This is a genomic window from Neobacillus jeddahensis, from assembly GCF_000612625.1.
GTDB lineage: Bacteria > Bacillota > Bacilli > Bacillales > Cytobacillaceae > Neobacillus > Neobacillus jeddahensis.
Window position 1 is genome coordinate 1 of record NZ_CCAS010000025.1, and the last position, 57,671, is coordinate 57,671.

At 42.7% G+C, this 57,671-nt stretch carries 54 protein-coding genes (1 of these 54 running past the window's edge); 21 read left to right on the forward strand and 33 right to left on the reverse strand.

The genetic code is table 11. From position 1 onward, the window contains the following. The 8 genes from TY15_RS12400 to TY15_RS12435 all read right to left on the reverse strand — a co-directional run. The coding region (locus TY15_RS12400) for an MFS transporter (protein WP_042374528.1) at nucleotides 1–525 on the reverse strand (525 nt) is incomplete at its 3' end. A gap of 202 nt (nucleotides 526–727) precedes the next feature. Next, nucleotides 728–1,348: a TetR/AcrR family transcriptional regulator gene (locus tag TY15_RS12405; protein WP_040207507.1), complete on the reverse strand. Its 621-nt coding sequence runs from the start codon at nucleotides 1,346–1,348 to the stop codon at nucleotides 728–730. Between the two features lie 157 nt (nucleotides 1,349–1,505). Then, nucleotides 1,506–1,763, reverse strand: coding sequence for a helix-turn-helix domain-containing protein (locus TY15_RS12410; RefSeq protein WP_040207506.1), 258 nt, complete (start codon nucleotides 1,761–1,763; stop codon nucleotides 1,506–1,508). A 14-nt stretch (nucleotides 1,764–1,777) separates the two neighbouring features. Then, nucleotides 1,778–2,776: a hypothetical protein gene (locus tag TY15_RS12415; protein WP_040207505.1), complete on the reverse strand. Its 999-nt coding sequence runs from the start codon at nucleotides 2,774–2,776 to the stop codon at nucleotides 1,778–1,780. Nucleotides 2,777–3,137: 361 nt separating this feature from the next. Beyond that, entirely contained in the window at nucleotides 3,138–4,544 is a 1,407-nt protein-coding gene (locus TY15_RS12420; protein ID WP_042374529.1) for a sensor histidine kinase, read from the reverse strand. Next, nucleotides 4,534–5,208, reverse strand: coding sequence for a response regulator transcription factor (locus TY15_RS12425; RefSeq protein ID WP_040207504.1), 675 nt, complete (start codon nucleotides 5,206–5,208; stop codon nucleotides 4,534–4,536). The genes TY15_RS12420 and TY15_RS12425 overlap by 11 nt, the downstream gene beginning before the upstream one ends. A 252-nt stretch (nucleotides 5,209–5,460) precedes the next feature. Next, a complete protein-coding gene (locus tag TY15_RS12430) occupies nucleotides 5,461–6,132 on the reverse strand; it encodes a PspA/IM30 family protein (RefSeq protein WP_040207503.1) in 672 nt (223 codons plus the stop codon). Nucleotide 6,133: 1 nt separating this feature from the next. After that, nucleotides 6,134–6,538 (reverse strand): hypothetical protein, encoded by a 405-nt coding sequence (locus TY15_RS12435; RefSeq protein WP_040207502.1) that lies wholly within the window; start codon nucleotides 6,536–6,538, stop codon nucleotides 6,134–6,136. 317 nt (nucleotides 6,539–6,855) lie between these two features. On the opposite strand from TY15_RS12435, the gene TY15_RS12440 reads away from it, so the two are divergent. The 3 genes from TY15_RS12440 (at nucleotide 6,856) to TY15_RS23190 (ending at nucleotide 10,582) form a co-directional block, all read left to right on the forward strand. Next, complete coding sequence (locus TY15_RS12440; RefSeq protein WP_040207501.1) at nucleotides 6,856–7,809, forward strand: L-lactate dehydrogenase; 954 nt, start codon at nucleotides 6,856–6,858, stop codon at nucleotides 7,807–7,809. 46 nt (nucleotides 7,810–7,855) lie between these two features. After that, on the forward strand, nucleotides 7,856–9,079 hold the full coding sequence (locus TY15_RS12445) for an MFS transporter (protein ID WP_040207500.1): 1,224 nt from the start codon (nucleotides 7,856–7,858) through the stop codon (nucleotides 9,077–9,079). Nucleotides 9,080–9,337: 258 nt separating this feature from the next. Next, nucleotides 9,338–10,582, forward strand: coding sequence for a GGDEF domain-containing protein (locus tag TY15_RS23190; RefSeq protein ID WP_052353769.1), 1,245 nt, complete (start codon nucleotides 9,338–9,340; stop codon nucleotides 10,580–10,582). A gap of 308 nt (nucleotides 10,583–10,890) precedes the next feature. Here the strand turns inward: TY15_RS23190 and TY15_RS12455 are convergent, their stop codons facing one another. Then, nucleotides 10,891–11,499 (reverse strand): TetR/AcrR family transcriptional regulator, encoded by a 609-nt coding sequence (locus TY15_RS12455; RefSeq protein WP_040207499.1) that lies wholly within the window; start codon nucleotides 11,497–11,499, stop codon nucleotides 10,891–10,893. 122 nt (nucleotides 11,500–11,621) lie between these two features. Here TY15_RS12455 and TY15_RS12460 point away from each other — a divergent pair, with 122 nt between their 5' ends. After that, a complete protein-coding gene (locus tag TY15_RS12460; protein WP_040207498.1) occupies nucleotides 11,622–12,191 on the forward strand; it encodes a cysteine hydrolase family protein in 570 nt (189 codons plus the stop codon). A 128-nt stretch (nucleotides 12,192–12,319) separates the two neighbouring features. Beyond that, nucleotides 12,320–13,522, forward strand: coding sequence for a multidrug efflux MFS transporter (locus tag TY15_RS12465; protein WP_040207497.1), 1,203 nt, complete (start codon nucleotides 12,320–12,322; stop codon nucleotides 13,520–13,522). Between the two features lie 227 nt (nucleotides 13,523–13,749). On the opposite strand, the gene TY15_RS12470 is transcribed toward TY15_RS12465, so the two are convergent. From TY15_RS12470 to TY15_RS12480, 3 genes are all read right to left on the reverse strand, one after another. Continuing rightward, complete coding sequence (locus TY15_RS12470; protein WP_040207496.1) at nucleotides 13,750–14,397, reverse strand: M50 family metallopeptidase; 648 nt, start codon at nucleotides 14,395–14,397, stop codon at nucleotides 13,750–13,752. Between the two features lie 78 nt (nucleotides 14,398–14,475). Then, nucleotides 14,476–15,138 carry a PspA/IM30 family protein gene (locus tag TY15_RS12475; protein WP_040207495.1) on the reverse strand — a complete coding sequence of 221 codons (663 nt, stop codon included), beginning with the start codon at nucleotides 15,136–15,138 and terminating at the stop codon, nucleotides 14,476–14,478. 1 nt (nucleotide 15,139) lies between these two features. After that, nucleotides 15,140–15,559, reverse strand: coding sequence for a hypothetical protein (locus TY15_RS12480; RefSeq protein ID WP_040207494.1), 420 nt, complete (start codon nucleotides 15,557–15,559; stop codon nucleotides 15,140–15,142). A gap of 275 nt (nucleotides 15,560–15,834) precedes the next feature. Between TY15_RS12480 and TY15_RS12485 the strand changes: the two genes are divergently transcribed. Next, a complete protein-coding gene (locus TY15_RS12485; protein ID WP_040207521.1) occupies nucleotides 15,835–17,031 on the forward strand; it encodes a YhgE/Pip domain-containing protein in 1,197 nt (398 codons plus the stop codon). Between the two features lie 73 nt (nucleotides 17,032–17,104). On the opposite strand, the gene TY15_RS12490 is transcribed toward TY15_RS12485, so the two are convergent. The 6 genes from TY15_RS12490 to TY15_RS12515 form a co-directional block, all read right to left on the reverse strand. After that, nucleotides 17,105–17,929 carry an MBL fold metallo-hydrolase gene (locus TY15_RS12490; RefSeq protein ID WP_040207493.1) on the reverse strand — a complete coding sequence of 275 codons (825 nt, stop codon included), beginning with the start codon at nucleotides 17,927–17,929 and terminating at the stop codon, nucleotides 17,105–17,107. 184 nt (nucleotides 17,930–18,113) lie between these two features. After that, the gene (locus TY15_RS12495) at nucleotides 18,114–19,748 is read right to left on the reverse strand and encodes an ABC transporter substrate-binding protein (RefSeq protein ID WP_040207492.1); all 1,635 of its coding nucleotides are present in this window, start codon (nucleotides 19,746–19,748) and stop codon (nucleotides 18,114–18,116) included. A 57-nt stretch (nucleotides 19,749–19,805) separates the two neighbouring features. Continuing rightward, the gene (gene opp4C, locus TY15_RS12500) at nucleotides 19,806–20,720 is read right to left on the reverse strand and encodes an oligopeptide ABC transporter permease (protein ID WP_042374531.1); all 915 of its coding nucleotides are present in this window, start codon (nucleotides 20,718–20,720) and stop codon (nucleotides 19,806–19,808) included. Between the two features lie 18 nt (nucleotides 20,721–20,738). Then, on the reverse strand, nucleotides 20,739–21,689 hold the full coding sequence (locus TY15_RS12505; RefSeq protein ID WP_179301811.1) for an ABC transporter permease: 951 nt from the start codon (nucleotides 21,687–21,689) through the stop codon (nucleotides 20,739–20,741). A gap of 39 nt (nucleotides 21,690–21,728) precedes the next feature. Further along, nucleotides 21,729–22,721, reverse strand: coding sequence for an ABC transporter ATP-binding protein (locus TY15_RS12510; protein WP_040207491.1), 993 nt, complete (start codon nucleotides 22,719–22,721; stop codon nucleotides 21,729–21,731). Then, nucleotides 22,718–23,734, reverse strand: a complete 1,017-nt coding sequence (locus TY15_RS12515; RefSeq protein ID WP_040207490.1) for an ABC transporter ATP-binding protein — start codon at nucleotides 23,732–23,734, stop codon at nucleotides 22,718–22,720. Before TY15_RS12515 ends, TY15_RS12510 begins: the two co-directional genes overlap by 4 nt. Before the next feature lie 242 nt (nucleotides 23,735–23,976). Here TY15_RS12515 and TY15_RS12520 point away from each other — a divergent pair, with 242 nt between their 5' ends. Beyond that, nucleotides 23,977–24,720 (forward strand): response regulator transcription factor, encoded by a 744-nt coding sequence (locus TY15_RS12520; RefSeq protein WP_040207489.1) that lies wholly within the window; start codon nucleotides 23,977–23,979, stop codon nucleotides 24,718–24,720. 12 nt (nucleotides 24,721–24,732) lie between these two features. Then, complete coding sequence (locus TY15_RS12525; RefSeq protein WP_040207488.1) at nucleotides 24,733–26,502, forward strand: sensor histidine kinase; 1,770 nt, start codon at nucleotides 24,733–24,735, stop codon at nucleotides 26,500–26,502. 67 nt (nucleotides 26,503–26,569) lie between these two features. Here TY15_RS12525 and TY15_RS12530 read toward each other — a convergent pair whose 3' ends face one another. From TY15_RS12530 to TY15_RS12550, 5 genes are all read right to left on the reverse strand, one after another. Continuing rightward, the gene (locus tag TY15_RS12530; RefSeq protein WP_081799405.1) at nucleotides 26,570–27,772 is read right to left on the reverse strand and encodes a M20 metallopeptidase family protein; all 1,203 of its coding nucleotides are present in this window, start codon (nucleotides 27,770–27,772) and stop codon (nucleotides 26,570–26,572) included. Nucleotides 27,773–27,832: 60 nt separating this feature from the next. Beyond that, a complete protein-coding gene (locus tag TY15_RS12535; RefSeq protein ID WP_244440923.1) occupies nucleotides 27,833–29,020 on the reverse strand; it encodes an amidohydrolase in 1,188 nt (395 codons plus the stop codon). Nucleotides 29,021–29,235: 215 nt separating this feature from the next. Next, the gene (locus TY15_RS12540; protein WP_040207487.1) at nucleotides 29,236–30,735 is read right to left on the reverse strand and encodes a sodium:solute symporter family protein; all 1,500 of its coding nucleotides are present in this window, start codon (nucleotides 30,733–30,735) and stop codon (nucleotides 29,236–29,238) included. Then, a complete protein-coding gene (locus tag TY15_RS12545) occupies nucleotides 30,735–30,938 on the reverse strand; it encodes a DUF3311 domain-containing protein (RefSeq protein ID WP_040207486.1) in 204 nt (67 codons plus the stop codon). The genes TY15_RS12540 and TY15_RS12545 overlap by 1 nt, the downstream gene beginning before the upstream one ends. A gap of 154 nt (nucleotides 30,939–31,092) precedes the next feature. Next, nucleotides 31,093–32,157: an FUSC family protein gene (locus TY15_RS12550; RefSeq protein WP_040207485.1), complete on the reverse strand. Its 1,065-nt coding sequence runs from the start codon at nucleotides 32,155–32,157 to the stop codon at nucleotides 31,093–31,095. A 274-nt stretch (nucleotides 32,158–32,431) separates the two neighbouring features. Between TY15_RS12550 and TY15_RS24920 the strand changes: the two genes are divergently transcribed. Both TY15_RS24920 and TY15_RS12565 read left to right on the forward strand, forming a co-directional pair. Continuing rightward, nucleotides 32,432–37,396 (forward strand): LysM peptidoglycan-binding domain-containing protein, encoded by a 4,965-nt coding sequence (locus TY15_RS24920; RefSeq protein ID WP_081799406.1) that lies wholly within the window; start codon nucleotides 32,432–32,434, stop codon nucleotides 37,394–37,396. 152 nt (nucleotides 37,397–37,548) lie between these two features. Then, nucleotides 37,549–37,686, forward strand: coding sequence for a YvrJ family protein (locus TY15_RS12565; protein ID WP_040207484.1), 138 nt, complete (start codon nucleotides 37,549–37,551; stop codon nucleotides 37,684–37,686). Nucleotides 37,687–37,798: 112 nt separating this feature from the next. Here TY15_RS12565 and TY15_RS12570 read toward each other — a convergent pair whose 3' ends face one another. Next, entirely contained in the window at nucleotides 37,799–38,575 is a 777-nt protein-coding gene (locus TY15_RS12570; protein ID WP_040207483.1) for an REP-associated tyrosine transposase, read from the reverse strand. Between the two features lie 547 nt (nucleotides 38,576–39,122). Between TY15_RS12570 and TY15_RS12575 the strand changes: the two genes are divergently transcribed. The 5 genes from TY15_RS12575 (at nucleotide 39,123) to TY15_RS12595 (ending at nucleotide 43,038) form a co-directional block, all read left to right on the forward strand. Continuing rightward, entirely contained in the window at nucleotides 39,123–39,851 is a 729-nt protein-coding gene (locus TY15_RS12575) for an amino acid ABC transporter ATP-binding protein (RefSeq protein ID WP_040207482.1), read from the forward strand. Between the two features lie 15 nt (nucleotides 39,852–39,866). Continuing rightward, nucleotides 39,867–40,673 carry a transporter substrate-binding domain-containing protein gene (locus TY15_RS12580; protein ID WP_040207481.1) on the forward strand — a complete coding sequence of 269 codons (807 nt, stop codon included), beginning with the start codon at nucleotides 39,867–39,869 and terminating at the stop codon, nucleotides 40,671–40,673. 75 nt (nucleotides 40,674–40,748) lie between these two features. Then, nucleotides 40,749–41,387 (forward strand): amino acid ABC transporter permease, encoded by a 639-nt coding sequence (locus TY15_RS12585; protein WP_040207480.1) that lies wholly within the window; start codon nucleotides 40,749–40,751, stop codon nucleotides 41,385–41,387. Between the two features lie 12 nt (nucleotides 41,388–41,399). Then, complete coding sequence (locus TY15_RS12590; protein ID WP_040207479.1) at nucleotides 41,400–42,056, forward strand: amino acid ABC transporter permease; 657 nt, start codon at nucleotides 41,400–41,402, stop codon at nucleotides 42,054–42,056. A gap of 142 nt (nucleotides 42,057–42,198) precedes the next feature. Then, complete coding sequence (locus TY15_RS12595; protein ID WP_040207478.1) at nucleotides 42,199–43,038, forward strand: SGNH/GDSL hydrolase family protein; 840 nt, start codon at nucleotides 42,199–42,201, stop codon at nucleotides 43,036–43,038. A gap of 148 nt (nucleotides 43,039–43,186) precedes the next feature. Here TY15_RS12595 and TY15_RS23665 read toward each other — a convergent pair whose 3' ends face one another. The 4 genes from TY15_RS23665 to TY15_RS12615 form a co-directional block, all read right to left on the reverse strand. After that, nucleotides 43,187–43,357, reverse strand: coding sequence for an SPW repeat protein (locus TY15_RS23665; RefSeq protein WP_040207477.1), 171 nt, complete (start codon nucleotides 43,355–43,357; stop codon nucleotides 43,187–43,189). A 224-nt stretch (nucleotides 43,358–43,581) separates the two neighbouring features. Continuing rightward, nucleotides 43,582–44,643 (reverse strand): PrsW family intramembrane metalloprotease, encoded by a 1,062-nt coding sequence (locus TY15_RS12605; RefSeq protein WP_040207476.1) that lies wholly within the window; start codon nucleotides 44,641–44,643, stop codon nucleotides 43,582–43,584. 348 nt (nucleotides 44,644–44,991) lie between these two features. Beyond that, nucleotides 44,992–45,645, reverse strand: a complete 654-nt coding sequence (locus TY15_RS12610) for a permease prefix domain 1-containing protein (RefSeq protein ID WP_040207475.1) — start codon at nucleotides 45,643–45,645, stop codon at nucleotides 44,992–44,994. Beyond that, a complete protein-coding gene (locus TY15_RS12615) occupies nucleotides 45,642–45,968 on the reverse strand; it encodes a PadR family transcriptional regulator (RefSeq protein WP_040207474.1) in 327 nt (108 codons plus the stop codon). Before TY15_RS12615 ends, TY15_RS12610 begins: the two co-directional genes overlap by 4 nt. A 98-nt stretch (nucleotides 45,969–46,066) precedes the next feature. Between TY15_RS12615 and TY15_RS12620 the strand changes: the two genes are divergently transcribed. After that, nucleotides 46,067–46,369, forward strand: a complete 303-nt coding sequence (locus TY15_RS12620) for an ABC transporter permease (protein ID WP_244440924.1) — start codon at nucleotides 46,067–46,069, stop codon at nucleotides 46,367–46,369. Nucleotides 46,370–46,504: 135 nt separating this feature from the next. Here the strand turns inward: TY15_RS12620 and TY15_RS12625 are convergent, their stop codons facing one another. From TY15_RS12625 to TY15_RS12635, 3 genes are all read right to left on the reverse strand, one after another. Then, nucleotides 46,505–47,014: a DoxX family protein gene (locus TY15_RS12625; protein WP_040207471.1), complete on the reverse strand. Its 510-nt coding sequence runs from the start codon at nucleotides 47,012–47,014 to the stop codon at nucleotides 46,505–46,507. Nucleotides 47,015–47,338: 324 nt separating this feature from the next. Continuing rightward, the gene (locus TY15_RS12630; protein ID WP_040207470.1) at nucleotides 47,339–50,629 is read right to left on the reverse strand and encodes a DEAD/DEAH box helicase; all 3,291 of its coding nucleotides are present in this window, start codon (nucleotides 50,627–50,629) and stop codon (nucleotides 47,339–47,341) included. A 187-nt stretch (nucleotides 50,630–50,816) separates the two neighbouring features. Next, entirely contained in the window at nucleotides 50,817–51,302 is a 486-nt protein-coding gene (locus TY15_RS12635) for a hypothetical protein (RefSeq protein WP_040207469.1), read from the reverse strand. Between the two features lie 304 nt (nucleotides 51,303–51,606). Here TY15_RS12635 and TY15_RS12645 point away from each other — a divergent pair, with 304 nt between their 5' ends. Both TY15_RS12645 and TY15_RS25335 read left to right on the forward strand, forming a co-directional pair. Further along, complete coding sequence (locus tag TY15_RS12645; protein ID WP_040207467.1) at nucleotides 51,607–52,098, forward strand: CBO0543 family protein; 492 nt, start codon at nucleotides 51,607–51,609, stop codon at nucleotides 52,096–52,098. Continuing rightward, nucleotides 52,091–52,561 (forward strand): CBO0543 family protein, encoded by a 471-nt coding sequence (locus TY15_RS25335; protein ID WP_040207466.1) that lies wholly within the window; start codon nucleotides 52,091–52,093, stop codon nucleotides 52,559–52,561. Before TY15_RS12645 ends, TY15_RS25335 begins: the two co-directional genes overlap by 8 nt. A 70-nt stretch (nucleotides 52,562–52,631) precedes the next feature. Here the strand turns inward: TY15_RS25335 and TY15_RS12655 are convergent, their stop codons facing one another. Continuing rightward, nucleotides 52,632–53,573, reverse strand: a complete 942-nt coding sequence (locus TY15_RS12655) for a VOC family protein (RefSeq protein WP_040207465.1) — start codon at nucleotides 53,571–53,573, stop codon at nucleotides 52,632–52,634. A gap of 146 nt (nucleotides 53,574–53,719) precedes the next feature. Here TY15_RS12655 and TY15_RS12660 point away from each other — a divergent pair, with 146 nt between their 5' ends. Further along, nucleotides 53,720–54,187, forward strand: coding sequence for a hypothetical protein (locus TY15_RS12660; RefSeq protein ID WP_040207464.1), 468 nt, complete (start codon nucleotides 53,720–53,722; stop codon nucleotides 54,185–54,187). A gap of 788 nt (nucleotides 54,188–54,975) precedes the next feature. Next, complete coding sequence (locus TY15_RS12670; RefSeq protein WP_040207462.1) at nucleotides 54,976–55,773, forward strand: Cof-type HAD-IIB family hydrolase; 798 nt, start codon at nucleotides 54,976–54,978, stop codon at nucleotides 55,771–55,773. A 212-nt stretch (nucleotides 55,774–55,985) separates the two neighbouring features. Here TY15_RS12670 and TY15_RS12675 read toward each other — a convergent pair whose 3' ends face one another. Further along, nucleotides 55,986–56,495, reverse strand: coding sequence for a DoxX family protein (locus TY15_RS12675; protein WP_042374534.1), 510 nt, complete (start codon nucleotides 56,493–56,495; stop codon nucleotides 55,986–55,988). Between the two features lie 545 nt (nucleotides 56,496–57,040). On the opposite strand from TY15_RS12675, the gene TY15_RS12680 reads away from it, so the two are divergent. Continuing rightward, a protein-coding gene (locus TY15_RS12680; RefSeq protein ID WP_040207448.1) for an N-acetyltransferase DgcN family protein crosses the window boundary here: on the forward strand, nucleotides 57,041–57,671 show its 5' portion. 467 nt of this gene lie beyond the right edge of the window; 631 of the gene's 1,098 nt are visible here — the first part of the coding sequence; it begins with the start codon at nucleotides 57,041–57,043; the stop codon falls past the right edge of the window.

The following is a 57,671-nucleotide window of genomic DNA, read 5'->3' on the forward strand; positions in this document are numbered from 1 at the left end:
TAAAATCATTTCAAACAGTAACCGCCAGTCATAGTACTCCACAATATAACCGGATAAAGTCGGTCCGATCGCTGGGGCCGTAATCATAACTAAGCCGAAAACTCCCATCGCGGCACCACGTTTTTCACGAGGAAAGCTGACCAACATAATATTCATTAACAAAGGTCCCATGACCGAAGATCCTGCTGCCTGCACCATACGTCCAGCAAGTAATACCCCAAAGTTTGGCGCAAACGCTGCTAAGGCAGTCCCGAGGGTGAAAATCACCAGCGATGTAATAAATAAACGCCGGTTCGAAAAACGTGTTAATAAAAAGGCTGATGCCGGAATTAGCACCCCGCTGACCAGCATGTAGCCTGTAGACAGCCACTGAACCGTCGAATAATCCTTAATTTCTAAATCCACCATGATCGAAGGCAGTGCCACGTTTAATAATGAGTTATTTAAAAACGAAACAAACGCACCAACAAACAAGATCGCAATCATTAAATATGGTGGTTTTTTTGGTTGTAATGCTGAATCCATATTTCCAATCCCCTTTTTTCATGTAAATTAATGTTTGTAAAATAACAGCCTTTCCGCTACGGAATGCGGCTGAACTCATTGAACTTTCTCTCTTTGCTGCAAGGCCGTTTACATAGCTGTGCATTGATACCCTGGCCTTGAAGTTTTTCCACTAACCTTTTCAAATTGACCGTCTCCCTTCTAGGTACCTCTGGCGAATCCATTACTGTTCTTCCTTCAGAAGCCCTCTTTTTAGCAGTTCAAGTTGAAGAATATACGTTTTTGTGGCCTCTTCATCCGTCAGTTCCTTTACAAACATTTGCACAAGGTTTTGAAAGGTGACAGCCATGATAATTTTAATCACCTGATGCAGCTCTTTTTCATCGTGAATGTTCAATTGCTCTTGGTTGATTGAGCTGATCATCTGCTGATACTGGTTTTTTTGATTTTCTTCGTACACATGATTGGCTAATGTATTTTCAAGCTTATAATTCATATTTAAAAAGGCATGCTTAAAAAAGTTTTGGTTTTCTTGACTCATTTGGTTCTTAGCCATATACCGGAATGATTCGATAAACGTATCAAATAAATTTCCTTCCCGCTCCTTCAGGATGGCCATAAATCGTTCATTATTCTTCTTAGAGAATTGATTTAACATGTAAAAGTATAAATCCTCTTTCCCCTCAAAGTATTGATAAAAACTGCCTCTAGGGATTCCTGCACACTTGATAATATTGGCGATCGACGCTTCATGTAACGGGACTCTAGAAAACTCCTTTTTGGCAGCTTGAAGTAATGTATCCTGTTTGTCTTTTGATAAGTGTAAGAATGTTGGTTTCGGCATCATAATTCCCCTATCTCAAAAAGTGACATCGTGTCATAACTGAATATAAAGTATTCTATATGACACCGTGTCATATGTCAACATAAAAAAATGACATCATGTCATAATATTTTTCCATCGAATTCCTTTAACGCGTTAAACTTTAGCTGAATGGGGGTCAGGCCCCCATTCGCGCTTTTATTTCAGGAATACTGAGTCCTTGCTGTTTTAGTTCTTTTATTTCGTTGAGTTTGGCAATGGCTTCTACTCGAGGGAAGCGGCGGGTCAGGTTTTCATGTTCCTGCACAAACGGAAGCATGCCTTCTTCTGTATAGAATTTCAGCGTGCTGTACCGGGATCCGGTTAAGCGGACTAGCTCCCCAATCGACACAAATTCCGATGCCAGTATTTTTTCCATTGATCGTTGTCGGGACATTTCCATTCCCCTTACTATAAAGATAGTGGATATTTTCGTAACCGAACACCATGTACCGCAACCTGATAATACGGCGTCGCAGATGGTACAGCTTCATATAAAACATTGTCAATCTTAACAAGTGGGACTTCACCCTCACGGATAACCGTAAAATCGTGACCCTTTTCTTCTATCCTCACTTTTAGATCACGCAACCGATCCTTTTTATTGGGAAAAATCTCTTCTGTCTCAATAAAAATCGACTGCGAGCGTTCCAGAACAGGGAAAATAAAATTGAGCCCTGAACCGGTGGGAGTAGACATAACATCCCTTTTTATCTTCAGAAAATTTTTATAGGCTGTTTCAATGAATTTGTGAATCGTGATCGGCAAAATCTGTTTGGCCAATGCGCTATCCTCCAGTAATTGTTGAATCTGTACTGCCACCCGTTTCAATTCCTCCCTCGAAAAAAGGTCATACAGACAGCTGCTTTCTCGCAGCAACCATAGCATGAGGATCGCTTCATCTGTCATGGTTCCCTCTTCTAAAATTTCCGCACGAAGGCTTTCGATCAATCTTGTATAGAGTTCTGGATGGCTGCGGTATTCCTTCATCGATATTCCAGCTGTGACAAATTCCAAATCACAGCCAAGCAGCGCGGGAATTTCTTCTATCGCTTGAGCTTCCTCTAAGGAAGCAGCGAAAGCTTGTTCCATCTCTTTTAAATGACCCTTGGATAGTCTGAGCACTTTTGTTAGATAGTGCGAAAGTGTACCACTAATCACCTCTTTTTTACCCAAAAGCGTCTTTAACACTTTTTCTTGATAGCTGGGCATCGAAGAATGTCCCAAATCCTGCTTGGTAAAAGAAAGGATTTCACCCGTCCTTGAAAAGCCATTGTCCAAATATATTTCTAAAATTGCTGCAGCAGCCATGCACCGCAATGATACCTTTTTTGTGGTTGTTAAATGAAGACTGTCCTGAGCATTGAGTGCGATCAAAGAAAAGTTTTGTGCAAAACGTAGTTCCTTCATACTGATACTCCCCTTCATTGAATAGTGAGAAACACTGATTAGTTACTACTTACTACTTACGATTTAAGAATATCAGAATGGAAAAATAATGTAAATGGGAGGTGAAAAGAAAAAGCGGGAAAATGGAACGGATTAATAAAGTGGAATAATAGAACTAGAGAAGGCGACTAATGCCCATGAAACATGGGGAAAATGAAAAACGGTAACTAGAGAAGACGACTTAGGCTAAGTTTAATAGACGAAACCCTTTCATTCATGAAACTCCCCCCCAAAACACCATGACAGCCGAAAAATGTGTGCTTACTAGCATTAGTCCCGCCGACTTTCGCCCACGCCAGTTGCAGGAACATCCCGTCTTCCCTTACAACCTCCCCCCGCCAAATGGAATCCTGACAATAAATGTACTCCCCTTCCCAACTTCACTTACCACCTTAATCGACCCCTTATGTGTTTCAACAATCCACTTGGCAATCGACAGTCCTAAACCGTGGCCGCCCATTTGCCGCGAACGAGACTTATTCGAGCGATAAAAACGTTCAAAAATTCGCTGCGAATCCTCCTTCTTAATGCCAATCCCCGTATCTTGGACCGCGATGCCGAGCTCGGTCCCATCTCCCGAAAGCTCCATCCTCACTTCCCCACCATCCGGCGTGTACTTAATGGCATTATCCAAGAGAATATACAATAACTGTGACAACCTCTCCGCATCGCCCACCGTCGGCAATTCAGTCGGAGCTTGCAAGCTTAACGAAATTTGCTTAGCAGCCGCCAGCGGATGGACCGATTCCACGGCCTTTTCCGCCAATGGAAGAAAATCAAAGCTAGTCGTTTTCAGCTCAATCGTATCCGAATCCGAACGAGCTAACGTTAACAAATCACTGACCAAATGAGTCATTCGCTTCACTTCCTCCCTCATATGAGACAAGAGCCTCCCGGTAAAATCCTCCTTCTGCGGCTCCAGCGTCATTTCCATTGCATCCACAGAAGACAGGAGCACACTTAAAGGCGTCCGCAGTTCATGGGAGGCGTCTGCGACAAATTCGCGTTGTCGTATAAACGCCTTGTGAATCGGCACCATCGCCCGCTTCGACATCGACACACTTATAAAGATCGCAATTCCGAAAAAAATGACCCCTAAGGCCGCCAGAATCACGAGCATCCAATGAAACAACTGATAGGCAAACGAAATATCCTTTCCAATATAAAGCTGGCCAATCAATTGCCCCTTCACATAAATCGGGTGACTGGCAATCATCAAATGGAGATCTTCCGCACCCTCGGCAGGATGAAATTCGCTCCTGGAACCTCTCGCCTTCGCATTTTCCACATGGAGTGTCTCTTTTCGCACGTCCCCATTTGGTGAAGTCCCTCCGTTCAGCAGCTGCAATATAGACGGCCGTAAGCGCTGATTGGCTTCATTTCCCATCAGGATTTCGCCTTTCGGATTGACAACATAATTGAAGAACTGATTCACCCCCGCAAATACTACCTCCTGATTTTCCGCACTATAGACGTCCCCTTGTTCGTTCTGCCCCATATACTCCTCTAAAAAGCTCGCTTCCTGATTGACTAAGGTTTGCAGCTCCTGCTCCTGATTCCTTAAGATCACCACATAAAGAACGGTATACACGATGACAATAAAGAGTATCAGAAAAAGAATTAACAGGCCGCTATAGATCCGCGTCAACCGGCTTTGCGTGCTTTTAAAAACATCCTTTTCACGAAAATGAGTAAACGCACGCAGGAACGAAAGAAGATTAGCACTCAAGTTTATACCCTACCCCTCTTATACTCTGAAGCAGATTTTTTTTCCCGAACGATTGTAATTTTTTGCGGATTAATTTTACCGTCGCATCAATTGTTTTCAACGCGACATCTGAATCCAATCCCCAAACCCGTTCGAGGATGACCTCACGTGGAAGGACTTGACCTTTATTTTGCACTAAAAAATCAAAAAGTTGAAATTCGCGGGGACTCAATTGAATGTGATCACTTCCCAACCGAACAGTAAAGCTTGTCCGATTTAACACCAAATCCGCCATCACGACTTCCTCTTCAAAAATCGGTGCATAGTTTCGGCGGGATAGGGCGCGAAGACGGGCCAGCAGCTCATCAATTTCGAACGGTTTAACTAGATAATCGTCGGCGCCCGCATCCAATCCCTCGATCCGATTTTCGACCGTATCCTTTGCCGTTAACATCAAAATGGCGCCCGAGTACCCTTCCTTCCGCAGCTTGCGGCACACCGCAACGCCCGTTTCATTCGGCATCATCCAGTCCATAATCACGACATCATAATGCGAGGAGGCCGCATAATAGTAGGCATCCTCCCCATCCTGGACCCACTCGACCTTGTAGCCGCCCTTTTTTTGTAGCATATATTCAATTAATTCACCCAGCCTGACATCATCTTCAGCTAATAGAATATTCATATCGAAAACTCCTTTTGAAAAGTTCTACTCCCTAAATCCTACCTGAGCAAGCTTAAGACCAGCTTAAAAAGTAGAGCCTTTTTCCCAGAAAAAGAAAACAGAGGCGTAGTTCGTCGAAATGCACAGCTTTTTGACTGTAATACTTTGGCTCCGAAGCTTTTCTTAGTGCACTCACGCATAACAGGAAATTTTTACCTATACAAAAAAAGAAGCACCACTCTTTTCTAGTGGTACTTCCATCCCTATTCATTCTTATAAGTCTGCCACTTTCTCGTTCTTCAGCTTTTCCAATTCCTGATTCAGCTCGTCCTCGTTCACATAACTGCTGTAGGCCGCATCGAACTGGGCCAACGGAGTCGAGAACTGATTACCGGCCTGTGCCTCTGCTTCCATGAACAGAATCCGTTCCTCGGCGCGGGCCACACCTCTCGCAATCGTATCAGTTTGGAAGGAAACCGTTGTGTTTTGAATTTGTTTCATCGACTGCGCCACATTTGCACGGGAGGCCAATAAGATTTTCTTATGTTGTAATAGGTTATACGTATCCTTAAGCTCGTCCAATTTTTCGATCAAGATTTGCGTTTGGCCCTGAATCGCTGCAAGCTGCTCCTGATAAAGCTCGAGCTGCTTTTCATGGGTCAGCTTTTCCTGCACGGCTAATCGTGCCATCGCATCTTCGCCTTGGTCGATCGCAAGCTTCGCCTGGCGCGTTCTCTTGTCCACCAATGCTTTCGTTTCTAAGATGAGTGCCGCTTGTTTTTTCTCTACAAAAATTTGTCGGGCCAACGCCTTCTGCCCTTTGACAATTTCTTGTTCCATTTCTCGAGAATACTCATTTAACATCGCAATGGGATCCTCAATCCCGTCTAGTAATCCATTGAGTTCTGCCTTCGTAATCGTCTTGATTCTTTTAAAAATACCCATGCTACTCATTCTCCTTTTTTGTTAGTAAATTTTTTTCCCACTGATCTAATAGACTTGCCTGTTGGTTGCTAACCGGTATATGTGAACCCACAAGAGAGGTGTCAATAAACTGTTTCATCGAAGTTGCCTTTGCTCTCTTTCTCATCCATCTGATTAGTAAAAAGAGGACAGCTAGTCCAATAAAGAGGAAAAGCCATGGGAATCCCCCATCATGCTGGGGACCGTTCATCATTTGGTGCGGGCCGAAGCCGCCACCTCTAGTCATCATTCCACCATGCCCATGTCCGTGTGGTCCTCTAGCATATCCACTATTTCCTGCAAACAGATGATGGAGTATGCTGATGCCAAATACAGTCACCGCAATCAGGACACCCCAGAAAATACCTTTCTTCTTTTTCGTATTCATCTCGTTTCCCTCCTTTCGCTACTTGATAATATGAATTCTAATAGACAATGGTGAAAACTTGGTGAAAAGGAAAACTAGCAAAAAAAATTGTGTGCATCACCGCACTAACGGGGTGGGGGTCAGGCCCCCACCCTAATGGCATCGCTTACTTGTAATCGCTCTATAAAGGTTCAATTTTATGTCACAAATATTGTGAAATTATTCACAAACTGGTGATATACTAACATCATCAAGTTGTTAATTAAGTAACTTCAGTACTCGAGTCTAGCATTTACTATTTTTCATTTACATTCCACCACATAAAGGAGATTACCATCATGGAAAACAGAAATAGAAAAGTAAATCGCGTTGTCTTAGTCGGAACAGGAGCAGTAGGCTGCAGCTATGCCTATTCAATGATCAATCAAGGAGTCGCTGAAGAACTCGTTCTTATCGATGTGAACGAGGCAAAAGCAGAAGGTGAAGCAATGGACTTGAACCACGGCATCCCATTTGCCCCATCGCCAATCAACGTCTGGAGCGGTTCATACCAAGATTGTGCAACAGCAGACCTCATCGTTATTACAGCGGGATTGGCGCAAAAGCCAGGCGAAACCCGCTTACAATTAGTAGAAAAGAACACAAAAATCTTTAAAGAAATTGTAAAAAACATTATGGCGAGTGGATTTGACGGTATCTTCTTAGTGGCCACCAACCCCGTCGACATCCTAACCTATGTGACTTGGAAAGAATCTGGCCTGCCAAAAGAACGTGTTATCGGATCCGGTACCGTATTAGATTCCGCCCGTCTTCGCTTTCAGCTTGGGAAACATTTCAACATGGATACAAGAAACGTGCATGCCTATATCATTGGCGAACACGGAGACACAGAACTACCAGTATGGAGCCGTGCTTCCGTCGGGGTTGAAAGATTGGAAGAACTTGCAGCAAGCAATGGTGAACTACACAAAGACAGTTTAGAACAAATCTTCGTGAACGTCCGTGACGCGGCCTACCATATCATTGACCGAAAAGGTGCCACCTTCTATGGAATCGGCATGTCTCTCGTTCGCATTACGAAAGCCATTTTAAATAATGAAAACTGCATTCTAACCGTTTCTTCTTATCTAGATGGACAATACGGACAACAAGATGTCTTTATCGGCGTTCCTGCCGTCATTAACCGCGGCGGAATCCGTGAAGTCCTTGAAATTCAGCTAAATGAAAAAGAAACAGAGCAATTTAACCACTCCGTTAAGGTATTGAAAGAAACAATGAAGCCTGTACTCTAGTCTAAAATTCGCTCCTTACTTGAAATCATGAAAGCAGATGATTAGGATGAAATCGATCAATCATACAAAAAAAGGATATTTTATGATGGCTGTGTTATGGCTGGCCTATGTAACCTTTGCCATGAACTGGGTCGCTGGCTCCTCCTTGACGCCACAAATCACTGAAACGTTTTTTGGCGGACCGGTTGATCCGATAATTTCTCAGCTCGTGAATTATTCAATTACGACAGCACGTGTTTTTGCCAACATCCTCGCCGCAATCGTGCTGATGAAATTAGGGCCGCGAAAAGCGGCCGGTACGGCAATTGGACTCCTGATGATGGGACTAGTCGCGATTTACTTGCCGAATTACTGGGCCTATACCGTCGCGCGGATGGTCATGGCCGTTGGGGGCTCGATGGTCATTGTCTATATGAACCCTGTCGTTGCCCACTATGTGAAAAATGCTCAGGTTAAGCTGCGCATTAATGCCGCCAATACTGTCGCTTATAATGCCGGAGCCTTTATTGTCGCTATTTTATTTACGGTTTTTGCCAAGCAAATGGTTAGTAACTGGCGCGTAACGTTAACGTTTTTTGCCTCATTAACCATCTTGTTTTTCATCGCCTGGTTGTGGAAGGCTGAGACTTTTGAAACGCAAGAAACGGGTGGTACTGTTGAAAAGTTTGGCTACAAAGATGCGCTCAAGGACGGGTTCCTGTGGCGCTATGGCCTAGCCTTTGCTTCCTTTTTAACCCTATATGTATTATCATTGGTCAGCTTTAAAGCAATTTTTGATCAATATACGTTGTTAAATGGTTCTGTGACGAACCTATTAATTTCGGGCTTTGGGATTCTCGGAACATTTGCTGGAATTCGAATTGGGAATAAAGGAGTTCCCCGTAAGCCAATCCTGTTGTTCTCAGGGATTGTCATGGTCGGAACGTTTGCCCTAGCGATCGTGTTCGCGAACAAAGTTCCACTTCTCTCTTACACGCTCATTGCAATTTCGGGGTTTGCGATGTATATTCAATACCCAATCTTTTTGAATCTTCCCCATGAATTAAAAGGGATGACGCCACAAAGATTGACGATTATGTTCGGCTTATTCTGGGCAATTGCCTATGCAGGTCAAACAATCGCGACGATTGCCTGGAGCTATATTTTAGGCCATTCTGGCTATACGCCAGCGATGATTTTCTTTATCGCCGCCTCCAGTTTGTATATCTTTCTGGTTGCAACGTTCCCAGAAACAAAGCTAAAGCAAGCAGCTATACGAAAAGCAGCATAAGTGGCGAAAAAACAGACTCTGGTCTGTTTTTTTTTTGAAAAAGAAAGATTCATACAAAAATAAAGAGGGATTCTACAAAATTCTAGGATTATTTTACAAAAATTTAAGTTATTCAACAAAAATAAGCAATAATCCTACAATTAATAGGTGGATTTACCAAGAGACAAACCTAACGCACTGGGGGACAGGTCCCCCTATGACTTATGTCCTGTTTTTTGTATAATAATAGGAAAAACTATCAATCTATGAGGCCTGAAAATGAAACCTAAATTTGCTTTTGTCTCTCCACCCGCTTCCGATGAACAAAAACAATTACTCGAAAAACACTTATTCACTGAAAACATCCAGCGTTGTAAGCTTTTTGCTAGGATCGTCATTCTTTTTGAAGCCATTCTGATCATCATGAATGTGTCATCCACCTTAACCAACCAAGGAACATTTGCCTTCAATACCTATTTCGTGCTCTATCTCTTGTTATTAGTTATGAGTACGTTCATGCTTGCTTACATCCGCAGGTTTGAAAAAAAGACCTCTTACACAGAACGACAATATCAACGATTCAAATTAGGGTTATTAAGTTTAGTGAATTTCTTCTTAGTATGGGGTGCCGTTGTGACACTAGTGGATCAAAAAGAATATGGACATGTCATGGCATTTGCGGTGAACTTCATGTGCGTATCAGTACTTTTTCACGCTTCCAATCGGACTATCCTGAAGCTATACATTCTGCCCCTTACCGTGTTACTGATTGGATTACCTTTTTTCCAACCATCCAATGCTATCTTAATGGGGCATTATATCAATCTTTCTGTTTTTCTATTTTTTTGTTGGCTGGCTTCAAGAATGTTATATAGAAGTGATGCGACTAATTTTTTCACTAAGCTACTCTTGACTGAAACCAATCAAAGTCTCGCATCGAAAATGGAGGAAAATAAAAAGATCAATCAGGAATTGGCAAAGGTAAATGAACAACTGAAGAAATTGACGATTATTGATGAGTTAACCACGATTCCGAACCGAAGAGGATTCCAACAGTATATTCGTGAAAGATTGAATCACACTACTGATAATCTAAAACTGACTTTGATGATGATTGATATCGATGCCTTTAAATTGTTCAATGATCATTATGGACATCTTGAAGGAGATCACGTGATCAAGTCGGTGGCCCAAAGCATCCAAAACTGCCTCCATTCCTCCTCAAGCATCACGGCTCGCTTCGGAGGGGAAGAATTTGTGATAGCTTTATTTGAGTGGAGGGATGAGGAAATAGACCAACTTGCGGAACACATCAGAGAGGCTGTCTTTGACATGAAGATTCGGCATGACTATTCCCCCGTGACGAATCATGTGACGATTAGCATTGGTCATGCCACGGGGTATGTGAACAATCAAATAGAAGTAAAATTGTTAATGGAGCAGGCCGATCAAGCCCTTTACCAGTCGAAAGCAAACGGGCGGAATCGTGTCGAGGGATTTGCTAGTCAGATCACTATGCGCTAGTTCGGAAAAAAACAGCTCCTTATTGGGAAATTGAAGTATCATAAAATGTATGTTATTTTATCCAATATTAACTATAATGATAGAAAAAAAGATAGGTATAATAGGGGGCGCAATAACGTGGGTTTATTTCAAGGTATAAGGAAGTTTGTAGGAAAAGTAGCAGGAGTAGTAATAACTAACGGAAAAATTAGAGGAATATCCACTAGAACACAGCAATTCTAAGGAACCATAAATAGATTCAACTACAACTGCAAATTGAAGTAAAGGTTCCCAAAATCATGGGAACCTTTTATGCGTTATGAATGGCTTCAATCACATGAAATAAATGTGGAATAGAGTTGTTCTAGAATCTCCTCAGGCGAATAACCACGGACATCCTTTTGGAAAAAATAAGCTTCACTGCTTAAAGCCATTAGCACCATATCAGCCTTAAAGACACTGTTTGGACGAGTCTGCTTATTTGCCGCCATCTCGTCAAATAACTCTACCATTAATTGATGCAATTCTACATATAGGGGGCTTTGCGTTCGAGACCAATGTGGTTTGGTTGACTTGGTTTCCTCAACACCTGTCAGCAATTGTGCTTTTCTTTCTCTGAACTGGATAAAAAAGCTAAGAATTCCTTTCAACCTTTGACTTGGTGGAGCTGTCTCGTTCTCCTTCAAGTACACTTCAATATCTTCGAAAAATAGATCTATGCTGTCTTTAATTAATTCTAGACATAATTCACCTTTATTCCGAAAACGGCGATAGAGCGTTCCCGGTCCAATCTGTGCTTCTATGGCAATTTGATTCATGCTTACCTGTTCAACACCATGTTGTTCAAATAGCCGATGAGCTGTATCCAATATGAACTGCCGATTCTTGGCCGCATCACGACGTTCCGTGCGAGGTTGGGATAGAAGATCTTCATTCATCCTATTGTCACTCCCTAAAATAGTATTTCACATCGCTTGACAAACGGAGAGTTCTCCATTTATTCTAAAAAAAGGAGAACTCTCCGTTTAATTTTAACCCAAAAGGGAGGCATTTTCAACGTATGCAAAATCAAGCGAATAAAACCGCGTTGTTAGTCATGGATCTACAAAATGGGATTGTTTCCCGTTACGGCGAAACGCCAGAGGTGCTTCAACCGTTCCAAAAAGCGATTGAAGCGGCTCGTCAAAACGAGATTCCCGTTATTTATGTCAGGGTCGGGTTTAGCGAGGGCTATCCCGAGGTCAGCCCACAAAATAAGATATTCTCAGCTATTTCTAAACATGGCGGAATGACTCTATCGGATGCTTCCACACAAATTCACGAAGCAGTTCAGCCCAACCCAAATGAACCAGTGGTGACGAAGTACCGCTTTAGCGCCTTCGCTGGAAGCACTCTGGAAGTCATCCTTCGTGCCCAACAGATCGATACGCTTGTCCTCAGTGGGATTTCCACAAGTGGTGTTGTACTATCTACATTGAGGGAAGCGGCAGATAAAGACTTTTCCCTTACCGTACTTTCAGATGCCTGTCTCGATGCGGATTCCGAGGTTCACCGCGTTCTGATGGAAAAGGTATTCCCTCGCCAAGCAGATGTGCAGACGGTTGACGCTTGGATTGGCACTTTGAATTGAATCGAACTTTAGAAAATTGTTTCGTTAACCAACAAGCGCCACTTAAGGTCTCGACCTAAGGTGGTGCTTATTAGGCTTTACACACATGGTAAATACAGAAGCTAACGACGAAGGGAGAGTGGAAATTCATGCCGATTTGGAAAAGAAATTTAATTGTCTGTTGGTTTGGGTTGTTCGTATCAAGTGTAGGCATGAGCCAGATTGTTCCCGTATTACCGCTCTATATTAAGCATCTAGGTGTCGACAATACTGCTGATATCGCTCAACTTTCAGGATTTGCCTTTGGGGCTACTTTTATCCTTTCCGCCATTTTTTCACCTATTTGGGGAAGTGCCGCTGATAAATACGGGCGCAAACTCATGCTCATACGGGCAAGTCTCGGTATGGGAATTGTGATCGGTTGTATGGGGTTTGCACAAAATGTCTATGAACTGATTGGATTACGATTATTGCAAGGGGTGATCACCGGGTATTCTTCTGCCTGCATGGCTTTGATTGCCACTCAGACAGATAAAGAACATGCTGGATTTGCTCTTGGTACCCTTTCAACTGCCAGTACGGCCGGAGGTTTGATTGGCCCATTGATTGGTGGTTATTTGGAAGAGAGCGTTGGCTTGCAATATGTCTTTTTCATCACCGGTGCCTTGTTGCTGATTTCATTTATTGCCACTGCTTTATTTGTAAAGGAATCCTTTACGCGGCAAGAGAAGGAGGTCCTTCCTTTTAAAGAGATTTGGAATCAGGTTCCAGAAAAAAATTTAACGATTACCTTATTTGTCACCTTTTTTGTCCTAAGTTTAGCCCTTTATTCAATAGAACCTGTCATCACCATTTATATTACGCAGTTAACAGAGAACTCTAACCATGTTGCGTTGTTAGCCGGAATGGCCTTCTCTGCTTCAGGACTAGCCAGTATTATTGCCGCGCCAAGGCTTGGCAAATTGTCGGATAAGCTTGGGGCGCAAAAAGTAATCTTAGTGGCACTAATCGTGGCGGGATGTATGTTTATTCCTCAAGCCTTTGTAAAAAATCCTTGGCAGTTAATGATTCTCCGCTTTTTATTAGGCTTAGCTTCGGCAGGATTAATTCCGTCCGTTAATACCCTGCTTAAGAATATTACCCCCGCTTCCCTTACTGGAAGAGTTTTTGGCTTTTCCATGTCGGCAGGGTATTTAGGTGTCTTTGGAGGCGCAACTCTTGGTGGGCAGGTGGCCGCCTATTTTGGGATCAAATCGGTATTCTTTATTACCAGTGCCTTATTACTACTAAATGCGGTTTGGGTTTATTTTACGATCTATAAAAAAATGAGTCTGAAACAATCGGCATCATAAGCCAGGAATCGACCAGATTCCTCAGCCGTGATACTATTCAAACGTTTAATTAGGGACAGGCTAAACGTTGCTATCGCAGGGTTTTTCACCATTCCGCCATAAATAAGTTGTCTACCAATCTTCAAAAGTAACAACAATATTCCCCAGAAAATGATTTACTTCGCAACAGATACGAATTGGGGTCAGGCCCCCGCCGCTTTAAAGCGGTGGGGGCCTGACCCCACAACCTATAAGACAAAATTTCCGACGACATAATAGCTTGCATAAAGTGTTTGCCCCAGCAGAACTAGGCCTAACATCATCGATGGCACCCACTTTACCTTAGCTGCAATTCCCTTATTTTTGCGTGTAGCAAAACTTTCCTTACATAAAGATAGAGCGGTTAACACGGATTGAACCAACATGTAGGATCCTAGAAAAATAGCGGTTGGCTTGATTGCCAGGTCATAACCAAAATAGATGGGAGTCACGAGCAGGGCGATGAAGGTCAATGCCCAGACAAATTCCAAGAAGTGGCGGAGCCAACATACGAGCGCGACCGCAATTAGACCGCTCAGCAGATAGAGAATCCACTCATAGCGATGGATCGAAACGAGATAAAATAATCCAATCGCCGCCAGCGACGCAACCGTATAACTCAGATACGAAATCAAATCATGCTTCAACGTGCTCGTCTTCTCGATCACCTCGCCCTCCTCATGCTTGATCAAGCGAATTCTTTTCCGACCGCCAATCAAGGCCCGCACCACTTCATGCAGAAGCGTGTAACAAAGTGACAGATACGTCCCGACAAATGGAATCCTCGTGATCACTAAAGCGGCCGCCAAATACACAATAATAGGCAATGATGAAACCATATTCATATTCACATTCACATTTATTCTCCTTTCCTTTTTAGCTAATAAAAGGAAGCACCAACGACTATCATGGTGCTTCCTCCTCGTTCATCAACCTTACACAAGTAACTCTTTTTCCTTTTTGAGTCTCTCTAGTTCACTAGTTAATTCTTCCTCGTTGACATAGGCTGACTCATATTTTACCAGCGGATTTACAAACTGCTGGCCGGCTTGAACTTCCGCCTCCATTAAGAGAATTTGGTCTTCAGCCCGGGTCACCCCATGTAAAATCGTGTCCGTTTGGAAGGAAGTCGCTGCTTTTTGCATTTGTTTCATCGACTGCGCCACGTTGGCCCGCGAAGCTAGAAGGATTTTCTTATGCTGCAATTCATGATACGTTTGCTGAAGCTCAGTCAGCTTCTCCGTTAAACTTCTCGTTTGTGCTTGAATCGCTTCATATTGCTGCTCATACATGTCTAGCTGCTTGTCATGCGTCAATTTTTCTTGGACTGCTAGTTTAGCGATGCTCTCCTCACCTTGTCCAATGGCAAGCTTCGCCTGACGTGTTCTTTTTTCTACCAATGCCTTGGTTGCTTGAATGAGCGCAGCCTGTTTGTTCTCAACGAAATACTGACGGGATAATGCTCGTTGCGCCTTGCCCATCTCAAGTTCCATTTCACGAGAGTATTCATTTAACATGGCAATTGGATCTTCGCATTTGTCGAGCCAGCCATTCAAATCTGCCTTTGCCATTGTTTTTACTCTTTTAAAAATACCCATTTTACTGATTCTCCTTTTTTATCATTAGATTTTTTTCCCATTGCTCTAACACATGTGCATTCGAATTCGTTAACGGTTTATGTGAACTCATGATTGATGTATCAATAAATTGTTGCATGGCCGCGGCCTTGGACTTTCTTCGGAGCCCTTTTCCAACTAGTACCAAAACCGTGATACCGATCAGGATGAAGACTACGATCCACAGCCAAGCAAAACCGCCAGGCTGCGGGTGACCCATCATGTGATGAGGCCCCATTCCACCATCGCGCGGCCCCATGCCCATGCCACCTTGTTCATGTCTATAAGGACCGGCAGCGAGAGCGCTGGCACCTCCGAATAGATAGTGAACTAGATTCATAACTAGGATCATTGCCGCAATGATTCCACCCCAGAATATACCTTTTCTCACCTTTGGATTCATCGCTTTCTGACCTCCTTCCGTTATTGATAATAGTAGTTTAGTAGAGTTTGGTGAAAATTTAGTGAAACGGGGCGAGGGGAAAAAATTATTTTTAAAAGAGGAAGAAGTAATGGGATCAAAAAAAGTAATTACTCACTTTTTTATTGACATATATTAAAATGTTGGTAATATCATTTATGAGTGACTACTCACTTTTTTTACAAAAGTGATGGCAGTCAGTCTACTATCCGAGAACATATAATTCCTCAACTAATTACAAGGAGGTCGACATGAAAATTTTTAAAAACAAACTGGTAGTGTTATCACCGATCATTGCCTTTGCCGTCTTATTTATTTTTTCACTCACCCTTTTTCCATCCGTTAACATCCAGCCAAAAAATCTGCCGATTGCGATTGTGAATGAAGACCAAGGCATACAAATTCCTGATCAACCGAAGATGAATATGGGAACAACCATTGCTGAAATGATACAAAAAACAGCAGCCACAACCGATGAAGCCCCTGCTGTAAAATGGATTGAAGTAAAAAGCAGCGAAGAAGTCCAAAAGGGATTAGATCAGCAAAAGTATTATGCAGCCTTCATCATTCCCAAGGATTTTAGTGCAAAGCAAGCTTCATTAAGAACGCCCACGCCTTCTTCACCCGAGGTGCAACTATTCATCAATCAAGGCATGAATACCGCGGCTTCGACAATGGCGGGGCAAATATTGAATACCGTCGTTGACAACATCAACAACAATGTTCGGACCCAGCTACTTGAAGGATTTGAAAAACAAGGAGCCACATTGACCACCACACAGGCTGCCAGCCTCGTCGCTCCTATTGCCAAAAAAGTCACCAATGTGAATGAAATTGGGGCAAACAGTGCAAACGGGAATGCGCCTATTTCGTTATTCCAACCACTCTGGATGGCCAGTATCGCCAGTGCCGTGATTATTTTTATGGCGGTTAGTAAACTAGCAGTTAGAACCCGAAAAGAGAACCTTTCCATAAAACTGGGACAAATTTTAGTAGGGGCGTTTGTTTCCTTTGTCGTGGGGTTTGGATTAACCTGGCTCGCAAATGGCATGGTCGGATTGGCTATTCCACAGTTTGGAGATACTGCGTTATTTCTATCGATTACCTGTTTTAGCTTTTTCCTAATGATTTCAGCCGTTCTTTCGTTAGTAGGTATGAAGGGGATCCCGATTTTCGTGTTAATCCTTTTCTTTGGAGCACCATTGCTTGCGTTAGCTCCTGAGATGATGTCTTCCTTTTATCGCGAGTGGATTTACTCCTGGCTGCCGATGCGATTTATGGTCGAAGGCCTTCGCGAATTGTTCTTCTTTGGTAAAAGCTTGAGCTGGAATTCACCTGTATCTACGCTTGTCTGGATTGGGGGAGTGAGTCTCGTTATCGTATTAGGCTCATCTTTAAAGCTTCAGGCAGGAAAACAACAAAAGTCCCAACCAATATTGGAAGGGAATGCCTAGGATCAGAACTGAAAAATCGTCTACTCGGGTGCGTTTCTTCTTGTAGGAGAAATGCCCTTTTTAATGTTCGTCCCTATGATTTGTGAATAATATGCCCTTTCAAGATCGATGTGACAATATGGAGGGAATCCCATTCCCCGCTTGAAAATTTGATAATTGGGTACTTTTTTGGAAAAAGCTTATCACGGATGGCTTCAACTGAGTCCCCTTGCTTGTGTAAAGCGAAGACCTCCTGTTTGATCGATACTAAATAGTCTCGTTTTCGTTCGAGCGCCGCACGACCGTCTTTGACAAACCCGGCATGATGGCAAAATACCTCTTCAAAATCGTACGTTAAGACTCGATCTAATGAATGAATAATGGTAGGGATACTTTCTTCCGCTAGGACGACTTTCGTCCGTTCGTTGACGAATAAATCACCGGTAAATAATTGACCCGTTTCCCGATTGAAAAAGGCTTTGTGATCGTATGCATGTCCAGGAGTATCGATGACATCCCACGTTGCCTTTCGCGAAGTAAACGTTTCAGGCATGGCTTGTGCATGAAATGGCTTCCTTTTTCCCCAAAAGAGCTGCCGATATAAAGGATAATCTGCCCGTTGTGCGCAATAATCAATTGTTTTTTCATTTAAATAGATCGGTAGTTTTTTTGTTTTTTCCACATAGGCGGCGCAGCCTGTATGATCTTCATGAAAATGAGTGATCATGACTTGATCAAAATCAGCTTCATCGATAAAGGCTTCAAAATGCTTATGTAAGGACTGTGCCCCCGTATCAATTAACACCCCATCAACAACATAGCTGTGGACATTTAATGAAACACCCTGGAATTTCACCTCGCCATTCAAATAGGAAACACCGTTTTTCTCCCCAAAGGTTGATTTCTTCTTTAATAACACGCCGTCCATCTCCTTTCTATCTTATTAAAATTCAACCTCCAAGCATAATTCCCCTGCTCAAAAAGCCCCAATCAACAAGATTGGGACTTCCACTTTAACGCTTTAGCAGACCGGGGGTCAGGCCCCATGGCCAGATTGGACCACCAGAACCGTCCCCCTGGCCCAGAATTCCCAGCCTTGTTCTTTATTTTTCAATTTCCCAGTCTTGGACGTTATAGAACATGCCGAATTGCTTCGGTTCGCCCACTTTTATTTTCTTCGAAACAGCTCCCATTTGATAGTCTGAATAGAGGGTAATCGTTGGGAGATCTTCATGTAAAATTTCCTGAACCTGGTCATAGATGACTTTTCTATTTTCGGGATTTGGTTCCGATTTCCCTTGCATTAATAATTCATCTAACTGGGAATTGCTATAATCAGCAAAATTATATGGTGCCTTTGTAAAATAGAATGTACTGACATCTGGATCGATTTGGTATGGAATCCCAAGGAACATTAAATCGAAATCATGCTTTGCCCCTTTTTGCATGTGAGTAGGGAAATCATATTTTTGTACCTGAACATTTAGGCCTACCGCCTTTAGATTTTCCGCTATGATCACAGCTGCTTGTTCCCGAACTTGATTTCCTACCGGTACATTAAAGCGAATCGTCTTACTCTTATCCCAGCCGGATTCTTTAATCAGCTTTTTCGCCTTTTCAGGATCATACTCATATTTCTCCAAGCTCTTATTTAAATACGGATGTGGGTTTGTATACGGTCCATCAATAATCTCCGCTTTCCCTTTTAACAGCTTCTCAACGAGCTGCGGACGATTAATAGCATATACAATGGCTTGACGCATTTTCGGGTCATCAATCGTTTTTGTATTGAAGTAGATCTCTTGGTAATCATATCCTTTTCCATCTATTGTCTCGACATTAGCCATATTTTTCACCTTTTCAATATCTTGAATGGCGATTGGCCCAACAGCCGGGTAATTCATGTGAACTTCACCTGTTTGCAGCTGCGCCGTTAAGTTCGCTGAAGGCACTACCTTAAAGAACAGCTTTTCTGTCTTTGGTGCACCACCGTAATAGCTAGGATTTGCTTTAAGCTCAACATGTGTTTCCCCACTGAAATCCTTAAGTGCATACGCACCATCAGAAACAGTTGGTTTTAACATAAACGGATCTTGATGTAGAGTAGCAGGGTCCTTATCCTTTAGAATATGACTCGGGATCGTTCTGACGTTGATGAGCGCGCCTTTGATGTAATTAGGATCGGTTGGTTTTTTTGTATGAATGACAAAGGTTTTATCATCGACAATTTCGATGCCCGATACCGTTTTTTCGCCTTTAGGCAGATGTCCTTCATCATCTAGTCCTTCAATAACATTGAGCGTTTTCAAACCAGTACTTTGAACATCTGGATTTGCCAGTGTATCAAAAGTAAATTTAACATCCTCTGTTGTAACCGGCTTTCCGTCTGTCCATTGAGCCTTTTGATTTAATTTGATTGTAAAGGCTTGGTTATCCGTTGTTTCAAGACTATCTGCCAATTTAGGCAAAAATTCCATCGTTTCGCTTGCCTCAAAGAATGGGTTGAATAAGATGGAGGAAATGGTCATAGCGGCCATATCAGTTGCATTAATCGGATTAATCGAACCGACTGCATTGGAAATTCCGACGATAATCGTATCACCTAGACCGGCTTGTGTATTTCCCTTACCTGTTTCCTTTGGTGTGGAGGATGCATCATCTGCACCCGAACAAGCACTTAGGAATAGGAGCAAGGCAATCGAAAAAATGGTTAGAAATTTCACCTTTACTTTTTTCATCGTAGGACCCTCTTTTCTTTTTTTAAAATTATGGGATAGTTACTTTAAAAAAGCTGCCTATTTCAAGGCTTTTGGATCCATTGCATCCCGCAAACCATCCCCGATAAAATTGATCGCCAGTACGACAAGAACGATCATGATGCCGGGGGGAACCCAAAGCCATGGCTGTGACGTTAGCACCGTTAACGATTGAGCGTCTGTCAGCATATTTCCCCAGCTTGCGGTGGGGGGCTGAACTCCCATTCCTAAAAAACTAAGCGAGGCTTCCACAATGATGGAGGCAGCAATTCCAAAGGTAGCTTGGACAAGGATAGGAGCAATAGCATTTGGTAAAATATGTTGAAATAAGATTCTTGGGGTACTCAAACCAAGGACCACTCCAGATTTAACAAAATCAACATGCTTTAACGAGAGAACACTGCCGCGAACGAGCCTTGCAACGGACGGCCAGCCAAGCAGTCCCAGAATCCAGATGATATTCAATAGACTTGGTCCCAAAATACTAACGACGACAAGGATGAGCATCAGACCTGGAAAGGACATAAAGACATCTGTTAGACGCATTAACAGAATATCAACCCAACCGCCAAAGTAGCCGGAAATCGCCCCTAAAATCGTACCAATCACGCTATAGATTAAGACGGCTCCGAGTCCCACCAGCATCGATACCCTTGAGGCATAAACTAGGCGGGTAAAAATATCCCGGCCAACCTGATCTGTGCCTAACCAGTGCTCAGCAGAAGGAGGCGCAGAAAATTCTTCATATACTTGATAGGGGTTCTTTGGTGTAATAGCTGGTGCAAAAATGGCAACAAGAATGATAAAGATCATGAACAGACTACCGACGAAAGCTAAGCGATGCTTCATAAATCGTTTAACAATTAGTTGAAAGGGCGTTTCCTCTCCGGCAATCTCTGAATAAGCAATCGGCGTTTCGATCTCTTTTTTGATATTAGTTTCTAGCAATGGCATTGCCCGTTCCTCCTTCCTTTATTTATATTTAATCCGTGGATCCACAAATGAATAGACGATGTCTGTTAACAAATTGGCGAATAAAACCATAAAGGCCGTTAATAGATTGAGAGCCATTAATGTCGGATAATCCCGTGACATAATCGACTGGATCGTAAGCTGGCCCATTCCCGGCCATTGAAATACTTGTTCCGTGATCACAGCCCCTCCCAGTAAGAGAGGAATTTCAAGACCAATAATCGTTATAATCGGAATGAGAGCATTTTTTAAGGCATGTTTATTGGTAACGACAAATTCCTTTAAGCCCTTTGCTCTGGCTGTACGTAAATAATCCTGACCTAGAACCTCTAGTAAACTTGCTCGGATATAGCGGACATATTGGCCGGCAATCCCAACTGCCAGCACAAGGACTGGAAGGATGAGATGCTTGACCTTATCGAGAAAATCACCCTCACTGCCGAGAGTGGACCTTCCCCCTGCAGGCAGGATTTGCAATTTAACAGCAAAGAAGTAAATCAGCCCTAACCCAAGGAAAAAATGCGGGATCGAAATTCCAAAAAAGGATATCCCTGTAGTAAAATAGTCAAGCTTGCTATATTGTTTAACGGCACTAATAATCCCAATTGGAAGGGCGATAAGCAAACCGACAAGCAGTGCGAGCAGCATCAATTCAAATGTGGGTCCAATCCGTTCTAAAATGATCTTCGTAACAGGCTCATAGGTTGAAAAGGAAAAACCCAAATTGCCATGCATAAGGTTGCTGAGCCAATGAATAAATTGGAGCCATAACGGATCATTCAGGCCCAATTGTTCTTTTCGCAAATTGAGCTGTTCCTGTGAAGTATTGGGGTCGATATACATGTCAACAGGGTTTCCCGGTGCCATATTGATGATGATAAAATTGACAATCGTTACCCCAAATAAGACGGGAATGGCAATGAATAGTCGGCGAATAATATATGGAACCAATTTCACACCCTCTTTCTTTACATATTAATAGATTCCTTCTTATGCCTCGTTAACAGCAAAGCAGGCCACACTATGCTCACTTCCCTTAAGAACTGGTGTTTGTTCACGGCAAATGGCAGTTGCAAACGGGCAGCGTGTATGAAAACTGCAGCCGCTTGGCGGATTAGCTGGACTCGGTACGTCTCCCGGAATCACCATTCGTTCCTTCGCCCTCATTTCAGGGTTTGGAATCGGATACGAGCTTAACAGGGCTTTCGTATAGGGATGCTGAGGATGGCGAAAAATATCTTCTGTTTTGGCCACTTCGACAATTTTTCCTAAATACATGACGGCAATCCGATCACTAATGTATTTCACTGCCCCTAATCCATGGGCAATAAATAAATAGGTTAAGTTCAATTCTTTCTGCAAATCCTTCAGCAAGTTTAATATTTGGGCCTGAATCGATACATCCAAAGCGGAAACTGGTTCATCACAAATGATTAGTTTGGGATTTAAAGAAAGGGCTCTGGCAATCCCAATCCGCTGCCGCTGCCCACCGGAAAATTCATGCGGGTACCGGTTTTTATAGCTTCTAGGTAAGCCGACTAAATCCAGCAGTTCATCCACCCGGTTATGGAGGTTTTCCTTTTCGACCACCCGATGGATTTTCATCGGCTCCTCTAGCAGATCCTTGATCCGTTTTCTTGGATTCAAGGAGGAATAAGGGTCCTGAAAGATAATTTGCAAATCCCTGCGGATCCCTTTCATCGTCTCTCTTGTTGCTGTCGTGATTTCATGATCATGAAAATACACTCTACCCTCGGATGCCTCCTCCAATCGCACAAGGGTTTTGCCAATCGTTGATTTCCCGCAGCCTGATTCTCCAACCAAACCAAGCGTTTCACCGGCATTAATAAAAAAATCTACTCCATCGACCGCTTTCACGTGACCAACCGTCCGAGAAAGAATGCCCTTTTTAATAGGATAATAGGTCTTTAGTTTCTCCACTCGTAATAAAGGAGTTGTTTCTTCATCCATCAAGATGGTCATCTGACTGATTCCTCCTTTGGTTTCTCTACGACCGGCTTGAGTGGGTCCTTCTCAACTAACCAGCACCTTACTTTATGCCCCTCCTGAATGGACGCAAGCTCCGGCTGTTCCTGTTGGCAATGCGGCTCCGCAAAGGGACATCTTGTATGAAATCTGCAGCCTTTTGGCATATGTTTCACACTTGGAACTGAACCAGGAATCGACACAAGCCGTTGTTCATTTTCATATTCCAAATGTGGAATCGAAGCCAGCAGGCCTTGGGTATAGGGATGTTTCGGTTCCTTAAACAGGGTAAATACATCCGCCTCCTCCACGACTTGGCCAGCATACATCACAATTACACGATCGGCTGTCTCCGCGATCACCCCTAAATCATGGGTAATCAGCATAATCGCTGTCTCTGACTCTTTCTGCAAGGTTTGCATTAATTGAAGAATTTGTGCCTGAATTGTCACATCCAGGGCTGTAGTTGGTTCATCAGCTATCAGCAGCTTGGGCTTGCACGCTAGGGCCATGGCAATCATGACTCGCTGCCTCATCCCCCCCGATAAGGCATGTGGGTACTCCTTCATCATTTCACGCGCCCTTGGAATTCCTACCTTATCCAACATTTTAATGGCATACTCTTTTGCGTCCCTTGTACTCATCTTTAAATGGAGCTTGATTCCCTCAACCATTTGATTTCCAATGCTATAGACTGGATTCAAGGAGGTCATTGGTTCCTGAAAAATCATCGAAATTTCATTTCCCCTGATTTCCCTTAAACGTTGTTCTGTCACCTTTGTAAGGTCCTCATCACCGAATAAGATATGACCATTTTTGATTTGTCCATTTTTCCCGAGCAGCCCCATAATCGATAAAGAGGTGACACTTTTGCCGCATCCGGATTCTCCGACAATGCCGATGGTTTCACCAGAATTAACCGTGAAGCTCACCTCTTCAACAGAAACTACCTCATCCTTATCGGTTGCAAATGCAATTTTCAGCTGATTCACTTCTAACAACGGCCTCATATTTTCACCACTCTTTCTCAAAATTTAAAATAATAATATTAAAAATATTCAGTCTTTTGTGAACCTACTAAATACATTTACGTTAATTACCACTATTTAATCAAAGTATGAGGGGGAAAAAAAGGGACTTACCTTGATATTTCGTATCATTAATTGACAAGAGACAACATGATTTATCTTGTTGGAAGTTAATAAATATAGTATATTCTGAATATTACGATAGTCCTTACAGGAGGTACTCCATGTATAATTTAGTAATTGCCGATGATGAATACGAGATTCGTAATGGTTTAGTTAACTATTTTCCATGGGAAGATATAGGATTTAAAGTAATTGGACAGGCGGCAAATGGAAAAGAGGCATTGGAGCTGATTTCAAGTGGCGATGCCGACGTCTTACTTTGTGACATTCAGATGCCCATCATGACTGGACTCGAGGTAATTAAGGAAATCTACCAGCAAAATTCGCCAGTTATCACCGTTTTTCTAAGCGGGTATCAAGATTTTCACTTTGCCCAAACCGCGATAAAATACGGGGCAAAAAATTATATTCTAAAACCTACTAACTTTTCAGATCTAACGGATGCCTTTACTCCTATAAAAAAAGAGTTGGATCAACGAAATCCCCCTCCCTTCCAAACAAAAATAGTAAATCAACAAAGTGGCTCAGAGCATGATCCTATTATTCACAAGATCAAGGATTATGTAAAAAGTCATTTTAAGGATGCTTCCTTAGACGATGCCGCCCAGATTGTCTATATGAATCCCCACTATGTCAGCAAATATTTTAAACAAAAAACAGACCAAAACTTCTCTGAATTTGTTTTTCAAATAAAGATGGAGGAAGCAGCAAATTTACTGAAAGAAATGAAATACAAAGCCTATGAGGTAAGTGAAATGGTAGGGTACAGCAACGCCAAAAATTTCACACGTGCTTTTCGCAAATATTTTGGCGTTAGTCCGAAAGAATATCGGCAGCTCCATTAAGGACGGTTATTGATGGATTCCTTAAAGCGTTCCTTTTATTTTAAAAATTTAACGAAACTGCTCATTCCCATGCTGATCCCTACCTTAATTCTAGGATCACTAGCCATTACGTTAATTCATTTCTATCTAAAGGATAAAATCAATCAACAAAACTTGAATCTATTAAATCAAATCCAAATGAATGTGGAAATGATTTTCGATGAATTAAATTCAATTAATTTGTCCATTGCGGCCAGTGCGGTTGAATTTATTGATTTACAAAACATGCTTGAGAAAAAATGGTTGAGCCAAGAGGATTATGTGAGGCTTGCATCGCTAAAAAACATCATCGATTCACCTGCGATTGCTCATTCATACGTTGATTCCATTTATATTTACATCGACAATGACAAACAGCACTTTCTAACCTCAACAACAGGTGGAGTGGTTAACCTGGAAACGTTTGAGGACACCTCCTGGTATAAAGATATAAACAGGGAGACTACCAGCGAGGATGTTTGGACAACGAAACGAACGATTTTCCGAAAACCGGATAATTTCCCGATTAAAAAGGTAGAAGTTATTTCGTTGTATCGAAGCTTTACTCTTGCCAATGGCAAACCTGGATATATTATCCTGAACGTAAATACGGACTATTTAAAGGATTATCTAAATGGCTTATATAAAATGAACGGACAAAATATTCTCACCATGGATCGGAACTACCAGATTCTCTTTGAAAACCATCCAGTCTCTTTAACAGAATCCGAGTCTCAGTCCATGGTTACGTCAAGCAAAATGGTCACCACCATGCGGATTCAAAACGTTGAATCGATTGTCTTTAAACTGGAATCTGAAAAATATGATTGGCTGTTTTTTTCCACCATACCGAAGGATTCCCTTTATAAACTCCCATACCAACTAAGCTTGGTTACCATCATTCTATTACTCTCCTCCATCCTGGTCGGGGGGATTGTGGCCTATTATTTAACGAAAAAAAATTTCATGGACATTCGTTCCATTGTTACGATCTTAAACAGTGCGGAAAAGGGAGAACCCCTGCCCCATTTACCAAGCACGGTAACAAATGTTCATAGTTTCATCATTCATAAAATCGTGACAAACTTTATGGAACAATCATATATGAAGGTGCTACTATCTGAGCGAAAGTATAAAATGCAGGCACTGGAGCTGTCCGTTCATCAGTCGCAATTAAACCCGCATTTTTTATTTAATACACTGGAGACGATTAATTGGAAGGTGATTAGTCTAACGAAAAGACCAAATGAAATCAATGAAATGATCGATAATTTGGCTCATATCCTCCGCTATTCCTTAGACGCCAAGGAGGGTTTGGTCGTTTTAAAAGATGAAATCAAGCATACAAAAAGCTATGTGGATATTCAACGAATTCGACATAAAGATCAATTTACTTGTCTGTGGGATTGTGATGAGGGGATCGATAAATATTTTGTCATAAAACTATTTCTTCAGCCGTTAATTGAAAATTCCCTCCAGCATGGCATGATTGGCTTGGAAAGAAAACTTCTTGTTAAGGTCAAAATCAAAGCCTCGCCCACAGACCTATTAATTTCAGTCATTGACAATGGAGCTGGCATTCCACCAGATAGATTAGCAGAAATCAGAAACAAGTTACGGTCCAATTATACATCATCCGATCACATTGGACTTTATAACACAAACAAGCGCTTACAATTGATCTGTGGCGAAAATTATGGACTGACGATTTGGAGTAAACCTGGTATAGGAACGATCGTTGGGGTGAAAATGGCGATTAAGTAACGATCATAAGGGAGAAGACAGCGGAAAGGAGGAACCTCTTTTCCGTTATCTTCTCCCCTTTTTCTGACTACTTCATGACAGGGGAGGTTTCAACCAAATAGGTTAATGCGGTCCTTACATAATAGTTTACACCTAGAATCAATGCTTCTTCTTTCACATCAAATTTAGGGTGATGATGCGGGTAATTATCGGCAGGATCTGCGCTTCCCGCTCCCAAAAAGGCAAAGCATCCCGGAGCGGCCTCTGCAAATGCCGAAAAATCTTCACTTCCCATAATCGCCTGAGATCTTACACAGTTCTCTTCCCCAAAGGTTGCCACAAGCGTTCGTTCAACCAATTCGGTAATCTTTTCTTCATTTATAACTGGACTGTATCCAAACCGATAATCCAACTGATAGCTGGCATTGTGAGCCTCCGTCAATCCCTTTGTTAGCTTTTCAATCCAAACAGGAATCTGCTTCCGAATTTCGGGATCAAACATTCGAACGGTGCCCCCAATTGTGACACGATCTGGGATGACATTATTGGCAGTTCCTCCGTGGAATTGTGTGACAGAAATAACGGCCCGCTGACTGGCATCCACTTTCCGAGAAATCAGCTGATTTATTCCGTTCACAAGCTGCACGCCGATGGCAATAGGGTCCACTGTTTCATTCGGTGCCGAACCATGACCACCCCTGCCCTGAATGACAATGTCAAAATCATCACATGCTGCTGTTACATCGCCATAGCAGAGGGAAAACTTCCCTAAAGGCCCTTGAGAACCAAGATGAAGACCAATGACACCATCGATTCCCTCCGTCACGCCCGCCTTTACCATTTCAGATGCTCCACCAGGGAATAGTTCCTCCGCATGCTGGAAGTAAAAGCGGATCTCCCCTTTTATTTCATCCTGCAATTGCGAGAGTACTTTTGCTGCGCCAAGAAGCATGGCCGTGTGCCCATCATGTCCACAGGCGTGCATGATGTTGCTTTTTTTGGAAGCAAACGGCAGCCCTGTTTCCTCCTGGATTGGCAGGGCATCCATATCCGCTCTCAGACCAAGTACTTTTCCTGGTTGAGAGCCACGCAGCCGTCCCATCACACTTGTAGGTGTTACCCGAGTTACTTCGATTTGACCAAAAGAGTGTAATTTTTCAAAAACATAGTTTGATGTTTCCACCTCTTCAAAAGAAAGCTCAGGATTTTCGTGGAAATGCCTGCGCCATTGGATTACTTCCTCTTCAACCGCTTCAACCAATTTTTGAATATCAACGATTTTCTCAATCACAGCGATACCCTCCCTTTAAATTTGTGCTCGGAAATCTCCAATCGTGCGAGCGTACTCCGTTTAGTTTTCGTTCAAGAATTTTAATGCCGATTGCACAAAGTAATTCACACCAAGGATAAAGGCCTCTTCCTTGACATCGAATTTAGGATGGTGATGAGGATAATTTTCTTCCACTTTTTCACTGCCAGCACCTAAGAATACAAAACACCCTGGAGCTTCCGCAGAGAATGCTGAGAAATCCTCACCTCCCATAATTGCTTGTGAAATGACGCGATTACATTCACCAAAGGTTTCCACAATCGTCTGTTCCACCAATGACGTGATTTTTTCCTCATTCACAACAGAGGAATAGCCAAGCTGATAGTCAAATTGATATGAAGCATCATTTGCCTCAGTAAGCCCTTTTGTAATCTTTTCAATCCAAACGGGAATTTGCTTGCGAACTTCCGGATCAAAGGTACGAACGGTCCCCCCAAGTGTGATCCTGTCAGGGATAACATTATTAGCGGTTCCTCCTTGAAACTTTGTCACAGAAATGACGGCTCGTTGACTGGCGTCTACTTTTCGTGAAATAATTTGATTGATTCCGTTAACAACCTGTACCCCGATGGCAATAGGATCCACCGTGGCGTTCGGCGCTGAACCATGGCCGCCCCTGCCCTGGATGATGATATCAAAGGCATCACTTGCTGCCGTTGCAGGACCATAGGTGACAAAAAATTTCCCTAAAGGAATTTGGGAGGCAAGATGAAGACCGACCACCCCATCAATTCCTTCGGTTACTCCCTCTTTCACCATTTCCGATGCTCCACCAGGGAATAGTTCCTCCGCATGCTGGAAGAAAAAGCGGATTTCCCCCTTCATTTCATCCTTCAATTGGGAAAGTACTTTCGCTGCTCCTAAAAGCATGGCCGTATGTCCATCATGTCCACAGGCATGCATAATGTTGCTCTTTTTCGAGGCAAACGGCAGCCCTGTTTCTTCGAGGATTGGCAAAGCATCCATGTCTGCTCTTAAACCAAGGACTTTGCCTGGCTGCTGACCAATGAGCCGTCCCATTACACTCGTAGGCGTAACCCAAGAAACGTCAATATTCCCAAATGATTGCAGCTTCTCATACACGTACTTGGAAGTTTCAACCTCTTGAAATGAAAGCTCGGGGTTTTCGTGAAAATGTCTCCTCCACTCAATGACTTCATTTTCAACTGCTTCCACCAATTCCTGAGTTTTCACCATTTTTTCAATCAATAATATTCCCTCCTCTAAATTCTTGTCTTCAAGCTCATTTTAGAGAAAAAGGGCAATAGAAAACAACTGAAAATTCCGAATAATAAAAAAGTGCCAATATAAGAGTATTTTGTTAAATTGAGAGACCTACGGGGCAGGGAATATTTTGGTCCAACCAAAAAGGCCAGGGAGACTTCTAATAGAAATCTCCCTGACCTTTTAATTGTGTTAGTCTGTTATGCTCCCTTTTTAATTTTACCTGCGACATTTTTCGCTGGTGTAAACAGAAACTGTTTAACCGCGTTGGTACGCTGTTTGGCTTTCGCCGCGAAGAATGGATTGAAAAGAATGATGGCTACTACGTTCGCGGACAAGCCCCAGAACCCTTCATAAATACCATGAGAGCTGCCTGTCCCATACACGGTAAACGTGGTGATCAATCCGACAAGCAAGCCAATCGTTGTCGCTTCCTTCGTTAAATTTTTCCAGAATAAGCTAACAACTATGGCAGGGAAAATTTGCACCATTCCTGAAACCCCAAGAAGCTGCAAGGATACAAGTGCTGTTGGGAATAACAGGCCAAATAATAAGGCAAGCCCAATCACGACAAATACCATCGAACGCGTGACCAGCGTTAATTTCGCGCTGCTTACCTTCGGGTTGATTAAATCACGATAAATGTTGTTAGCAAATAAATTGGAGGCCCCAATTGCCATAATCGAGCATGGGATTAACGATGCTAAGGCAATCGTTGAATAGGCTAAGCCTTGTCCTACTCCCCCGTAAGAAACTTGAATAAGATTTAAAAAGGCGAAACGCGGATCGCTTCCTTGCGGCAAGACATGGTAAGCGACAAAGCCTAGGAAAATAACCAAAATTAGCACGACATTGTATAGTGGCAGGAACATCGCATTTTTTCGAACGGCGTCTGCACTTTTAGCCGTAAATACACCTGTTGCCCCATGTGCCCACATAAATAATGCCAAGGCCGAAATGAGCGAGGCTGTCATGAACCACGGAATACCTTTCGGGCCGGAAGTTGGAATCGTCAGCATTTGCGGTGATTCCTTCACAAGAGTGTCAATCATCGGGCTCCAGCCGCCAAAATGGATAATCGGCAGAGACACGACGAGAAATAACATGATCGCCCAAACCAGAACATCTTTAATGATGGCCGTATAGGTAGGACCTTTGATTCCGCTAAAGAATGTAAACAGAGCCACAAGCAGGAAGGACGTAATAACGACCACCTTCACATTAATATAACCGGTTCCCGCTACGCGAAGCGTATCTTGGATCCCTGCTAACTGCAAATCAATATACGGGATGAGCATCGCTACACCGACCACCGCAATCAGCGCAGAAAGAAATTTACTATCAAAACGCTCTCTCGCATAATCAGCTAGTGTGGTCAGCTTAAATTTATTTGCTACTTTCCACAGTTTAGGCAGGTAAAAGTAAGAAACAAAATAGGCGATCACACAATAAGGAATTGCAAAGAACGCAAGACTTCCGCCGGAATAGGCCGTACTTGTCAGTCCTAAAAAAGTATAGGCGGTATATAAATCAGCCCCTACTAAAAACCAAACGAGCAAACCGCCAAAGCGCCTGCCGCCAACCGACCATTCCTCTACCGAGCTTCTCGACGATTTATTTCGCCCCGCCAAAAAGCCAATTAACACAACGGTCAGGACAACGAATACAGTGATTAATAAGGCCGTCAAATTTCCATGCATTAGTCAAGACTCCCTTCCGCTTTTTGAATCCGATAGATGGCTAACGTACATAAAGGAGTTAACACGATCCATAAAAAGAACCAAAATTGAAGAAACGGTAATCCCAACACAATCGGATCGATACGATTGACGAAAGGTAAGACTACTAACTGTGAAATAAATGGGAGTACGATCAATACTATCAGGATGAATTTTTTACCCATGTTGAAACCTCCTGCCAAATAATAGTTAATTTTAGTGATTATTCGAAAAATAAATATATTATCGCTGAATAATTTTTCATGTTCACTATCATAACTATTTTTGGTAGAGATTACAAGAAAAATTTAAAAGATTCTAAAAATTCCACCATAAGACTTACTTGGTGCCTGACACCTTTTTCCCGCTCCAAATATAGCAGCCCAATACGATGGACAGGCCGCAGCCAATGATTGTATCGAGGAGTCTTTCGAGCAGCAACGCTCCTGTCACTGTTCTGCCGATGCTAAACATCACGACCATCATCGGGGTCATCAGCATGGAATAGACCGCATAGTTGCGATTCTTAAAAATGGGACGCAACGCGGCAATGATCCCCACCATGAGCACATCGCCCCATGGTGGGAGCGTCCAAACCAGCAGCAAGCCAGCCAGTATGACACCGGCAGCGGTACCAATACCGCGTTGTACCGACCGTGTAAGCGCTGAATCGACATTACGCTGCAGGACGATGGCGACGGTGAGTGCAATCCAATAGGATTTTTCTAATTGGAAAAAAATACCGATCACTTCTGCCGCCGACATACACAGTGCCACCCGAAGTGTGAATTGCCAGCCCGAAAAATGTTTTAAGGAATGCCACCACCGCTTCAACAGCTTCTGACTGATGATTCGATGGGAAGCTGGGGATGTTACGATCCTTCTTGATGCTGCTGGCAGCAGGAATGTGGCGATCAATGCTACGATCAGCCCAAACATCGAGCCCGTAGCAAAATATAGCGGCAATTTGTATGAATCCGGATGAAGCTCTCCTCCACCCATACTCGTCCCGATGATGGTGAACATCATAAACTGCGTACTGGCAATCGCTGCAGGTCTGCTCATGCCGCCCAATAAGGCGGCTAGCATGGAAATGATCACAATGCATCCCCCTGTCAGCCAGCCCAGACCGCCAATCAGAGTACCCATGAACACAGCCGAAGTCCCTGCGATCATCGCACGAGTCAACTCGATAGTCCGCTGCCGGATGGTCTCACCCGATGCTGCCCCGCTTACGACCATCGCACCGAAGGAAGCCAATAGCCCAAAAATCAAATTATTGAAATAATAACCAAGCACAAGCGATCCAGCCATTCCCACCAACCCCGCCACAGTGTGCGACAAATCAAACTTCCTCTCCGCGCCTCCAGCCCGCTTCGATAATACTTCCTTATCCTGATCCATTGTCCTACTCAACCTCCTATTGCCAGGGGTGCCAGGGGGACGGTTCTCCTGGCACAAATGGGATTAGTTCGAACCACAAATACAGGTTTCATGGTCATTTACAACTATATTTTCCACTCTAAAGGACTTTTTTGTCTTAACCACAGAGAATTATTTATTACTATACTATCTTCAAGCAAAAAAAAGCCACAAGAACCGTCCCCATGGCTCCCCATGGCTCATCTTTCAAGAATAAAGTTTATGGCTGAAGGTTAATCTATACCATGAGGTGTTGATGATGGAAATTAGCCGCTATGAATTAATCCCTGGCCAAAATGATTATACAATTGTGATCTATTTGAATCCCTCAATGGAGGAGTTTTCTGGCGAACTGGGGAGCCTGCAAAAAAACAGGACCAGTCTGCAAGAAAAAATCACTGGCTTAGTTCGTGAGAAATTCCCTTATAAAAACATTACCGCAGCAAAAGTGATCCTCGGTACCATCCTTGTGTCGACCATTTATTTAGGGCCAACAGGAAACCGCGCCAGCGCAGCACAAACCACAACGAATCAAGTACTGCCATCCAATCTATACGATCAATATACCGTCCAGTCCGGTGATAGTTTGTCAGTGATCGCAAAACGATTAAATGTCTCCACCACGTCGATTAAGACTGTTAATGGATTAACCTCGGATACTATTTACATTGGTCAGGTATTAAAGCTGCCTTATTATACATATACTGTCGTCTCCGGAGATCGCCTTTCATCGATTGCGACGCGATTTAACACATCCAGTGCAGCCATCCGATCCTATAATCAACTCAAGAGTGATACCATTATTGTAGGGCAAAAACTCCGGATTCCACGAGAACCGGTAGTCAATCCAGTGACCACAACCCCGCCACCAGTTGTAACCACCACCGCAACAAGCACGTATACGGTGGTCGGAGGTGATTCGTTGTCAGTTATTGCCAAAAAATTAAATACAACCGTCGACGCGATTCGTACCTTAAACCAACTTACAACTGATACGATTTTTATTGGGCAAGTGTTAAAAGTCCCACAAATCCAAACAAGCTCAGGCACTTCTACGCCACAAGCACCAGCTGTGACGGAGCCTGCTTCACCGCCAACCAACACAACGGTTACCAGTCCGGCTCCCACCAATATGACGTATACGGTGGTTTCCGGCGATTCCTTATCATTAATTGCCAAGAAATATGCCACAACGGTCGAAGAAATCAAGGTGCAAAATAACTTAAGCTCGGATATTATTTTTGTGGGCCAATCATTAAGCATCCCAACAACACAAGCAACACAAGTCCAACCGGAAGAACCGGTAATCCAAGACAATACTACCACCTATACAGTCGTATCAGGTGACTATCTATCGCTGATTGCCAAACATTTCAATACCACCGTTGAATCTATTAAAACCACGAACCAATTAACAACCGATACGATTTATGTTGGGCAGAAACTAGTAATTCCTGCTGCGATTGCCGATACGGTCGCACCAGCTGTCCCTAAACTCAACACAACTGAAACGATCTCGATGAAAAATCAAGCTGGCTATACGATTTCTGGTACGGCAGAAGCCAATTCGTCGGTAAGCCTTACGCTAACGAATGGAAGCAATCCGCCCGTTTCCGGTACTGTCAAAGCCGATGCGAGCGGCAGATTCGAAACGAAAGTGGATGTATCTTCGTTACCGGATGGGTCGATCACAGTCGTGGCCACGGCCACCGACCTTGCAGGGAATCGCAGTACGGAAAGCCGCTTACAAGTAACGAAGGATACCTTTGTTGCTGACCCTGTCATCGATTCTACGCAACAGGTCACGATTGATAATGTAAAAAATTATACGCTTTTTGGCGTAACAGATCCTGCTGTAAAGGTGGAAATGACGGTTTCTGACGGTGTAAACCCTCCCCTCAGCACGACCGCCACGGCGAATGAATTTGGTGAGTTCCGCTCCAATGTAGACTTAAGCTTGTTAAAGGATGGCGCACTAACGATCACCGTTCGTGCAATCGATCCGTCTGGTAACACGAGCACCGTACGGCAAGCATCGATTATAAAGGATACAAACTTAGCCGCTCCGGTGATTGGAAGTACCCAGATCGTTAATAGTCAAAATGCAGGAAATTACAGCATCTTTGGAACCGCACGGCCAAATTCGACTGTGAATCTAGCGGTTTCTGATGGTATCCATCCAGATGTTCGCACGACAGCCTTGGTGAACGCAAACGGCGAATTTCAAGCCAATGTGGATGTTCGCTCCCTTCTTGATATGCCTTTAACGATTACAGCGATTCAATCAAGTGCAGTCGGGAGTCAGAGCCAAACAGCAAAGGCGACGATCATCAAAGATGCAACAGCACCTGGAACGGCGATTCTCAATAACAATTTTATTATCAGCAAAACAAATCAAAGCTCTTTTTTACTAACCGGAACAGGCGAATCAAAATCACAAGCGACGATTAAAGTGTCGGATGCAACAGGAAAAACGGTGGAAGTGAAGGAACAGGTCAATGAAAACGGAGAGTTTAGAATTCCGGTTGATCTTTCTTCCCTCCAAGATGGAGATGTGCGTTTCGACATCGTGCTGGCGGACCAGGCTGGAAATAGCAGCACCGTTACGACCAAAACCCTGTCGAAGGATACGAAGGAGCCAACAAGCTTAATTCTTGATTCACTGCCAACCATTTTTAGCGGAAACATGAGCAAGTATCAAATCAGCGGGACGGCTGAGCCATTCGTCCAGCTCGAGATTCTCGTGGCGGACAACGGAACTAACGTGACAAAAACGATTACAACCGATGCGAACGGAAAATTTACTGTCCCGTTCGACATGAGTGCGTTTAAAGAGGGAGATATCAAGGTTTCTTTCCTCGCAACTGATTCTGCCGGTAATACCGGGCAGCTCCAACCGATAACACTCGTGAAGGATAGCACAGCACCAACCGTCGCTTTGTCCACGCTTCCTCCGTATGTGAATAACCTGACTAAGAGTCAATATTCGGTTGGGGGCACAAGTGTTGACGAGGGGGCCCAAGTACAGCTGGTGATCAGCGACGGCGTAACGACGATTACCAAAACCGCAACCATTACAAACGGGACCTTTACAACTAATTTCGATTTATCCAGTTTGAAGGATGGGCCTCTTTCCTTGGCCGTCACACCAACAGACAAAGCGGGAAATACCGGGACGGCTCAAACTTATTTGATCCAAAAAGATACAGTCGTTGCCAACCCGATTATCTCGAAAAATGGCTTCAATCTTGAAAATCAACAAAATGTCTATACGATTATGGGAACGGCGGAAGCAAATGCGACGATTCGTGCCGCCATTTTAAATGCAGCCGGTATAGAGCTAGGCTCGACCACAGCCACTGCTGATCGAACGGGATTTTATTCAATAAAGATTCCCGTCGATGCGGCAAAATCAGCCGAGATCCAAACTGCCTCTGTGTCGCAAACAGACCTTGCCGGAAATAGCAGTACGGCTGTAACCGCTAATCTTAACAGTCATACCGTCGCTGCTGGGGAAACTCTTGATTCGATTGCCAAGCGGTATAACACGACAGTCGATGCGCTGAAGGCCCTGAACCATTTAACAAGCGATGTGATCACCCCCAATCAACTCCTCCGCTTGCCCGTAACGGCGAGTGAAGTAGTTAACCTTGGTTATTTGTACTCCGGTAATACGAAGGATTATGCTCAACTAGTCAATCAAACAGGCTCTGTCAACACGGTGTCACCAAGCTATTTCGATATCAATACAAATGGGACCTTGAAGCTCACCTATAGTATCGACACTGCCTTTATCACTGCCATGCACCAACAAGGCGTTCGCGTCGTCCCCTTCTTGAGTAACCATTGGGATAGGAACGTGGGCCGGGCGATGCTGCAAAATAAGGAACTGGCTTCCCAGCAAATCGCCGATGCCGTTGCCCGCTATAATCTAGATGGGGTCAATGTCGATATCGAAAATGTAACGGAAGCAGACCGTGAAAACTATACCGAGTTTGTGCGTCTCTTACGTGAAAAGATTCCGCTATCGAAGGAAGTATCCGTTGCCGTTGCGGCCAATCCGAATGGCTGGACAACTGGTTGGCATGGCTCGTACGATTATACGAATTTGGCAAAATACGCCGATTACCTGATGATTATGAGTTATGACGAAAGCTATCCTGGGGGAGTGGCTGGCCCTGTCGCAAGTGGCAAATGGGTAGAAAAGTCGATTCAATATGCCATCAAACAAAATGTTGCCCCTGATAAAATTGTCGTTGGGATTGCCCACTATGGGCGCTACTGGATTGAAGGTCAGTCATACGGAGGGTTTGGAATCTCCAATACACAAGTGGAAGATTTAATTGCCAAGTATCATGGAACAGTCGTGTATGACGCGGCGAGTCAATCACCTAAAGCCGTGATTACGATCAAACCGGGTGACCCACAAACCAGTGTCGGCGGTACAGTCTTAGCCCCTGGAACCTATACGATCTGGTACGAAAATGAAGCATCGATTACGCAAAAACTAGCTCTCATTGGAAAATACAATCTTCGGGGCGTAGGAAACTGGAGCATTACACAAGAAGTCAAAGAGGTTTGGAATAGCTATGCTACTTCCCTGCCATCGACCGTACCAGTCACATCACCGGTCTACACTCCACCGACTGTACCAGTTGTTCAAACGTACACCCCTTATATCGTTGTTGCCGGTGATAGTCTGTCGGTGATTGCCAGCCGCAATCAAACAACCGTTAGTGCTATAAAAGAAATAAACAATCTGAGCTCGGACACGATTTATATTGGACAAACACTAAAGCTGCCCGTCACAACAACAGCTCCAGCTGACTCGGTTACTGAACCCGTGACCGTGCCAGCCCCAGCACAGACAGTGGATGAACCCGTGACGACAGCACCAGCTCCAGCTGTTTCAACGGTAACCTATACAGTTGTCGCCGGTGACTCGTTATCAGTGATTGCGAAGCGCTATAATACCACGGTCACAGCAATTAAAGACGAAAATCATTTAACGACCGACACGATTGCTGTTGGCCAAAAATTGGCGATCACCACAAGTAACAGCCCGACAGCACCAACGGTCAGCAAATATACAGTCGTTTCCGGCGATTCATTATCCGTCATCGCAAAACGATACAACACAACCGTAACAGCCCTAAAAGCAGCCAATAACCTAACAACCGACTCAATTTACATCGGCCAAATATTGAATATTCCGAGTTGAGCCAGGGGAGCCAGGGGGACGGTTCTCCTGGCTCAACTCAACTCAAATCAAATTAGATTGGACCATGAGAACCGGCCCCATGGTCCTTTTTTAATGCCCCTGTCCTTTTGAGCTCCATTTCTATATATAGAAAGCGAAAGGAGGAGAAAACAGTGGACCAAATCATTCCTGTCATTAGCGAAGTGGGCTTCCCCATCGCCGTAACCCTTTATCTACTTTACCGGATTGAATCAAAGCTAGATTTAGTGGTACAGTCGATCCAAAATCTACCCGACCGAATGAAAGGGTGACGTGTGCCAGGGGGACGGTTCTCCTGGCACAAAAAGGATTAATTCAGACTACAAAAAAAGCCACCAGAACCGTCCCCATGGCCACCCATGGCCACGCATGATTCCCCCCTAGTCACGCCCTCGAGATTAATGCCCGTGAAACACCCAAGATTCTCGCGGTCTGGCGTTGTGACAGCCTGTTGATTTCCTTTGTTTTTCTCAGAATTTCATTCCTTTTAGATCTCGGTAAACTCTTTACTTGGGTGATATCGATTCCATCTAGTAACTCTCTAATCACTTCCCGTGCTTGTTCATCTGTCAATCTTCTCACATGCACCTGGTCATCAAGACATTGATCCGCAGTACGCATTTCATTAAATTCCCTAAATCTCTCTCTGGCCTGCGTCAGATTCTCAGAAAACATCCCCAAGATAAACTCATCGTCTAGCAGCTTTCTTAACTCATCATTTGCACCATAATAGTGCCGACAGCTGCTCCACCTCCAGTCATCGATCCGCTTGACCATTCCAGCTTTAAGTGGATTTTGATGGATGTATCTAATCACGGTGAATAAGTATCGAACATCCTCTACATTCTCACTCTTGAACCGATCCTGAAACAGATGTCCAGATGTTTCGTACTTCCCATTGTAGTACAAAACAAAACTAACACCGATTCGCTTCATTGTGATCGATAGATCCTCATCGCCCTCTTTTAACAGCAGATGGACATGGTTACTCATCAAACACCAACCGTAAATCTCCACCTTCGACTTCAGCTTATATTTATGCAAAATCCCAAGAAAGCTCCAGCAATCCTCGTCATCATGAAAGAATTCCTGCCGATTGGCACCTCTCAGGATAATATGGTAGACACCAGTCCCGCTTTTCACTCTAGCGCTTCGCGGCATCTTCATCACCACAGGAAAACAGCAAACTTCTCATTTGCTTTTTTTCTCTAAAAAAACAACTTGTAACTTGGACCAACATGTTTCGATTCCTCCTTAAATTTCTATATTTCTAAAATAAAAGGCAGATGATGAGTGTTTTGGGATAGACAAAAGAAGGTTGGATCATAGGGGCATGTTTTTAAAAATTCGAATAATAGAACGGGTGAGTTAATAAGGTGGTAAAGACAAGGAATAATGAGATGTTCTTAAAGGTGAAGTCACACTTGAGGGAATCTTCAGCGGATGAACACAAGGAAACTATTGCCGGCAACCCTATCATACACTAATTTCCAAATTATTTCATCCCATTTCCACTTCAACCAGTCTGTTGGAGATACCCGTACCCCTTGAAAAAAGCCAGGAGAACCGTCCCCTGGCTCACCCCTAGTTCATGGTTCAATTGTCACGATTTGACAATTCGACAAAATATCAATATAATTTAAGTTATTCTGAAAATTACTAAAATTAGGATTTGTGTTTTTAATTGGGTTATATCAGGAGGTCAAGCATGATTGTATTTAATCAGGTAAATAAGTTTTATGGCGATTTTCAAGTCTTAAAAGATATTAATCTCACAATCAATCAAGGTGAAGTAGTCGTCGTAATCGGTCCATCCGGTTCAGGAAAAAGTACCTTATTGCGCTGTATCAATCATCTGGAAACCATCTCAGACGGGACACTCACCGTGAATGAGATATCAGTTGGGGATAAAAAAACAGATATCAATAAGTTAAGACGCAATATTGGCATGGTTTTTCAACACTTTTACTTATATCCCCACAAAACAGTGCTTGAAAATATCACTCTAGCACCGATGAAAGCATTGGGCCAATCCGAAAAAGAAGCGAAGGAAACAGCCAAACATTATCTCGAAAAGGTAGGAATATTGGATAAGGCTGATTCCTATCCATCCCAGCTTTCTGGAGGCCAGCAGCAACGGGTGGCCATTGCCCGCGGTCTGGCCATGAAACCGGAGATCATGCTGTTCGATGAACCAACCTCAGCCCTTGATCCCGAAATGATCGGCGAGGTCCTAGACGTCATGAAAACTCTCGCCAAGGAGGGCATGACAATGGTCGTCGTCACCCACGAAATGGGCTTTGCCAGAGAGGTTGCCGACCGTATCGTCTTTATGGATGCAGGCCGAATATTAGAAGAAGCAGTTCCGGCTGAATTTTATGAGAATCCGCGTGAAGAACGGGCTCGCTTATTTCTCAGCCGTATTTTAAATCATTAATTAGGGGGAAACAGAATGTTCAAGAAAAGAAATGTTGTGAAAATGGCGTTAGTCACCACTATGGCTGCCTTATTGCTTGCCGGGTGCGGCGGGGACAAAGCCTCCACCGACAAAGATAAGGATGTACTGGCCCAGATTAAGGAAGATAAAAAAATCGTCTTTGGCGTCAAACATGACACTCGTTTATTCGGATTGAAAAATCCTTCGACTGGTGAGGTAGAAGGATTTGATATCGATCTTTCCAAGGCACTGGCAGAAGAAATGTTTGGCAAGGATGTGAAGCCAGAGTACGTGGAAGTTACCTCAAAAACGAGGGTAGGCCTCTTAAATAATGGCAAGGTTGATGCAGTCGTCGCGACGATGACCATTACCGATGAGCGTAAAAAAGAAGTTGATTTTACCGATGTCTATTTTGAAGCCGGTCAATCATTGCTTGTGAAAAAGGGCAGTAAGGTGCAGAGCATTGATGATTTGAAAAAAGGCACAACCGTGCTTGCGGTAAAAGGATCGACCTCGACGATCAATATTCGTGAGAAAGCCCCTGAAGCAACCGTTCTGGAATTTGAAAACTATGCGGAAGCTTTTACCGCCTTAAAAGCCGGTAAGGGTGATGCCCTGACTACAGATGATGCTATCCTTTATGGAATGGCCGATGAAGACCCGTCATATGAACTAGTCGGTGGAACGTTCACAGAAGAGCCTTACGGAATCGCTGTTAAAAAAGGCAATCAAGAACTTGTCGATGAGTTAAATAAAGCATTAAAAAGCCTGAAGGATTCTGGAAAATACGATGAGATTAAGGATAAATGGATTAAGAATTAATTTTTCAGACCAGGTTTTCCGTCAGGATCGGGCAAGGTTACGAACTTGCCCCCTGATTGATTAGGAGGAGATCGTTTGCTGGATTTCTCGATACTTACGAATAATATCGATTTATTTTTAGAAGGATTTAAAATGACCATTATTACCAGTTTAATCGCTTTACTATGCAGCTTTATGTTGGGAACACTTCTTGCAGTCATGCGAATTGCCCCGATTAAGCCTCTTAACTGGATTGGTACGGTGTATGTTGAATTTATCCGGAATATACCTGTCCTGGTTATCGTGTTTTTCACTTTCTTGGCTGGAAACTTTGGCGGGATGACGGCAGGAACCATCGGATTGACTATCTATACAGCAGCTTTTATTGCTGAAGCCATCCGTGCTGGAATTATGTCTGTTCCAAAAGGGCAAATGGAAGCAGCCCGCTCGACAGGATTAACTTACGGCCAGGCAATGAGAATGGTGATCCTCCCACAGGCTATCAAGATCGTCATCCCTCCTCTTGGCAACCAATTTATCAATTTAGTTAAAAACTCGTCATTGTTAGCAGTTGTTGCCGGTGGGGATTTAATGTATCAGGGGGATTTAATATCAGCAAAGACATACGTCACCTTTGATACCTATGTGTTTGTGGCCTTATTTTATTTAATTATTACGATACCTTTAAGTCTTGGGGTAGGATTTTTAGAAAAACGCATGGCACGAAGTAATTAAGGAGGTGCAGAGATGGATTTTCTAGCACCATTCATCGAAGTATATAAACCGGACAATTTAAAATTTTTATTAGAAGGATTTGGCGTCACCCTTAAGGTCGCAGCCATTTCAATTGTGCTCAGCTTCATTATTGGCGGTCTTATTGGCACGCTCAGATATGCGCGTATTCCCGTTGTTTCTCCCTTACTTGCCGTAATTATCGAGACGATTCGTAACCTGCCCTTGCTGCTGATCATTTTCTTCACCTATTTTGCCTTGCCCGAAATCGGGATAGAAATGGAAATAACGTCCGCCGCAATCGCCGCATTGACCGTTTTCGAATCAGCCATGCTAGCAGAAATCATCCGCAGCGGTTTAAACTCGATCGAAAAAGGACAGATTGAAGCAGGACGTGCATCTGGTCTGAGCTACATCCAGACATTACGCTATATCGTCATGCCCCAAGCGCTAAGAAGAATGGTTCCACCGATCGTCAGTCAATTTATTTCGCTACTGAAAGATACATCACTGGCTGTCGTAATCGCATTACCGGACCTATTACACAACGGACAAATCATCTATGCCCAAAAAGGATCCTATGTAGCACCCGTCTTTGTCATAGTCGCACTCATGTACTTCATCGTCAACTTCGCCTTATCACAAATTGCCCGAAGACTAGAACTAAAATGAGCCAGGGGGACGGTTCTCCTGGCTCATTTTAGTTTTTATGTGTGCCACCAGAACCGTCCCCCTGGCTTCCCCTAGCTTCTCTTGTTATTCCTTCCTATTACTTATATACTATATTTAGCTTTATGCGTAGGGGGATTCGGCTTTGAAAAAACTATTATTTGTACTATTGTTACTATTTTCGGCTACCTTTTTAACGATTGGCCAATTACACTATGACAAAAAGATTGAGAAAATGGGCCTAGCGGCTGTGGCATCTGCTAAACAAGATAAGCAAGCAGAAATGCAAAAGGAAAAAGAAAATAGAAGATTATTAGAGGAAAATAAATTCAATAGTGTGATAGATTGGTTAAAGTACCAGTCATCCCAAAAAGAACAGATTGTGATTTCAACCGTTGGAAGCAGTGTAACAGCAGGGACCGGCGCAAGCGATCCGACTAAAAGCTGGAGTGGGTTACTCGAGTCATACCTAAAGAATGCTCGAGAAGACCTATCCGCTATTTCTTTCATTAATAATGGATATGATGGTTTTACCATTCAGGAATTCTTGAAGGAAAATAAACTAAATGAGTTACAATCAGCTAACCCGGATCTCATTATTGTGGAGCCACCAGTGATTGATGACTACAGGGACAACACTTCACTAAAACAAACAAAACAGGACCTTGCCTTATTGATTTCCGAAATAAAGAAAGTTCTTCCTGACTCCATGATCATGATTCAATCAGCCAACCCAACCACTATCCCGATGAAAAGCCAATGGGGTAATAGCTATCAAGACTATATCGAAAGCATGACGACAGTTGCCGAAGAAAATAATGTCAACATGATTGATGTAACCAATGGAATACAAACACTTCAAGAAAAAAATCAGAAATCAGTAGAAGACATATTAAGCGATGAAAGTCATCCCAATGACCTTGGATACCAATACTGGTTCGAAACCCTAAAGACCTCGTTCGAAAATGATAAAATTGTTCCATAGGTACCATAGGGACGGTTCTCCTGGTTCAAATCAGATTCCGGTTGTGGCCAGCAGAACCGTCCCCATGGCCCACCCATGAGAAAAACCCTCCAAAAAGGAGGGCCAGATAGTACTCCAATATAATCTTCACTCCCCCTAGTCTAATGACTCAGGGGGTATTGTCTTTTCCTTTAGATCCAGCCCAAATAGATAAAATAAGAATAATGATCCCCGCAATAAGATTGTTCCAAAAAGCACCGGAGTCGTTAGCGAAATCGTAAACCCAAGGAGTGAAACAGAGCCATAAACCAATTAGTCCTGTCAGCCAAAGTTGCCACATCCAACATCGCCCCCTTCCCTCGAAGATGCGTTTTTTGGAGTACTCACTATATCCTATTCAAAATTTCTATAAACATGACCTTAATGTTGGAAATGAATAGGCATCATGCAAATGACGGCAACTCCCTTTTCTGACGGAACTCTCGCTTCTTTAATCGAATCGCGTTCCCATTCAGACATTTCCAAAAAAAGCCATATTAAAAGCCACCAGAACCGTCCCCCTGGCTACCCCTGGCTAACCTTCTTTTCCCCTATCTCCTTAAGTCCAGCACGGATCAGTAGAAAGACGGCGATCCAGGAAGCCACCGTCAAAAAGATCTGCCCAAAGGGAAACATACCGGTTATCGGAGTATCCCATAGAGCATGCATCAGCACAACTAACAGAAAGACCCGTAGAAATTTAACTTTGACTAACATATTCAGCTTAAATGGTTGGTCCCCTTGTACCCGGCAAAAAGCCGCACCTGTCAGGGCTGCCCAGGCAACATGACCGCCCGGAGCTAAAAGCCCGCGCCAAAGGATTGTGATATACAGATTTTGGGCATCCCCGGACATGAGCGACCTTAGCGCATATCCAGCTGTCTCAAATGCGGCAAAACCCGCGCCAACCGCTGCACCCATAAGCAGTCCATTCAGAATATACTTGTATTTTCGGAATCGAACAAAACTAATGACTGTGATCGCTTTAGCTAGCTCCTCGGCAATGCCAATCGTAATCGGATTAATATTATTTTTCAAAATATCGAAAAACACGAGTGCGACTAACATCGACAGCATTCCACCAATTAACCCAACAAAAATGACTCGATAAAAGGCAATATTTTGCGGCGCATTCATCTCCCAGAAGAAAATTAACGTTGTCAACGGGACCGCAAATGCCCCAACAAGGATCAGTCCCGGAATAAAGTTCACGTTTCTAAAATAATCGACGCCTATGTAAAATCCGGCGAAGGCAAGAAGTGCAAAGATGAACACCCTTGCAAAAAGCCACGGCTTGGGCCATGTATCGGTTACTTCCGAAATTTTCGGCGTCGTCAGGGCCGTTCCAACGATAAAAAGCCGTTCGGCTTCCAGTTCACTATGATCGCGGAAAACACGGGAAAAGATGTTTTGAAATTTGGGTTCAATCGATCGTTCCATTCGTGGAACCATATCAACATAATGGGCAAACTCATAAAACATGCTGTTTTCGTCCACTTGCGCGTTATTTTTAACAAACGTTTCGCCACAATTTAAGCAGAACTTTACTCCATCTGGATTTGTATAGACACATTGCGGGCATTTCAACAGACGTCCCCCCACCTGATTCAATTTATCATCGATGACCTTATTGGAGGTGAAAATGTTTGAAGCGGACACTCACTTTATTTTTCTACCAATAAAGGATCCTCCACATGAGTATGCCCAACTATTGGAAATCTATTTGAAGTTACCATGGGGACGGTTCTCCTGGCTCATATCGGATTAGGTCCAGACACTAAAACAGTGCATAGTCATTAACGACAACCTACCGGCAACGGCAGTTTCCAACACTAAAAATCTATTTTTAAGCTTACCTCAGATAGGGAAAGTAAAGACAATTCAATTCCTCTTCAGCTAAAAAAGCCACCAGAACCGTCCCCCTGGCTCCCCTGCTTAGCGAATCAACGTCCTCCGCTCGTTCTTAGCACTCTTCTTGTTCAAAAACAGCAAGGTGAAAAACTGTCTGGCAAGCAGGTAGGCAAAGGCCCCAATCGGGATCGCGAACAAATCAAGCCACAAACCTTCCGGATAGTGGTCTGGATGGTTGATCAATGCTCGAGACTGGATCGCCCCAAATAGTAAGGATGGGACCAAAAAGAACAGCCACGGATTGCGAAGCCATTTCACATTAATCTGCTGGTTAAGCGCTTCGTACAGCGTCTCAGCTGCCACAGCTATAAACACAACGATAAAGAATCCCCCTATCACACTTTCGCCTGGGAGGGTATTGTCAAATTCCGGATGGTAAAATTCCATCGTAGCATACGAGACCAAACATAAAAACACGGTGACAAAGAAGACACTCCAGACAAAACGCACAATCTTCAATAGAGGAAACATCGCCCGCTTCAGTTCCTGATTTATGCTTCGCTCATTACCGAAGGAGTGGATGGCCTGAATGACTGCTTCATCTTCAGAATATCCGTTCATCATCAGATCATTTCGATGCTCCACAAGATGGGCATATAACTCCTCGTGCATTTCCTCCCTTTCCTCCTGAGGCAAGTCGGCTAAAATCTGTTGCAAATATCGCTCCAGTTCGTTCATGCTAATCCCCCTAACGTTCGATCAATTAACAGATTAATTTGCTTCCAGTTCTTGACCTTTTCCGAAAGTAGTTTTTGTCCTGTTTCTGTAATCGAATAATATTTCCGTCTTGTGCCATCAGGCTGCTGGCTCCAATAGGAGGTTACACAGTCTTTATTCTCTAAGCGCTTTAACGCCGGGTATAAGGTGCCCTCATTCATGTGGTAGGCATCCTCGCTTAAAATGCGTAACTTCTTGGTCATTTCATATCCATAACAATCACTCTCAACTAACAAAGACAGCAATAGAATCTCAATGCTCCCCTTCAGTAATTCTCTATCCATAAAATCTCCTCCAAATATTGCTAGTAACATTGTATAACAATGTACCTTGTTATACAATGTTATTAGCAAAATAAATACAATTGACAGGAGGCGCTATTGTGGACGGACTAATTTGGATAATTATTCTGCTTTTACTCACCTTGATCAACACTGCAGCCATACAGTTACACAAAAGAAACAAACTGCATTTTTTCTGGTCAGGGATCGGTATCGGGATCCTTGGACCCATTCTAGCGTTTTCCATCGGTGCCGTCTTTGTGAAAATTGATCATAGTCAGGGTGGCACGGGCGAAGGTGGAGCAATTACAGCGGCCTTTATCGGACTGATCATTATTGGAAATGGGGTTATTTACCTTATCATCGGGCTTATTTCAAAAATAGTGAGCTGGGTTAGGGGATAACAGGAGGACCACGGGGACGGTTCTTGTGGCTTTTTTTGAAGTAAATGTTGCCACCAGAACCGTCCCCCCGGCACACCCCAGCACAAAAAAAAGAGCGGAAACGATGAAGTTTCCACTCGGCAGTTTTTATAGGAACTACACACGTGCTGTGTTTTCTTTATGATTACGTCCAGCAGCCATGTATTTACGTACATATGGCATTGCGTAACGATCTAAACCGAATTTACCAGCATTGGCACCTGCAACTAATACGAAGATAGCTAACAGAATCATTTGTCCATTTGTACTTACTGTACCACTGAATAAGAAAGAGAAATTCATGACCATTCCCATTAAAGTGGCAAAGTTAGTAAGCAGGCCTAAGATTAATGCGATTCCGACTAACACTTCGCCCCATTGCACTAAGAAAGAAAATAGTTCCGCATTTGGCAATGCCACATGTTCTAAAAATGCTGCCCACCAGCCTTGAACGGCTGGGTGATCTCCAGTACTAGAAGCAATCGCGCCCTTTAAGAATCCACTTGCATCAAATCCACCGCCAGTTAACTTTTCATAACCCGCATGAATAAATTGGTATCCAATATAAATACGAATGATAGCTAAAACCCCTGCAGCGATTTTATTCTTTCTTAAAAAGTTTAACATCTTACTCCATCTCCCTTTGGATGATATTGACTTAATATTTGATTGTTCACTATTTCACATTGTTCTTTACAAGATCTTGTTTGTTTCTTACTACACTTACATATTATCACCTTTTTTAAGTTAAAAAAGCCTCTTGTGATGTTATTCACAAAATAGCAACAAAGTCTTGACGTTAATGTGAACGACTTGGGCCAGGTGGCCAGTGGTGGCCACGGGGACGGTTCTCATGGCTCAAATGAGATCCGTTCCCATGACCTGTTTCATTTCCAAAATCGTCCATCGCCTTTAACCAAAAGAGCCACCAGAACCGTCCCCCCGGCTCATCTAGATCCCCAAGATTTCTCTTATATCCTGTTCGGTTATTCTGGATATTTCTTGGTCATTTTGTTCTATGACTGTTTCGATGAGTTCTTTCTTGCTTTGCTGTAGTTTATACATTTTTTCCTCGATGGTCCCTTGTGTGATGAGGCGAATCACCTGGACAACCTTTTTCTGCCCCATCCGATGCGCTCGCCCTGTTGCCTGCTCTTCCACCGCCGGGTTCCACCACAGATCGTACAAGATGACCGTATCCGCCCCAGTTAAATTCAATCCTGTATTCCCAGCCTTCAAGGAAATAAGAAAAATGTCACATTCCCCGCTATTAAAACGATCCACCAATTGTACGCGCTGCTTTGAAGCCGTTTGTCCATCTAAATAAAAGAAAGAGATGCCCTTACTCTCCAAAGTTTCACCGATGACACGTAACATACTCGTAAATTGCGAGAAAATGAGTAATCGTCTCCCATTTTCAAGGGCATTCACGACAAGCTCCATTAATTGTTGGAGTTTGCCGGAATCTCCCTTATAATCATCTAAAAATAAAGACGGGTGACAGCACACTTGACGGAGCCTTGTTAAACCAGCAAGAATTTTCATCCGGCTTTTTTGAAACCCTTCTCCTTGCAGGGAATCCGTTGTTTCCGCCTTTATTTTTTCCAAATAAGCCAGATACAGTTCCTTTTGCGGTTTTGTCAGCTCAGACACATGGACCGTCTCAATTTTATCCGGCAATTCCTTTAACACATCTTTTTTCACCCTCCGTAGTAAAAAGGGACGAATCATTCTGGCTACCTTTTCCGCAGACAATTGGCGAAAGGCCTTTTGGCTCGGAAAAAAATCTGGCATAATGGTCTGGAAAATAGACCAAAGCTCATCAATCGAATTCTCAATCGGCGTGCCACTAAGGGCAAAACGAGTATCAGCACGGAGCTCTCGTACTGCTTTCGCCGTTTTGGTAGCATAATTTTTGATCGCCTGCGCTTCATCTAAAATAAGCGTTCGAAACTCATGCTGCTGATAAAAGTCACTATCCTGGCGCAAGGTAGGATAAGAGGTGATCCAAATATCAGGAGGCGTGGCACACTGGAGCATGTCCAACCGCTCTTGAGGGGATCCAATGATGACTTCCACACGTAAGGATGGAGCAAATTTCGCAAGTTCATTTTTCCAATTATAGACGAGAGAAGCAGGCGCTAAAATAAGGGACGGCTTACTTTCCACAAGCTTCTCTTTATCTGCTAGTAGTAACGCGATACTCTGCAGCGTTTTCCCTAATCCCATATCGTCTGCAAGAATCCCACCAAGCCCATAATATTTCAGAGTACTTAGCCATTGAAATCCATAGTTTTGATAGTCTCGTAGCTCAGCCTTCAAAGAACGAGGAACCGCAAATTCCAGCTCTTCCGGATTTTTAAGACGCGTAAGCAATTGACGAAACGCTTTCCCGTACTTCGCCTTATTTCCTTTACCTCCTCCAACTAGTTCCTCAAGCTCGATTCCTCTGTAAAGCGGAAGACGTACAGACTCTTGTTGCAATTGCGACGATTTAATGTTGAGATCATGAAGGAGATGGTGAATCGTTTGGAAATCTTCTGATTCTAGCGACACAAATGCCCCGCTTGGCAATCGATAATATCTCTTTTTTTCAACGACATTTCGCAAGATATCGTAAAGATCCTCTTGCTTGATTCCTTCCATGTCAAATCTAACTTCTAACCAATTGCCCGAGGCGTCCATATCGATATGGGTCACTGGGGCATGCTGCTCAGGTTGAAGGAGTAATTTCACAGGTTTTGTCAAGAAAATCTCTACCTTATCCTCCAATCGAGGAAGAGTTTCATATAGAAATTCAAAAATCTGTTCTTCTCCCTCTACATAGAGCAATGGTCCATTGGATCGAAGTGTGCTAGATTCGATGATCTTGCTTATCCACTGTTCCTTTTCTGTATCTCTTAATAAAATAGGAGCGTCCTCTGATTTTATTGTATTTTGCCTAAAAGGATTGATCGTCTCTTCTCCGTACTGATATTCCAGCGTCACTTGGACTAACTCATCGATATAATCAACGTACAGCTTGGCTTGCAGCGGCCATTTCATTATTTTCGAAGAGATACTTTCAGCAATTTTAAGCTTTCCCACCCTCTCCATCATCGGGACGACGGAAGCGAGAAGCGGCTCAAGCTGATCATGACTAATCGGAATGACAGGGGTATTCGCCCGTTGTATAAGTTTTTTACATTCCTTCACAAAATTTTGTTGCACGGGTGAAAGCTTATACAAGCCATTCTCCTTTACCACATAACCATACAGGTCCAGATATTCAATATTTTCAAAAGCGGATACATCTAATTGAAAGGCTTCCTTCTTCCCAAGCTCTAGCTGAAAGGTATAGGGTAATTCCCCTTTATGAAGTTTAAACTGTTGATACGAGGTACCCCTATTTCGAAATTCCATTGGTCGTCCCACTAGTTTTTCCAGAAGTTGATCAGCCATGATCGGGGAAATGGTAATGGTACGAGCATCAGATGACATTCCAAGTTGAGCGTACGACGATTGCAGGTTTCGATAGATTTCTTCATAGTTTACAACCTCATGCAAAAGATCAATCACTTCTTGATCCTGTTCCATAAAGGTATAGGCAGTTGGATCATACGTGAAGTTTTTCGTAAAAGGGTACTCTTGTTTTTGTTTAATTGCCTGAAGGAAATCGACTAGATTTTTTACCACATACGTTCGCTTGTGCCCCACCTTCATCTCTAATGAGAGAACGATGTTTCGGTATGTATTGCGAAGACTGCAGACCCACTCCACCATCAGCGGCTGTTTTTCTATCAGATCCTTTTGGGGCATGTGTTCATGCTGTTGGTTTGTGAACGTGTGAATAAACTGATTCGTAAGCTGCTTCACATAGGCCGATTGTCTTTCTTGCTGCTGCCTAACTAACTCATCTTGCTGCCGCTTAAGCTCCTGTTGTCTTGCCTGCAACCAATCTTTTTGAGAAAAATCCTGACCTTCCGTTTCTTGGAGTTTGATCATAACGGCTACAACATGCTTACATTCCTCGTCATAGCGTTGAAAGGCAGGACAATTACACTCCCACTTAAAGCCACTCGCATCTTCCTTTACCACTACCCGGTACCGCCCTGTCCCCAGAACTACCGCGGACCATGCCTCTTGTTCAGAATCGTAAGTTAATTCTATTACTCTTCCTTGGGTGTAATAGCGATGTCCCTTCTGATAGTTCGACCGAGAGAACAAACCTTTTACATCTGAAGCAGTTAATGAAAGGGCCATGACTACCCTCCTTGTAAATTAGACGTTTATATTGTATTTCTAGTAATCACTCTCTTAATACCTCTACTATAACCGAGGGGGAGAAATGACTCCATTTTTAATTAAAAAATTGCCCGCATTCTGATTCAAGAAGAAGGATCAGGATCGAACAGGAAAGTTGAACCATGAAGAAACCGGAAACCAACGCCTAAATCAACTCTTGCTTATTTCCATGAGAGACTGCCTCCAACTTACAGATCCATTTAAAATAGCCTAACAAGATCAAGAAAAGGATTGGATTTAGTCCAATAGAATACCAAAGCTTCCACCATCCGTAATGGAAAAAACCCCAAGGCTCCGGTAATAAAGTTACGAGCTCATAAACCAGACAGAAAATGACAAAGGCACTCATATACAATGCTTGTTTTTTTAGCTTTGCTTTGAATGGATAAAAATTTAAAAATATGATATTAACCGGTGAAACAAGAAAAAAATAGGCAGGTAACGATTCCCAATCTACTCCTTTTGAAAAATACCAGTACGCCCCGTATTTTAAGCTGATAAAAACATCAACTACAAATTGGAGTGAAACTGAAAATATCCATACCTGTACCATTTGGCTTCTCGTTAATTGCTTTTTTACTTTTAAAGCAATAAAGTTAAAAATTAACACAGCTATCATGAGCCCGATCATTCAGAATGCCCCTTTAAGTTCACATAACACTAGAATTTACATTTATTTGAAATAACATACGTGGGCAGGAGTGGCCACTGGTGGCCACGGGGACGGTTCTCATGGCTCACTTAAGTTTCGCCTATGCCACCCCATTTTTTTGGCGGTGGCCGTTCCCGATAAGAAGAACCCATTTTTATACAGTTCTCGGAGAGGGAGGGAAAAAGAGCCAGCAGAACCGTCCCCATGGTTCTGCAATGCATATATCTTCATATTTTGAGCAAACTAGATTATTGATGAAAATAACTTCCAAGGTGAACGCGAGATGAATCTTGAAAGATGGATCTTAATTGGTATTACACTTCTATGTATTTTGGGCATCTGGAAATTAGTCCCCAGAGAACGAACAAGAGAAGCATGGGTTTTATTTTTATCCATGCAAATTATTACATGGCCATCCGGCTTAATCGTTGTTGAAAATAATTGGATCGAATACCCAGTCCAACTTTTGCCCAAGTCAAATTATTATAATAAAGCCAGCTTTATCTTTGAATTTTTTCTCTTACCAGTGATCTCAATCATTTTCAGTCTGCACCATCCTAACACGAACAAAAAAGGAACGCTCAGTTACTATCTATGTATTTCCAGCTTTTTAACAGGCTGTGAAGTTATTTTGGAACGGACGACAGACCTTGTTGAATATCATCAATGGAAATGGTATTGGACCCTCATCACATTGATCGCCTCATTATATGTCAACGATAAATATTATCGTTGGTTTACAAAAAAAATGGGTAAGGTAGAAGAAAATGAATAAAGAAATACTTACCATTGTAGGTTCGTGGATCATTTGTGGATATTTCTGTTGGCGGTATATACCGCGAGACCGAAAAAGGCTCGCACATCTATCATTTCTGTTTGCCCAAGCTTTTTTATGGATATTTGAATATCTCCAAATTTCGCTGGGCATCATCACCTTTCCGGTCCGTGAATTTTATTTCGCAACAAAAATGAGTTTTTCGTTACATTATTTTATTTACCCTACATTTTTTATGTTCTTTATCATTTTATTCCCGAAAAAAAAGGAAAAAAAGAAAATCCTGTTGCATTATACCCTATTCAGCATTGCCGCACCGACCTATAATCAAATAATTGAGAAAACGACCTCCTTATTACAATTTCATCACTGGAATTTTTTCCTAAGCGTTCTCTCAACCTTCATTATATTACTCATCACAAAGAAATTTATATGTTGGTTTCAACAAGGAGAGTGGCCATAGGGACGGTTCTCATGGCTCAATTGAGATCCGTTCCCAAAACCTGTTTTATTTCTAGAATTGGTCATTCTCTTTAACCAGAAAAGCCACCAGAACCGTCCCCATGGTTCTTTGCCTTCTGTAATTCCACAAGATCGAATTTCTTCATTTTAAGAAATGCTTTTGTTACGCGCGCAAGTTGCTCTGGTGTGCCCTTGCTCATCATTTCATCCATCCCACTTGGAACAATCTGCCAGGATAAGCCATACTTATCTTTCAGCCAGCCGCATTGCTCGGCTTCAGGAACGGCCGATAGCTTTTCCCAGTAGTGATCAATCTCTTCTTGGGTATCGCAATAGACCATAAATGAGATCGCCTCATTAAAACGGAATTTATGCTCATGCGCGCTATCCATGGCGGCAAACCACTGATTTTCAAGCATGAAATCAGAGAACATGACTGTTCCTTCCTTGTCAGGTTCCATGCCTGTAGGGTAGCGGGCGATTAGTCCCTGTTTAGTATTCTTAAATACGGATAAATAAAAATGGATCGCCTCTTCCGCGTTGCCGCATTGATCGCCGACAAACGTAAGTGATGGCACGAAGGGAGGCCGCTCTTCCCCTTCTGGATTAGTAAGGATTAACTGCCAGGTCAAATCATACTTATCCTGAATCCAGCCATATTTCTCACTGAACGGATACTGATCGAGCGGCATTAATACTGTGCCACCTTCGGATAATTTGGTCCAAACCTCATTTAATTTTCCCCCAGCATCTTGCTCTCGCGATGGATCAAAATTAACAATAAAAGACACTGACGGATTGAACTTGAACAAAGGTCCTGCGCTGATGGCCATGAACTTCTGCCCCCAAAGCTCAAAAGAAACGATATCGGAGTCGCCTGATGGTGTGCCGTGGATGGTTGTAACATTCGTAATTTTTGAGTCCGGGAATATCGAAGCGTAAAACTCAGCTGCCTCTTTTGCCTCTTTGTCAAACCATAAATGGGGCACGATTTTTTGAGTTGTTTTTGACATAATGATTCCTCCTTCATTTATATTCGAACTACGCAGTATTTCATAGTGGTGTTATTCACCATTATGCCATATTACCTTAACTATCTAGTCACTAATTTTCGTTAAAATAAAGTTGAAAGATAAATGAAATCCTTGGAGATGATTTTATGACGTCGAAACATCAAAAATCTTTTTCATGCTATTTGTTAATTGGATTACACATTTTTCTAGGCGTTGGTGCACTTTTCGGTGGAGGGGCACTGATTCTTTCTCCAGATGGGTCAATGTTACACATTCCACTGAATTTATTACATCATTCCCCGTTTAATAGTTATCTCATTCCCGGAATCATTCTATTTTTCGTATTAGGGATTATCCCGCTCATGACGGCACTCTTCCTTATCACAGAGAAACAGATGAAGTTTGTTGAAAGACTCTGTATGTATAAAGACACACATTGGTCATGGCATAGTTCTCTTTACCTTGGTTTTATCTTAATTATTTGGATTACGATTGAAATATATATGGTTCAAGGAATTGCATTTATTCAGGTATTCTACATCTTCCTTGGTCTTTTCATTCAATCGATTACTCTGCTTCCGTCCGTTAAGGAGCACTACGCAATCACTCATTAGAATTTTTCTTTTTATAAAATAACTAAAATTAAGGGACTCACAGATAAAACTTCTATTCCGTCTACATATTTTCTTTCGATTGGATAAAGCTAAAAAAAACGGAAGAAAGAGGTAGACTATGGTTACGTACTTACTCCGGATAGGATCTATACTGGCTTGGGCAACTGTTTATTTCATGCCTAAAAAGTCCGTTAAACGATACATTCCTGTTACTATTTTTTCTACACTTATAACAGTTACCATTTCATTTATAGGTCATCACTATGACTTCTGGGCCGTAAAAGGTAGCTCTAAAAAAAGAATGTGGAACCTCTTATCCATTTTAGTCTACTTCTCAATAGGCTGTTTATGGATTTTTCATTTGACCTTCGGTAAGTTCAAGTTATACCTCTTAATAAATTTGTTAAATAACCTAGTCTATGCAGTTGGAATCATACCTATTTTAGAAAAATTAAATTTTATAAAATACGTTAAATTCACACGTATCCACCATGTTATCGTGGCGATGCTCTATGCCATAGTCATTTATGGGTATCAATTGTGTTATGAAAAACCTTATTCGTTTTTTAACAAGAAAGCGTTCAAATCCTGAGCGCTTTTTTTGTTAAAAAAATTTTAGGAGGCCATGACATTTAAGTACAAGCCTAACCTACCGTACAAAAAGTGTCCCCTCTAAAAGCCCTGCCCATGCTGCCTCATAAACTTTATTTCATTTATACACTGAGTTTACAAGACTTTAATATTCAGATGATATGATGGGTTTACCACCGAAGAAGGAGGCAGTATAAATGAAGATGCGTGCAATATTTATTGATATGGATGGTACACTACTAACAGCCTCAAACAACATTTCCCGCCGAAATATGGAAGCCATTAACAGGCTCATTGATCAGGGAGTTAAAGTCTTTCTAGCTACTGGTCGACACTATGAAGTCACCGCTCCCTACCATAAAGAAATTGGATTACGAACTCCGATGATCTGTTTGAACGGTGCCGCTATTCACGATGCCGAGACAGGAAGAGCACTGCACATGAAAACCATCCAACTGAACGAAGAACGATTCCACCATCTGACCGCTGACGATCCTTGTAATGTTATTATCCACACAGCAAATGGGCTTTATTGTAAAGAAACAAATGAAGAAATTGATTATTGGACAAAAGTTGGGCAAACTCCGCCACAATATATTGGCGATTTAAGACAGGTGAAATACCAAGATGTTTTGAAATATAGTATTCGAATAGGTGCACCAAGGCCAGAATTATCTGCTTTGTTTAAAAAGGAAGCAGAAGTCATTAATTGGAACGACGGGTTTGAATTGCTTGCTCCTAATGTTTCCAAATGGTCTGCTATCAAAGGCTTACTTCGTGCGTTTCGAATTAATCCAAGTGAAGTCGCAGCGATTGGAGACGGACCTAATGATATAGAGATGCTTCGTCATGTCGGTACGGGGGTGGCAATGGGGAACGCAAGCGAAGCAGTGAAATCAGCAGCGGATTTTGTTACAGGACATCACGAAAATGATGGATTAGCTGAGTTTATAGACCGTTTTCTTCATCCATCCTATGAATCAAATGTGATATAGGGTTATTTTAAAATTTTTCAACTGGAAGGACAAATAATTCGACTTCCATTCTACTTAAGTGATATACTAATCAATCGATTCGATTCATTTCCCCATATTTCTGGAAACCAGGGGGACGGTTCTCATGGCTCAAAAATCCGGGAGAACCGTCCCCTCGGCACAAAAAAAAGAGCGGAAACGATGAAGTTTCCACTCGACGGTTTTTATAGGAACTACACACGTGCTGTGTCTTCTTTATGATTACGTCCAGCTGCCATGTATTTACGTACATATGGCATTGCGTAACGATCTAAACCGAATTTACCAGCATTGGCACCTGCAACTAGTACGAAAATAGCTAACAGAATCATTTGTCCGTTTGTACTTACTGTACCGCTAAATAAGAAAGAGAAATTCATGACCATTCCCATTAAAGTGGCAAAGTTAGTAAGCAGGCCTAAGATTAATGCGATTCCGACTAACACTTCGCCCCATTGCACTAAGAAAGAAAACAGTTCCGCATTTGGCAATGCCACATGTTCTAGAAATGCTGCCCACCAGCCTTGAACGGCTGGGTGATCTCCAGTACTAGAAGCAATCGCGCCCTTTAAGAATCCACTTGCATCAAATCCACCGCCAGTTAACTTTTCATAACCCGCATGAATAAATTGGTATCCAATATAAATACGAATGATAGCTAAAACCCCTGCAGCGATTTTATTCTTTCTTAAAAAGTTTAACATCTTACTCCATCTCCCTTTGGATTTATCAAAAATAAGTTTGTTCACTATTTCACATTCAACTTTACAAGATCTTGTTTGTTTCTTACTACACTTACATATTATCACCTTTCGCAACATAGAAAAGGTGATTGTGATGTAATTCACATTTTCGTAACAAAGTTTTGACCTTATTGTGAACTGTTAAAGACACGGATGAACATCATGGGAATAGTAACAAAAAAAGAACAAGACGTCCACCTTACAATGCTTAGGCAGCACAGGATCCATGCTAGTAAACTCATCAGGTATTTGCACTTTAGTTCTTTACACTTTAGCTGAGCGGGGGACTGACCCCCTAAACCATTTTTTTCCTTATATTATAGCTAAACATATGGTATAATTAATTTACTGAGAAGAGAATAAATTCATATTATTAAAACACCTTACATTTTTCGTATTGGCTTCAGCCTATTTGCCTCGATATGTTAAGGTGTTTTTTGTTTGTAATTTGAAAATCTTCATTATTTTTCGGACACAGATAAAAATAGAACGAGAAGGGAATTAGTATGAAAAAAACAGCGATTATTTATTGTGAAGGAAATTTTGGGTCAATGGACGGAAAGACCGCAAATGGTTTGATTCGAAACTCTAAAAAATATTTGATTGTCGGTGTGATTGACAGTACGAAGGCAAATTTAGATTCAGGTGAATTTCTCGAAGGAGAAAAAAATAACATACCGATTTACGCAAGCCTTGAACATGTGATCGAAACGGTGAATCCACTACCCGAGCAGTTTATTTATGGAATAGCACCCGCTGATGCCGTTTTAAAAGAAGATGAACGAACGATTGTCTTAAAAGCAATGGAAAATGGCATGGATATCATTAATCCGCTTCAAGAATTTCTCACCCAAGATGAAGAATTTACGATGTATGCTGGGCAGTATGGCGTTACCATCCATGACATTCGAAAGCCCCGCCCTAATAAAGATTTACATATTTTCTCCGGACGAATTTTAGATATGCCAACCCCGATAATTGCGATCCTTGGGACCGATAGTGCCGTTGGCAAACGAACAACCTCAGTCATTCTTGAGGCTGCTTTAGAGGCAAAAGGGTACCATGTTTCATTTGTGGCAACCGGCCAGACAGGAATCATTCAAGGGGCAAAATACGGTGTAGCAATTGATGCTATGC

What these genes read in the sequence shown, in the direction of transcription:
- TY15_RS12405 (WP_040207507.1), bottom strand. Translation starts at nt 1,348, where the DNA reads ATGCCGAAACCAACATTCTTACACTTATCAAAAGACAAACAGGATACA.
- TY15_RS12410 (WP_040207506.1), bottom strand. Translation starts at nt 1,763, where the DNA reads ATGTCCCGACAACGATCAATGGAAAAAATACTGGCATCGGAATTTGTG.
- TY15_RS12415 (WP_040207505.1), bottom strand. Translation starts at nt 2,776, where the DNA reads ATGAAGGAACTACGTTTTGCACAAAACTTTTCTTTGATCGCACTCAAT.
- TY15_RS12425 (WP_040207504.1), bottom strand. Translation starts at nt 5,208, where the DNA reads ATGAATATTCTATTAGCTGAAGATGATGTCAGGCTGGGTGAATTAATT.
- TY15_RS12430 (WP_040207503.1), bottom strand. Translation starts at nt 6,132, where the DNA reads ATGGGTATTTTTAAAAGAATCAAGACGATTACGAAGGCAGAACTCAAT.
- TY15_RS12435 (WP_040207502.1), bottom strand. Translation starts at nt 6,538, where the DNA reads ATGAATACGAAAAAGAAGAAAGGTATTTTCTGGGGTGTCCTGATTGCG.
- TY15_RS12440 (WP_040207501.1), top strand. Translation starts at nt 6,856, where the DNA reads ATGGAAAACAGAAATAGAAAAGTAAATCGCGTTGTCTTAGTCGGAACA.
- TY15_RS12445 (WP_040207500.1), top strand. Translation starts at nt 7,856, where the DNA reads ATGAAATCGATCAATCATACAAAAAAAGGATATTTTATGATGGCTGTG.
- TY15_RS23190 (WP_052353769.1), top strand. Translation starts at nt 9,338, where the DNA reads ATGAAACCTAAATTTGCTTTTGTCTCTCCACCCGCTTCCGATGAACAA.
- TY15_RS12455 (WP_040207499.1), bottom strand. Translation starts at nt 11,499, where the DNA reads ATGAATGAAGATCTTCTATCCCAACCTCGCACGGAACGTCGTGATGCG.
- TY15_RS12460 (WP_040207498.1), top strand. Translation starts at nt 11,622, where the DNA reads ATGCAAAATCAAGCGAATAAAACCGCGTTGTTAGTCATGGATCTACAA.
- TY15_RS12465 (WP_040207497.1), top strand. Translation starts at nt 12,320, where the DNA reads ATGCCGATTTGGAAAAGAAATTTAATTGTCTGTTGGTTTGGGTTGTTC.
- TY15_RS12475 (WP_040207495.1), bottom strand. Translation starts at nt 15,138, where the DNA reads ATGGGTATTTTTAAAAGAGTAAAAACAATGGCAAAGGCAGATTTGAAT.
- TY15_RS12480 (WP_040207494.1), bottom strand. Translation starts at nt 15,559, where the DNA reads ATGAATCCAAAGGTGAGAAAAGGTATATTCTGGGGTGGAATCATTGCG.
- TY15_RS12495 (WP_040207492.1), bottom strand. Translation starts at nt 19,748, where the DNA reads ATGAAAAAAGTAAAGGTGAAATTTCTAACCATTTTTTCGATTGCCTTG.
- opp4C (WP_042374531.1), bottom strand. Translation starts at nt 20,720, where the DNA reads ATGCCATTGCTAGAAACTAATATCAAAAAAGAGATCGAAACGCCGATT.
- TY15_RS12510 (WP_040207491.1), bottom strand. Translation starts at nt 22,721, where the DNA reads ATGACCATCTTGATGGATGAAGAAACAACTCCTTTATTACGAGTGGAG.
- TY15_RS12515 (WP_040207490.1), bottom strand. Translation starts at nt 23,734, where the DNA reads ATGAGGCCGTTGTTAGAAGTGAATCAGCTGAAAATTGCATTTGCAACC.
- TY15_RS12520 (WP_040207489.1), top strand. Translation starts at nt 23,977, where the DNA reads ATGTATAATTTAGTAATTGCCGATGATGAATACGAGATTCGTAATGGT.
- TY15_RS12525 (WP_040207488.1), top strand. Translation starts at nt 24,733, where the DNA reads ATGGATTCCTTAAAGCGTTCCTTTTATTTTAAAAATTTAACGAAACTG.
- TY15_RS12540 (WP_040207487.1), bottom strand. Translation starts at nt 30,735, where the DNA reads ATGCATGGAAATTTGACGGCCTTATTAATCACTGTATTCGTTGTCCTG.
- TY15_RS12545 (WP_040207486.1), bottom strand. Translation starts at nt 30,938, where the DNA reads ATGGGTAAAAAATTCATCCTGATAGTATTGATCGTACTCCCATTTATT.
- TY15_RS12550 (WP_040207485.1), bottom strand. Translation starts at nt 32,157, where the DNA reads ATGGATCAGGATAAGGAAGTATTATCGAAGCGGGCTGGAGGCGCGGAG.
- TY15_RS24920 (WP_081799406.1), top strand. Translation starts at nt 32,432, where the DNA reads ATGATGGAAATTAGCCGCTATGAATTAATCCCTGGCCAAAATGATTAT.
- TY15_RS12570 (WP_040207483.1), bottom strand. Translation starts at nt 38,575, where the DNA reads ATGCCGCGAAGCGCTAGAGTGAAAAGCGGGACTGGTGTCTACCATATT.
- TY15_RS12575 (WP_040207482.1), top strand. Translation starts at nt 39,123, where the DNA reads ATGATTGTATTTAATCAGGTAAATAAGTTTTATGGCGATTTTCAAGTC.
- TY15_RS12580 (WP_040207481.1), top strand. Translation starts at nt 39,867, where the DNA reads ATGTTCAAGAAAAGAAATGTTGTGAAAATGGCGTTAGTCACCACTATG.
- TY15_RS12590 (WP_040207479.1), top strand. Translation starts at nt 41,400, where the DNA reads ATGGATTTTCTAGCACCATTCATCGAAGTATATAAACCGGACAATTTA.
- TY15_RS23665 (WP_040207477.1), bottom strand. Translation starts at nt 43,357, where the DNA reads ATGTGGCAACTTTGGCTGACAGGACTAATTGGTTTATGGCTCTGTTTC.
- TY15_RS12610 (WP_040207475.1), bottom strand. Translation starts at nt 45,645, where the DNA reads ATGAACGAACTGGAGCGATATTTGCAACAGATTTTAGCCGACTTGCCT.
- TY15_RS12615 (WP_040207474.1), bottom strand. Translation starts at nt 45,968, where the DNA reads ATGGATAGAGAATTACTGAAGGGGAGCATTGAGATTCTATTGCTGTCT.
- TY15_RS12625 (WP_040207471.1), bottom strand. Translation starts at nt 47,014, where the DNA reads ATGTTAAACTTTTTAAGAAAGAATAAAATCGCTGCAGGGGTTTTAGCT.
- TY15_RS12630 (WP_040207470.1), bottom strand. Translation starts at nt 50,629, where the DNA reads ATGGCCCTTTCATTAACTGCTTCAGATGTAAAAGGTTTGTTCTCTCGG.
- TY15_RS12635 (WP_040207469.1), bottom strand. Translation starts at nt 51,302, where the DNA reads ATGATCGGGCTCATGATAGCTGTGTTAATTTTTAACTTTATTGCTTTA.
- TY15_RS12645 (WP_040207467.1), top strand. Translation starts at nt 51,607, where the DNA reads ATGAATCTTGAAAGATGGATCTTAATTGGTATTACACTTCTATGTATT.
- TY15_RS25335 (WP_040207466.1), top strand. Translation starts at nt 52,091, where the DNA reads ATGAATAAAGAAATACTTACCATTGTAGGTTCGTGGATCATTTGTGGA.
- TY15_RS12655 (WP_040207465.1), bottom strand. Translation starts at nt 53,573, where the DNA reads ATGTCAAAAACAACTCAAAAAATCGTGCCCCATTTATGGTTTGACAAA.
- TY15_RS12660 (WP_040207464.1), top strand. Translation starts at nt 53,720, where the DNA reads ATGACGTCGAAACATCAAAAATCTTTTTCATGCTATTTGTTAATTGGA.
- TY15_RS12670 (WP_040207462.1), top strand. Translation starts at nt 54,976, where the DNA reads ATGAAGATGCGTGCAATATTTATTGATATGGATGGTACACTACTAACA.
- TY15_RS12675 (WP_042374534.1), bottom strand. Translation starts at nt 56,495, where the DNA reads ATGTTAAACTTTTTAAGAAAGAATAAAATCGCTGCAGGGGTTTTAGCT.